52 protein-coding genes (1 of these 52 running past the window's edge) are annotated in these 57,671 nt (G+C 64.9%); 17 read left to right on the top strand and 35 right to left on the bottom strand.

Features of this window, described 5'->3' with window-relative positions; translation table 11 throughout:
• From SPR01S_RS07065 to SPR01S_RS07075, 3 genes are all read right to left on the bottom strand, one after another.
• A partial coding sequence (locus SPR01S_RS07065; protein ID WP_281178771.1) for a 1-deoxy-D-xylulose-5-phosphate synthase N-terminal domain-containing protein occupies positions 1–307 on the bottom strand: 307 nt, incomplete at its 3' end.
• A 110-nt stretch (positions 308–417) separates the two neighbouring features.
• Entirely contained in the window at positions 418–1,479 is a 1,062-nt protein-coding gene (locus tag SPR01S_RS07070) for an MlaA family lipoprotein (protein WP_157082028.1), read from the bottom strand.
• The gene (locus tag SPR01S_RS07075) at positions 1,476–2,069 is read right to left on the bottom strand and encodes an ABC transporter substrate-binding protein (RefSeq protein WP_066587097.1); all 594 of its coding nucleotides are present in this window, start codon (positions 2,067–2,069) and stop codon (positions 1,476–1,478) included. Before SPR01S_RS07075 ends, SPR01S_RS07070 begins: the two co-directional genes overlap by 4 nt.
• 194 nt (positions 2,070–2,263) lie before the next feature.
• Between SPR01S_RS07075 and ispH the strand changes: the two genes are divergently transcribed.
• Together ispH and hpnH are read left to right on the top strand one after the other, a co-directional pair.
• A complete protein-coding gene (gene ispH, locus SPR01S_RS07080; protein ID WP_157082030.1) occupies positions 2,264–3,232 on the top strand; it encodes a 4-hydroxy-3-methylbut-2-enyl diphosphate reductase in 969 nt (322 codons plus the stop codon).
• Between the two features lie 9 nt (positions 3,233–3,241).
• A complete protein-coding gene (gene hpnH, locus SPR01S_RS07085; protein WP_066587101.1) occupies positions 3,242–4,387 on the top strand; it encodes an adenosyl-hopene transferase HpnH in 1,146 nt (381 codons plus the stop codon).
• A 20-nt stretch (positions 4,388–4,407) separates the two neighbouring features.
• Here hpnH and SPR01S_RS07090 read toward each other — a convergent pair whose 3' ends face one another.
• From SPR01S_RS07090 to hpnA, 7 genes are read right to left on the bottom strand one after another with little or no spacing between them, the layout of a single operon-like run.
• The gene (locus tag SPR01S_RS07090) at positions 4,408–5,058 is read right to left on the bottom strand and encodes a phosphorylase family protein (protein WP_066587103.1); all 651 of its coding nucleotides are present in this window, start codon (positions 5,056–5,058) and stop codon (positions 4,408–4,410) included.
• Positions 5,055–6,992, bottom strand: a complete 1,938-nt coding sequence (gene shc, locus SPR01S_RS07095; RefSeq protein ID WP_066587104.1) for a squalene--hopene cyclase — start codon at positions 6,990–6,992, stop codon at positions 5,055–5,057. The genes SPR01S_RS07090 and shc overlap by 4 nt, the downstream gene beginning before the upstream one ends.
• Positions 6,993–7,001: 9 nt before the next feature.
• Positions 7,002–8,258 (bottom strand): hydroxysqualene dehydroxylase HpnE, encoded by a 1,257-nt coding sequence (gene hpnE, locus SPR01S_RS07100; protein WP_066587107.1) that lies wholly within the window; start codon positions 8,256–8,258, stop codon positions 7,002–7,004.
• Positions 8,255–9,091, bottom strand: coding sequence for a presqualene diphosphate synthase HpnD (gene hpnD, locus SPR01S_RS07105; protein WP_066587111.1), 837 nt, complete (start codon positions 9,089–9,091; stop codon positions 8,255–8,257). Before hpnD ends, hpnE begins: the two co-directional genes overlap by 4 nt.
• Positions 9,088–9,912, bottom strand: coding sequence for a squalene synthase HpnC (gene hpnC / locus SPR01S_RS07110; RefSeq protein ID WP_066587276.1), 825 nt, complete (start codon positions 9,910–9,912; stop codon positions 9,088–9,090). Before hpnC ends, hpnD begins: the two co-directional genes overlap by 4 nt.
• Entirely contained in the window at positions 9,909–11,039 is a 1,131-nt protein-coding gene (locus SPR01S_RS07115; RefSeq protein ID WP_066587113.1) for a glycosyltransferase, read from the bottom strand. Before SPR01S_RS07115 ends, hpnC begins: the two co-directional genes overlap by 4 nt.
• Positions 11,036–12,046 carry a hopanoid-associated sugar epimerase gene (gene hpnA, locus SPR01S_RS07120; RefSeq protein WP_245661905.1) on the bottom strand — a complete coding sequence of 337 codons (1,011 nt, stop codon included), beginning with the start codon at positions 12,044–12,046 and terminating at the stop codon, positions 11,036–11,038. The genes SPR01S_RS07115 and hpnA overlap by 4 nt, the downstream gene beginning before the upstream one ends.
• 46 nt (positions 12,047–12,092) lie before the next feature.
• Between hpnA and hpnI the strand changes: the two genes are divergently transcribed.
• The 5 genes from hpnI to SPR01S_RS07145 are packed head-to-tail and all read left to right on the top strand — an operon-like array spanning position 12,093 to position 17,442.
• On the top strand, positions 12,093–13,259 hold the full coding sequence (hpnI, locus tag SPR01S_RS07125; protein WP_066587117.1) for a bacteriohopanetetrol glucosamine biosynthesis glycosyltransferase HpnI: 1,167 nt from the start codon (positions 12,093–12,095) through the stop codon (positions 13,257–13,259).
• Complete coding sequence (gene hpnJ, locus SPR01S_RS07130; protein ID WP_218016723.1) at positions 13,256–14,701, top strand: hopanoid biosynthesis associated radical SAM protein HpnJ; 1,446 nt, start codon at positions 13,256–13,258, stop codon at positions 14,699–14,701. The genes hpnI and hpnJ overlap by 4 nt, the downstream gene beginning before the upstream one ends.
• Positions 14,702–14,706: 5 nt before the next feature.
• Positions 14,707–15,537, top strand: a complete 831-nt coding sequence (hpnK, locus tag SPR01S_RS07135) for a hopanoid biosynthesis-associated protein HpnK (RefSeq protein WP_066587119.1) — start codon at positions 14,707–14,709, stop codon at positions 15,535–15,537.
• A gap of 10 nt (positions 15,538–15,547) precedes the next feature.
• Positions 15,548–16,456, top strand: a complete 909-nt coding sequence (locus SPR01S_RS07140) for an aminomethyltransferase (protein WP_066587123.1) — start codon at positions 15,548–15,550, stop codon at positions 16,454–16,456.
• A gap of 20 nt (positions 16,457–16,476) precedes the next feature.
• Positions 16,477–17,442, top strand: a complete 966-nt coding sequence (locus SPR01S_RS07145) for a lysylphosphatidylglycerol synthase domain-containing protein (RefSeq protein ID WP_245661906.1) — start codon at positions 16,477–16,479, stop codon at positions 17,440–17,442.
• Between the two features lie 46 nt (positions 17,443–17,488).
• On the opposite strand, the gene SPR01S_RS07150 is transcribed toward SPR01S_RS07145, so the two are convergent.
• On the bottom strand, positions 17,489–18,508 hold the full coding sequence (locus SPR01S_RS07150; protein WP_169803391.1) for a carbohydrate porin: 1,020 nt from the start codon (positions 18,506–18,508) through the stop codon (positions 17,489–17,491).
• A gap of 395 nt (positions 18,509–18,903) precedes the next feature.
• On the opposite strand from SPR01S_RS07150, the gene SPR01S_RS07155 reads away from it, so the two are divergent.
• A complete protein-coding gene (locus SPR01S_RS07155) occupies positions 18,904–19,476 on the top strand; it encodes a CC0125/CC1285 family lipoprotein (RefSeq protein ID WP_066587139.1) in 573 nt (190 codons plus the stop codon).
• A gap of 216 nt (positions 19,477–19,692) precedes the next feature.
• Here SPR01S_RS07155 and secA read toward each other — a convergent pair whose 3' ends face one another.
• The 3 genes from secA to SPR01S_RS07170 all read right to left on the bottom strand — a co-directional run bounded on the left by secA (position 19,693) and on the right by SPR01S_RS07170 (position 23,649).
• Entirely contained in the window at positions 19,693–22,434 is a 2,742-nt protein-coding gene (secA, locus tag SPR01S_RS07160) for a preprotein translocase subunit SecA (protein WP_066587142.1), read from the bottom strand.
• Positions 22,435–22,514: 80 nt separating this feature from the next.
• A complete protein-coding gene (locus SPR01S_RS07165) occupies positions 22,515–22,772 on the bottom strand; it encodes a hypothetical protein (RefSeq protein WP_066587145.1) in 258 nt (85 codons plus the stop codon).
• A gap of 163 nt (positions 22,773–22,935) precedes the next feature.
• Positions 22,936–23,649, bottom strand: a complete 714-nt coding sequence (locus SPR01S_RS07170) for an energy transducer TonB (protein ID WP_084251012.1) — start codon at positions 23,647–23,649, stop codon at positions 22,936–22,938.
• A gap of 95 nt (positions 23,650–23,744) precedes the next feature.
• Between SPR01S_RS07170 and argJ the strand changes: the two genes are divergently transcribed.
• Together argJ and SPR01S_RS07180 are read left to right on the top strand one after the other, a co-directional pair.
• On the top strand, positions 23,745–24,971 hold the full coding sequence (gene argJ, locus SPR01S_RS07175) for a bifunctional glutamate N-acetyltransferase/amino-acid acetyltransferase ArgJ (RefSeq protein WP_066587151.1): 1,227 nt from the start codon (positions 23,745–23,747) through the stop codon (positions 24,969–24,971).
• A gap of 5 nt (positions 24,972–24,976) precedes the next feature.
• On the top strand, positions 24,977–25,588 hold the full coding sequence (locus SPR01S_RS07180) for a glutathione S-transferase family protein (RefSeq protein ID WP_066587155.1): 612 nt from the start codon (positions 24,977–24,979) through the stop codon (positions 25,586–25,588).
• Positions 25,589–25,681: 93 nt separating this feature from the next.
• On the opposite strand, the gene trxA is transcribed toward SPR01S_RS07180, so the two are convergent.
• From trxA to pdhA, 11 genes are all read right to left on the bottom strand, one after another.
• On the bottom strand, positions 25,682–26,005 hold the full coding sequence (gene trxA / locus SPR01S_RS07185; protein ID WP_066587158.1) for a thioredoxin: 324 nt from the start codon (positions 26,003–26,005) through the stop codon (positions 25,682–25,684).
• Positions 26,006–26,066: 61 nt separating this feature from the next.
• A complete protein-coding gene (addA, locus tag SPR01S_RS07190) occupies positions 26,067–29,489 on the bottom strand; it encodes a double-strand break repair helicase AddA (protein ID WP_066587161.1) in 3,423 nt (1,140 codons plus the stop codon).
• The gene (gene addB, locus SPR01S_RS07195) at positions 29,470–32,445 is read right to left on the bottom strand and encodes a double-strand break repair protein AddB (RefSeq protein ID WP_066587163.1); all 2,976 of its coding nucleotides are present in this window, start codon (positions 32,443–32,445) and stop codon (positions 29,470–29,472) included. The genes addA and addB overlap by 20 nt, the downstream gene beginning before the upstream one ends.
• 254 nt (positions 32,446–32,699) lie before the next feature.
• Entirely contained in the window at positions 32,700–33,473 is a 774-nt protein-coding gene (locus tag SPR01S_RS07200) for a nucleotidyltransferase family protein (protein ID WP_066587169.1), read from the bottom strand.
• Positions 33,470–34,441: an aminoglycoside phosphotransferase family protein gene (locus tag SPR01S_RS07205; RefSeq protein ID WP_174531879.1), complete on the bottom strand. Its 972-nt coding sequence runs from the start codon at positions 34,439–34,441 to the stop codon at positions 33,470–33,472. Before SPR01S_RS07205 ends, SPR01S_RS07200 begins: the two co-directional genes overlap by 4 nt.
• On the bottom strand, positions 34,438–34,878 hold the full coding sequence (tsaE, locus tag SPR01S_RS07210; RefSeq protein WP_066587178.1) for a tRNA (adenosine(37)-N6)-threonylcarbamoyltransferase complex ATPase subunit type 1 TsaE: 441 nt from the start codon (positions 34,876–34,878) through the stop codon (positions 34,438–34,440). Before tsaE ends, SPR01S_RS07205 begins: the two co-directional genes overlap by 4 nt.
• A complete protein-coding gene (locus tag SPR01S_RS07215) occupies positions 34,878–35,174 on the bottom strand; it encodes a CcdB family protein (RefSeq protein ID WP_066587180.1) in 297 nt (98 codons plus the stop codon). The genes tsaE and SPR01S_RS07215 overlap by 1 nt, the downstream gene beginning before the upstream one ends.
• Positions 35,174–35,422: a type II toxin-antitoxin system CcdA family antitoxin gene (locus SPR01S_RS07220; protein ID WP_066587183.1), complete on the bottom strand. Its 249-nt coding sequence runs from the start codon at positions 35,420–35,422 to the stop codon at positions 35,174–35,176. Before SPR01S_RS07220 ends, SPR01S_RS07215 begins: the two co-directional genes overlap by 1 nt.
• Before the next feature lie 49 nt (positions 35,423–35,471).
• Positions 35,472–37,814, bottom strand: a complete 2,343-nt coding sequence (locus SPR01S_RS07225; RefSeq protein WP_066587186.1) for a PAS domain-containing sensor histidine kinase — start codon at positions 37,812–37,814, stop codon at positions 35,472–35,474.
• 138 nt (positions 37,815–37,952) lie between these two features.
• Complete coding sequence (locus tag SPR01S_RS07230) at positions 37,953–39,371, bottom strand: pyruvate dehydrogenase complex E1 component subunit beta (protein WP_066587188.1); 1,419 nt, start codon at positions 39,369–39,371, stop codon at positions 37,953–37,955.
• 1 nt (position 39,372) lies between these two features.
• Positions 39,373–40,419 (bottom strand): pyruvate dehydrogenase (acetyl-transferring) E1 component subunit alpha, encoded by a 1,047-nt coding sequence (pdhA, locus tag SPR01S_RS07235; RefSeq protein ID WP_066587190.1) that lies wholly within the window; start codon positions 40,417–40,419, stop codon positions 39,373–39,375.
• A 167-nt stretch (positions 40,420–40,586) separates the two neighbouring features.
• Here pdhA and SPR01S_RS07240 point away from each other — a divergent pair, with 167 nt between their 5' ends.
• The 4 genes from SPR01S_RS07240 (at position 40,587) to SPR01S_RS07255 (ending at position 46,183) form a co-directional block, all read left to right on the top strand.
• Positions 40,587–41,891, top strand: a complete 1,305-nt coding sequence (locus SPR01S_RS07240; protein WP_066587192.1) for an MFS transporter — start codon at positions 40,587–40,589, stop codon at positions 41,889–41,891.
• Complete coding sequence (cysK, locus tag SPR01S_RS07245) at positions 41,888–42,808, top strand: cysteine synthase A (RefSeq protein WP_066587194.1); 921 nt, start codon at positions 41,888–41,890, stop codon at positions 42,806–42,808. The genes SPR01S_RS07240 and cysK overlap by 4 nt, the downstream gene beginning before the upstream one ends.
• Before the next feature lie 138 nt (positions 42,809–42,946).
• Entirely contained in the window at positions 42,947–44,350 is a 1,404-nt protein-coding gene (locus SPR01S_RS07250; protein ID WP_245661908.1) for a cell wall hydrolase, read from the top strand.
• Between the two features lie 294 nt (positions 44,351–44,644).
• Positions 44,645–46,183 (top strand): ArnT family glycosyltransferase, encoded by a 1,539-nt coding sequence (locus SPR01S_RS07255; protein ID WP_169803392.1) that lies wholly within the window; start codon positions 44,645–44,647, stop codon positions 46,181–46,183.
• A 54-nt stretch (positions 46,184–46,237) separates the two neighbouring features.
• On the opposite strand, the gene SPR01S_RS07260 is transcribed toward SPR01S_RS07255, so the two are convergent.
• From SPR01S_RS07260 to hisI, 4 genes are all read right to left on the bottom strand, one after another.
• Entirely contained in the window at positions 46,238–48,040 is a 1,803-nt protein-coding gene (locus SPR01S_RS07260) for an acyl-CoA dehydrogenase C-terminal domain-containing protein (RefSeq protein WP_066587206.1), read from the bottom strand.
• Positions 48,041–48,042: 2 nt separating this feature from the next.
• Positions 48,043–48,471 carry a MerR family transcriptional regulator gene (locus SPR01S_RS07265; protein WP_066587209.1) on the bottom strand — a complete coding sequence of 143 codons (429 nt, stop codon included), beginning with the start codon at positions 48,469–48,471 and terminating at the stop codon, positions 48,043–48,045.
• A gap of 48 nt (positions 48,472–48,519) precedes the next feature.
• Positions 48,520–49,014: a hypothetical protein gene (locus SPR01S_RS07270; RefSeq protein WP_084251014.1), complete on the bottom strand. Its 495-nt coding sequence runs from the start codon at positions 49,012–49,014 to the stop codon at positions 48,520–48,522.
• A 169-nt stretch (positions 49,015–49,183) separates the two neighbouring features.
• Entirely contained in the window at positions 49,184–49,546 is a 363-nt protein-coding gene (hisI, locus tag SPR01S_RS07275; protein WP_066587214.1) for a phosphoribosyl-AMP cyclohydrolase, read from the bottom strand.
• Between the two features lie 142 nt (positions 49,547–49,688).
• Between hisI and purF the strand changes: the two genes are divergently transcribed.
• The 3 genes from purF to SPR01S_RS07290 all read left to right on the top strand — a co-directional run bounded on the left by purF (position 49,689) and on the right by SPR01S_RS07290 (position 52,242).
• Positions 49,689–51,146, top strand: coding sequence for an amidophosphoribosyltransferase (purF, locus tag SPR01S_RS07280; RefSeq protein ID WP_066587216.1), 1,458 nt, complete (start codon positions 49,689–49,691; stop codon positions 51,144–51,146).
• A 1-nt stretch (position 51,147) separates the two neighbouring features.
• Positions 51,148–51,855: an SDR family NAD(P)-dependent oxidoreductase gene (locus tag SPR01S_RS07285; RefSeq protein ID WP_066587218.1), complete on the top strand. Its 708-nt coding sequence runs from the start codon at positions 51,148–51,150 to the stop codon at positions 51,853–51,855.
• A gap of 72 nt (positions 51,856–51,927) precedes the next feature.
• The gene (locus SPR01S_RS07290; protein WP_157082033.1) at positions 51,928–52,242 is read left to right on the top strand and encodes a GIY-YIG nuclease family protein; all 315 of its coding nucleotides are present in this window, start codon (positions 51,928–51,930) and stop codon (positions 52,240–52,242) included.
• Between the two features lie 66 nt (positions 52,243–52,308).
• Here SPR01S_RS07290 and SPR01S_RS07295 read toward each other — a convergent pair whose 3' ends face one another.
• The 6 genes in view from SPR01S_RS07295 to SPR01S_RS07315 are tightly spaced (at most 50 nt apart) and all read right to left on the bottom strand, a layout consistent with a single transcriptional unit that may run on beyond the window.
• Positions 52,309–53,466: a serine hydrolase domain-containing protein gene (locus tag SPR01S_RS07295; protein ID WP_066587222.1), complete on the bottom strand. Its 1,158-nt coding sequence runs from the start codon at positions 53,464–53,466 to the stop codon at positions 52,309–52,311.
• Complete coding sequence (locus SPR01S_RS07300; protein WP_066587225.1) at positions 53,466–54,692, bottom strand: SAM-dependent methyltransferase; 1,227 nt, start codon at positions 54,690–54,692, stop codon at positions 53,466–53,468. Before SPR01S_RS07300 ends, SPR01S_RS07295 begins: the two co-directional genes overlap by 1 nt.
• Positions 54,693–54,742: 50 nt before the next feature.
• Positions 54,743–56,116: a cryptochrome/photolyase family protein gene (locus SPR01S_RS07305; RefSeq protein ID WP_066587228.1), complete on the bottom strand. Its 1,374-nt coding sequence runs from the start codon at positions 56,114–56,116 to the stop codon at positions 54,743–54,745.
• A gap of 49 nt (positions 56,117–56,165) precedes the next feature.
• Positions 56,166–56,603 carry a hypothetical protein gene (locus tag SPR01S_RS21485; protein ID WP_157082035.1) on the bottom strand — a complete coding sequence of 146 codons (438 nt, stop codon included), beginning with the start codon at positions 56,601–56,603 and terminating at the stop codon, positions 56,166–56,168.
• Positions 56,600–57,637 carry a 2-oxoacid:ferredoxin oxidoreductase subunit beta gene (locus tag SPR01S_RS07310; RefSeq protein WP_066587231.1) on the bottom strand — a complete coding sequence of 346 codons (1,038 nt, stop codon included), beginning with the start codon at positions 57,635–57,637 and terminating at the stop codon, positions 56,600–56,602. Before SPR01S_RS07310 ends, SPR01S_RS21485 begins: the two co-directional genes overlap by 4 nt.
• Positions 57,634–57,671, bottom strand: partial view of a 2-oxoacid:acceptor oxidoreductase subunit alpha gene (locus SPR01S_RS07315; protein WP_066587234.1) — the 3' portion only. 1,831 nt of this gene lie beyond the right edge of the window; the window shows 38 of its 1,869 coding nt (coding positions 1,832–1,869); its start codon lies off the right edge, out of view; the stop codon is at positions 57,634–57,636. Before SPR01S_RS07315 ends, SPR01S_RS07310 begins: the two co-directional genes overlap by 4 nt.

Raw genomic sequence — 57,671 nt, forward strand, 5'->3', positions numbered from 1 at the left:
GGCCGCCGCCCTGGCGCAGCGTGCGGATGCGGTCGCGCCGCCCGGTCAGGATCTTGTGCGGATAGCATTGATGCCCCACGTCCCAGATCAACCGGTCGTCGGGCGTGTCGAACACATAATGGATCGCGGTCGTCAGCTCGACCACGCCCAGCCCCGAGCCGAGATGTCCGCCGGTCGTCCCGACCGCGGAAATCGTCTCCGCACGCAACTCGTCCGCCAGCTGGCGCAATTGCTCCGGCGCAAGTCTGCGAAGATCGGCCGGCGTCGAAACGGTGTCGAGCAACGGGGTCTCGAAGGAAGTGGTCATTTGGTATCGGCTCCTGCGCCCAACTTAACCCAACAGCGCCGCGACACAATCGTGCGGCCAACGGCCATCTTTTCGGAAGTTCGCGAGATGGCGACGAGCTCCGGGCGACGTCAATGCGGCGCCTCGGCGGGTGCCGGCGCGGCGGGATCGGTCATCGGATCCTGCAATTCCGGAGCGCCCGATTCGGACGGGGCCCCAGCCGATGCGTCGGGATCGCTCAGGGGATCGTCGAATTCCGACGGGCTCTGCAATTCGACGCGGTGGTGTCGCAAAGCACTCACTTCGCCGGCGCGATGCTGAAGCCAGACCGACCGCAAGGTCGCGTAGGGGTCCACCGCTCCGCCGAACAAGGCGCGCAATTCCTGGTCCGATTCGGCGCGCCGGTCGAGGCCGTTGATCACCCCGCTCGGAAACTGAAAGCGCCAATCGTTGAACGGGTTGCCGACCGCGACCGGCAAGACGGCCCCACCCAACGGCCCGCCCAGGATGTCCCGCATAGTGGTGGGACCGACCAGCGGTAGAAAGATGTAGGGACCGGGACCAACGCCGTAATAGGCCAGCGTATCGCCAAAACTGTTATCGCGGTGCGGAAGTTTGAATTCCTTCGTCTTGGCGATATCGAAAAGGCCGCCGACACCCAGGGTCGAATTGAGCGTGAACCGCGCCAGCGTCTCCGCCGCCTTGCCGAACTTGAACTGGAGCAAATAGTTCAGGAATACGACCGGCTCGGTCAGGTTACTCAAAAAATTGCGAAATCCCGATCGCACCGGTTTCGGCACGACGTGTTGGTAGCCCATTGCGAGCGGCCGATAGACGGCCTTGTCGAGCGCCTGGTGAATCCCGAACATCGCCCGGTTGAACCCTTCCAGCGGGTCACCGCGATGGGGGTCGACCGCGGTCGCGCGAAACGGCGCGTCCCCAGCAGGTGCAGCACCGGCGGACTCGGGGTCGGATAGCGGATCGGCAAATTCGGGAAGCGCCGCCGAAGAGCTGGTCGGCGACGAGTCGACAATGGGCGGCGCCGGAGCAATGGGCGATACCGGCGCGACGATAGGCGCCGCCCCGGCCGCGGGTGCCGGCGCGACGACCGGTGGTGCCGGTGGCGGTGCCGTTTGCTCTTGAGCCGGGGTGGCGATCAGCGCCACCGCCGGAAGGAGAAGCGGGATCGTCAAAAATCACCCTTCGCCGCCAGCGCATCGAGATGAGTTACCAGCGCTTTGGCGCCACCCTTGGCCAGAACGGTCGCAAAATCGGACCGCCGCGTCGCGATCTGGCTGATCGAATTGCGGTAAAAAACATCAATTATCTTCCAGCTGCCGCCGCTTGCGCGCAGACGATAACTGATCGGGATGTCAGCCTTGCCCGGCGTAACCAGCGTGGTGCGGACCAACTTATCGCCGCCCCGCGCGTCGATCTGCGGCGCAATCACGAAGCGCTCGCCCGACCAGCTGTCGAAATTGGTCGCATATTGCGAGATGGTCATGCGCCGGAAGGCAGCGACCAGAGCCTGTTGATCGGCTGGCGGAGTCGTCGTCCAGGCCGGTCCGACCGCGAGTCGCGTCATCAGCGGCAGGTCGAACGCCCGGTCGATCACCGGGCCGATCGCCGCCGCACGGCTCCTAACCGTTCCCTTTGCCTTCATGATCGTAATCAGACCATCGTCGAGCGCCTGCACGGTGGTGCGCGCGGGATCGGTCTGGGCGATGGCGGGAACGGGAATTGCAAGCGCGAGCAACAAAGCGGAGGAGACAGTGATACGCATCGAAACACTCCTGATCGGCCGCCGGGCAATACCCCGCCGAGTGTGAGGGCGTCCACCCTTGTCGCGCGCGAACATCTTGCCGCGTTGCAATAATGCGTCTTTTGCAACTGGATGCGAACGACTATCTGTGCGCTCAGGGGCCTGGCGAAAGCGGGTCGCGGCATTTCGAAAGACGGAATTGCATGCAGGATAAGATGACCGGTCCTTCCTCGCCTTCGATCAATGTCCTGCTGGCGAATCCGCGCGGTTTCTGCGCGGGCGTGGTCCGCGCGATCGAGATCGTCGAGCGCGCGCTCGACCTATATGGCGCGCCCGTCTATGTCCGGCATGAGATCGTTCACAACCGCCACGTCGTCGAGCGGCTGCGCAACAAGGGTGCGGTGTTCGTGGACGAGCTCGACGAGATCCCCGAAGACGCGCCGACCATCTTCAGCGCGCATGGCGTACCGCGGTCGGTCCAGGAAGCGGCCGTCGCCCGCGGACTGCCGGTGCTCGACGCGACCTGCCCGCTGGTCACCAAGGTCCATGTCCAGGGACGTCGCTATGCCAAAGCGGGGCGGACGCTCGTGCTGATCGGCCATGCCGGCCATGCCGAGGTGATCGGCACGATGGGTCAGATCGATGCCCCGATCCATCTCGTCTCGACGATAGACGACGTTGCCGCCCTGCCGCTCGCGGACGATACGCCGATCGCCTATATCACTCAGACCACCCTCAGCGTCGACGATACGCGCGGCGTGATCGCGGCGCTTAACCAGCGCTTCGACGACGTCCAGGGCCCCGACGTCGCGGATATCTGCTACGCCACACAGAACCGTCAGACCGCGGTCCGCGACCTCGCCAGGCAAAGCGATCTGCTGATCGTCGTCGGCGCGCGAAACAGCTCGAATTCAAGCCGATTGCGCGAAATCGGCGATGAAATGGGCGTGCCGAGCTATCTGGTCGACGATGGCGGCGGCGTCGACGCCGCCTGGCTCGACGGTGTGGAGACGGTCGGAATCACCGCAGGCGCGTCGGCCCCTGACGAGTTGATTGAGAGTGTCATCGCAGCCATTGCTTTGGTACGTCCGGTGTCGGTGAAACCGCTGGACGGCGTCACCGAAGACGTGGAATTCACCCTCCCTACCCCCTTGCGCAACATCACTCGTGCTGCGGCCGAATAGGATTACCCGATGACCTTACCGCTTTCCCAGATCGCGCGGATCGGCGCCTATACGCTGACACAGCATATCAAGGGCGGGAAATACCCGCTGGTGCTGATGCTCGAGCCGCTGTTCCGCTGCAACCTGGCCTGTCCCGGCTGCGGCAAGATCGATTATCCCGATCCGATCCTCAATCAGCGCATGTCCTATGAACAATGCATGGAAGCGATCGACGAATGCGGCGCGCCGGCCGTTTCGATCGCCGGCGGCGAACCGCTGCTGCACAAGGATATGGCGCGGATCGTCAAGGGCTATATCGCCAAGAAGAAGCTGGTGATCCTGTGCACCAACGCCCTGCTGCTCAAGAAGAAGATCGACGAATACGAACCGTCGCCCTTCTTCACCTGGTCGATCCATCTAGACGGCGACAAGCAGATGCACGACCATGCCGTCGATCTCGACGGTACCTACGAAATCGCGATCGAGGCGATCAAGCTCGCCAAGAGCAGGGGCTTCCGCGTTCAGGTCAATTGCACGGTGTTCGACGGCGCCAATGCCGAGCGGCTGGCGGCATTTTTCGATGAGATGGAATCGCTTGGCGTCGAGATCACGATCTCGCCAGGCTATGCCTATGAGCGCGCCGCCGATCAGGAGCATTTCCTCAATCGCGAGCGGACCAAGAAGTTCTTCCGCGACGTATTCGCCCGCGGCAATGGCGGCAAGGACTGGACCTTCACCAACTCGCCGCTGTTCCTCGATTTCCTCGCCGGCAACCAGACCTATGAATGCACGCCATGGTCGATGCCGCTGCGAACCATCTTCGGCTGGCAGAAGCCCTGCTATCTGCTCGGCGAAGGCTATGTCGCCACCTTCAAGGAGCTGATGGAAGGCACCGACTGGGAGAAATACGGCGTCGGCAAATACGAGAAATGCTCGAACTGCATGACGCATTGCGGGTTCGAGGGGACGGCCGCGACCGACGCGATCCGCCACCCGCTCAAGATGTTCAAGGTCGGCCGCAACGGCGTGAAGACCGATGGCCCGATGGCGCCCGATGTCGACCTCTCGACCGCCCGGCCTGCCGAGGATGTCTATTCCTCGCACGTCGAACTGGAGCTGGCGAAGATCAAGGCGGCCGATCCCGAAGGCTTCAAACGGGTTCAGCGCGCGGCCTGATCCCGCCCCCTTTGCCGGCCCTAGCGGGCCGGCAGCCCGAACCGGTCTATCCCGGCGCCAATAATCGCATCGAATGCCTGCGTCAGGCTTCGAAACGCCTGATCGGCCTGGCGGCCGGTGCGGATCAGCGCCGGCAATTGCCGCGGATTTCGCGCGAGCGAGGCGAGAACCGGACCCAGCGCCATCCCGCCGTCCGGACGCATCCCGACCAGGGCTGCGGGCGGCAAGTCGTCGTCGGCACCATCCGATATCACCCGTAGCGCGGCGAACGGCAGCCCTTTGCGCACCGCGACGCGCGCAGCAACGTGGCTCTCCATATCGACCGCGATTGCGCCGGTCCGCTCGTGCAGGATGCGCTTTTCGGTCGCGGTCGCCGCGATCGCGTCGTTCCCAACAATCCCGCCGCGATGAGCGTGCGGCAGCGCCTTCTCCAGCCGTTCAACCACGATCACATTGCCGTCGATCACGACATCGCCGGGTTGCAGCGAGGGGGCGAGCGCACCGGCGATGCCGCATGACAGGACGAGGCCGGGAAACGTCTCCGCTCTGGCGTCGAGGCTACGGTCGAGCGCCTCCGCATTGCCGCCGCCGATGACGACGGAGAGGTCTCGGCCGGGTCGATCGAAAATCCGCGCCTCGCGCTTGAGCCCACACGCTATGATCAAAGTCACATGCCGACCGTGACGCGCTTGGTGTTCGAGCGCTTGAGATTGCGGTAGCGCGCCATCGCCCAAAGCGGGAAATATTTAGGGTAACCGTGATAGCGGAGGTAGAAGACCCGCGGGAATCCACCGCCGGTATAATATTCCTGCCCCCACAAGCCGTCGGCATCCTGGTTGGCGGCCAGCCAATCGATGCCGCGCGCTACCGCTTCGCTGTCGACCTCACCGGCTGCCATCAATCCCAGCAACGCCCAGGCGGTCTGCGATGCGGTAGACGGCGCAGAAACATGGCCGGTGCGGTCGAGGTCGTAACTATTGCAGTCCTCGCCCCAGCCGCCATCCGGGTTCTGGATCGTCCTGAGCCACGCGGCGGCGCGCGCGACCATCGGATCGCCCTGACCGAATCCCGCCGCATTCAGCGCGCAGAGCACGGACCAGGTACCGTAGATATAATTGACTCCCCAGCGGCCGAACCAGCTGCCCTCGGGTTCCTGCTCGCGGCGGAGATAGTCGATCGCCGCCGCCATGCGCGGGCTGTCAGGCCGTTCGCCCAGTTGCGCCAGCATCGACACGCAACGCGCGGAAACATCGGCGGTTGGCGGGTCGAGCAATGCTCCATGGTCGGCGAACGGCAGATTGTTGAGATAGTCATAGGCATTGTCGGCGTCGAACGCGCCCCAACCGCCATTCCTGGACTGCAACCCGACGGTCCATTCGACCCCACGGTCGATCGGCATGCGATCGGCCGTCCCGGCGCGGTCCATCGCCATCACGACCACAGCGGTATCGTCGAGATCGGGATAATGCGCGTTATTGTACTGGAAGGCCCAGCCGCCGGGCCGGACGCCGGGCCGTTCCTCCGCCCAATCCCCCGCCACATCGAGCACCTGACGCGGCTTGAGCCAATCGAGCGCGGCATCGGCGCTGGCAATATTGGCTTCACCCCCCGCCTCCAGCATCGCATGCGCCGCGAGCGCAGTGTCCCACACCGGCGACACGCAGGGCTGGCAATAAGCCTCGTCTTCCTTGATCACGAGAAGGTTCTCGACCGACTGCCGGGCGATGGCGCGCACCGGATGGTCTTCCGCATAGCCCAACAGGTCGAACATCATCACGCTGTTCGCCATCGCGGGATAGATCGCGCCGAGTCCGTCCTCACCGTTTAGCCGCTCGACCACCCAGGCCTCGCAGGCCCGGATCGCGCGTTGCCTCAGCTTGGTCGGCCACAGACCGTCACCGGCCTTGAGCAACCGGTCGAGCGTGTTGAAGCCCTTGGTCCACAGCCATTTCGGATCGGCGGCCTTGGTCCCGGCGCGCACTGCCTCGCCCGTATAGAGTTCGTCGACCTTGGTGCCCTTGGCGTTGCGCGCGACGGGTTTGAGGGCGCCCAGCACGAGCAGCGGCACCACCACGGTGCGCGCCCAATAGCTCATCTTCGACAGGTGGATCGGGAACCAGCGCGGCAGCAGGATCAGCTCTGGCGGCATGGTCGGAACGGTCGACCAGGGCCCGGCGTCGAACAAGGCGAGCTGAATGCGGGTAAACACATTCACCGCCGCCGCGCCGCCCGCCGCCAGGATCGCCGTCCGCGCGCGCACCATATGCGGTGCTTGGAGGTCGTCGCCGATCATCTTGAGCGCATAATAGGCTTTCACGCTGGCGCTGACATCGAAGCCACCGGCATGGAACAGTCCCCAGCCGTCATGCGTCGGCGACTGGATGCGACGGAGATAGCGACCGATCTTCGCTTCCAACGCTATGTCGACCGGTTCGCCGAGATAATGGCGCAGCAGCACATATTCGGCCGGGATGGTGCAGTCCGCTTCCAGCTCGAACACCCAATGGCCGTCGGGGCGCTGCGCCGCGGTCAAGGCGGCCGCGGCGCGATCGACCGCCTGATCGATCGCGGCAAGCGGATCGGCTGACTGAAGCTTGGTGGCCATGCCGATCCGTTAGCGCGTCCGGGCACCAATCGCCAAGCGCGCGGCGGTCTCGCCCGAGCGGAGCGCGCCTTCGATCGTCGCGGGCAGGCCAGTACGCGTCCAATCACCTGCCAGGAACAGGTTACGCCAGCGCGTCGCGGCCGGAGGGCGCTTCGCGTCCTGCTCGGGCGTTGCTGCGAAAGTGGCGCGCTTTTCCTTGACGATCTGCCACGCCGGCATCGGCACGGTGAAGCGATAGGCACTTTGGATATCCGCCCAGAAGCGCCGCGCCAATTCCTCGCGGTCGAGATCGACGATGGCATCGGCGGCACTGACCGTCACGGAGATCCGGTCGGGAAAAGCAAACAGCCATTCGGCTGTGCCGCCAAGTACGCCAAGCATCTGCGCCGCGCCTTCGGGCGGCGCGATCGCGAAGTGGCCGTTGACGATCGAATGGAATGCGTCGGGCGCCGAAATCTCCGGTAAGAGCGTGGTCGCGACCCAGGGCGGCACGGCAAGGATCACTGCTTCGTCATCGGCCACAGGTTCGGGGCCGGCGCCCCAGTCGAGCGCGGTCGCGCGATCGCCGAGCGTTTCGATCGCGCGGAGCCGCCTGCCGGGCGTGAATGGCGTGTCGCGCGCGGCAAGCCAAGCCAAAGCCGGGTCGATGAACGCCGCGCCAAGGCTGGGTTCGGCGATGCGCGGCAGTGTCGCCTTGCCACCGCGCAACAGCGATTCGCGCAGCACCGCCGCGGTCAGCCGGGCCGACCCGGTTTCGGGCGGCGTGTTGAGCACGGCGAGCAGCACCGGCGCCATCAGCTTGCTCCAAACCGGGCCTGTCGCGTCGATCCGGTCGCCCACTGCGTCAGCCGCGCCGCCGGTCAGCAATCCGGCGAGCCTGGCATAGTCCAACGTGCGCGTTCCCGGCACGCGGCGGCGCTTCGACAATACCCACCAGGGCAGCACGCCGTCGTTCATCCGAATCATCCAGCGATCGCCGCCGGCGAGGTCGGCGAACGCGAAGTCGGCATGGTCGGGACCGGCAAGAGGCATCGTTGCCCCGATCGTCGCGCGGAACGCCGCGACGGACCTGTTCCCCGCCAGCACCAGATGGTTGCCATTATCGATCGTGAGCCCGAGCTGCGGGTCATGATAGGAGCGGCATCGCCCGCCAGCCTGGGCCGCGGAATCCCCGATGCGCACGGTCAATCCCGCCTCGACCAGCCGCACCGCCGTCGACAGCCCGGCGAGGCCAGCGCCCGCTATAGTCGCCCGCGCAAAGGTCAACGCGTCACCAGCAGCCGTGCCACCGTCCACAGCAACGCCGGCTTGCTCACCCTGACGCGCCGGCGCGGCGGCGCCCAGCCAACGACCTCCATGCGCTTGAGCAGCTTCGAATAGACCGCTTCCATCAATCGTGGCGCGATCAGATGGCCGTTCGGCCCGGCAGCGAGAATTGTATCGGCGGCCCGATAATGGTCGTGCGCGCGCGTCACCAGCGGACGCACCGCCTGGTCGATGCGCGGATCGGCGACCACCTCGGCCGGCGTGGTCAACGCAATCCCGGCGGCCCTCAAGGCCTCGGCCGGGAGATAGACGCGACCGATCTCGGCATCCTCATCGATATCGCGCAGGATATTGGTGAGCTGAAGCGCGCGGCCAAGATGGTGCGCAAGCTCGATGCCGGGCTCGCGAGGCATGCCGAACACGCGCACCGACAGGCGGCCGACTGCCGACGCCACCCGATCGCAATAGAGGTCAAGCTCCGCCATCGCCGGCCAACGAATGTCGCCGGCCACGTCCATCGCCATGCCGTCGATCACCGCATCGAAATCGGCGCGGTCGAGATCGAAACGGCGCACCGCCTCCGCCACCAATATGGCCTGCCCCGGGTCACCGCCGGCATAAAGCGAGTCGAGGTCCCGGCGCCAACCGTCGAGCGCGGCCGCGCGTCCTTCCCGCTCCCCGTGTTGATCGTCGGCGATATCGTCGACCGCCCGGCAGAAGCCGTAGATCGCATACATCGCCTCGCGTTCCGCCTTTGGCAGCACCCGCATGCCGGCATAGAACGAGCTGCCCGTGACCTGGGTCGCCGGCGCGCTGGCGGCGATGTCCGTCATGCCGCGCGCCTGAAGAGGATGGGAAGTGCTGCGCCAAGCGCCAGCCAACCGGCCTCAATCCTGCCGTGATGGACGCGCTCGCTCAGCGGGTCGCGCGTTTCCAACCGGTCGCACAGGCTCAGCGCCAGCCGGTGGATCGCCGCCACTTCCGCCGCCAGCCGCCGGTCGCGGATCTGCTCGGCGAAACCGGCCGACGAGTCGAGCAGCTGCCGCGTCCGCCCGACCAGATCGGTCAGGATCGCCCGCAATGCGGGCGTGGAGCGCTCTCCGCCAAGATCCTCGACACGCAGGCCGGTATCGAGCGGGATATAAACGCGGTCGAGCTCTCGATAATCCTCGGCGCAGTCCTGGAGGTGATTGATGATCTGCAGGGCCGCGCACAAAGCATCGTTGGCCGGCCAAGTTTCGCGGCTTTCCCCGTGAACATCGAGGACATAGCGCCCGACCGGCATCGCCGAGAGCCGACAATAGCCGATCAGCTCTTTCCAGTCGCGATAGCGGGTGACCGTCACGTCGCGGACGAACGCGTCGAGCAAGTCATGTGCATGAACCGGATCGATCCGGCGTGCGGCCATCACTGCGGCCAGCGCCATCGCCTCCGGCGCCCCCTTTCCGTCGAGGCCGGCCCGCATCTGCGCGAGCAATTCGAGCTTGGTCTCGGGCGAAGCCTGCGCATTGTCGGAAATGTCGTCCGCGGCACGAGCGAAGCGATAATAGGCCATGACCGGCGCGCGATGCTCGGGGCGGAGCAGGAAGCTCGCCACCGGGAAATTCTCGTCGGTGTGACCCTTGCCCGAAGCAAGGTCGGTTACTTCTGTCATCGCCCCGCCGCTGCCTGCGCCCGACCTTTCCACATGCCGCCACGACCGCGCATGTGCTGCCAGGCCGATAGCAAGGTGCATGCGGCGTAGAAAGCCGCGATCAACGGCAATGCCACGCCCCAGAGCGGCGAGCGGCGATAGAAAGCCAGCATCGGCTGAAACGCGATCGCCATCAGCGCCCAGGCGGCAATCCCCGCGAACCGCGCCGCGCCGTGGCCGAAAAGCGCGAGCAACGGCGGCGCGGCATATACGAGTGCCAATCCCAGCAGCGTGCCGGCAAGCAGCAATGGCGAATAGCGCAACTGAGCATAAGCCGAGCGCGAGATCATCGCCGCCACCACGCCGAATCCGTCATACGGCCGGATGCTCCGCGACCGGTCGGTCAGGCCGAGCCAGATGCGCCCCTGCCGCTTGAGCAAGGCTCCAAGCGCGCAATCGTCGATCAATGCACCACGAATCGCGGCGATGCCGCCCGCAGCCGCCAGCGCTTCGCGCCGCACCAGCATGCACCCGCCGGCCGCGCCACCGAGGCCTGTGGGTCGATTCACCAGGGCAAAGGGATAGAGCATCTGGAAGAAGAAGACGAAGGCGGGGATCAGCATCCGCTCGGCGAAACTGTCGGCCCGGAGCTTGGCCATCAGGCTGACCAACGCGAGTCCGCTCGCCTCCCCCCGCGCGACGAGCGTGCGCAACGTATCCGGCGCATGTTCGATATCGGCATCGGTGAGCCACAGCCAGGTTGGTGCGCTCCCGGCGCGCTCGATACCTTGCGAGACCGCCCATAATTTTCCGGTCCAGCCGGGCGCGAGCGGCAGGCCACGGACGACCTCAATCCGCTCGACCCCCAGCCCGCGCGCGATGTCGGCGGTACCGTCGCTCGACGAATCGTCCATCAGGATGATGCGGAAACGCCCGGGATAATCCTGTGCGGCAAGGCTGCCGATCGAACGCGCGATTACATCGGCCTCATCGCGGGCCGGCACCACTGCCACCACGTCGGGCCAGTGCTTGGGGTCGGCGGGCACATCGCGCGTATCGCGTTCGCGCGCCAACCAGAAGCCATGCCGGGCAAAGATCAGCACAAGCCAGATCGCCAGCGACAGTCCGGCGACGACCGTCCCGATCACCGCACCATTCCCGCATCGCGAAACCAGGCGATTGCATCGGCCAGCGCTTCGCGATGAGGCCGCGCGCGATAGCCGAGTTCGGCCTCCGCTTTGGCCGAGGTGAAGAACATGCGGTGCTTCGCCATCCGAAGCGAGTCGACGTTGAGGAACGGATCACCCCCGGTAACCCGCGCAACCTGCTCGTTCACCCAGGCAAACGGGAAGAGCGGCGCTCGTGGGATACGGATCATTGGCGGCTTGCGACCGACGATCGCGGCGATTTCGGCGAGCATGTCGCCCAGCATCACGTCCTGTCCGCCCAGGATGTAGCGCGTGCCGATCCTCCCCTTGTCGTACGCGAGCAAATGGCCGGCGGCGACGTCGTCGACATGGACGAGATTGAGTCCCGAATCGACAAAAGCCGGCATCCTGCCGTTCGCCGCTTCGACGATGATACGCCCCGTCGGCGTGGGCCTGACGTCGCGCGGGCCGATCGGCGTGGACGGCTGGACGATCACTGCGGGCAGGCCGCGTTCGGCGACCATCGCCTCGACCAGCCGCTCGGCCACAACCTTGCTCCGCTTATAGGCCCCTACCACCTGGTCCGGTGCCGCCGCGCGGCCTTCGTCGGCGGGCTCGCCGTCGCGCGGCTTCAACGTGGCGACGCTCGACGTATAGACGATACGCTCGACCCGGGCGGCGAGCGCAGCTTCCATCACGATCCGCGTTGTCGTCGCGTTGTTGCGGACGATCTCCTCGGGATCGGGTGCCCAGAGGCGATAATCGGCGGCAACGTGGAAGAGGTAACGCATCCCGCTCATCGCCCGCGTGACTGCCTCGGGATCGCGCAGATCGCCCTCGACGAGGTCGCCCGGAAAATCGGTGAGATTAGCGCGCGGGCTCGATTGGCGGACGAGGCCGCGCACCCGCGCGCCGCGCTCCGCCAGCGCGCGCGCCACGGCCGAGCCGACAAAACCGGAAACGCCGGTCACGAGGACAAGTGAAGATGATGCGTCGGAAGGACCCACGCGCGCGCTCTACACAGGACCCGCGTCGCAGGATAGAGAGCAGTAAATGGGAGGCATTCAGATCGCGATCCTTGCTGGCCTGGCATGGGGAATGCTGGTGCTGAGCCTGATCGGCTCGGCCTATATGGTCGCGGCTGCGATTACGCTGCATTCCTTCCTGTCGCCGCGTGCCGCGGCAGGGCGCCGCAACGATGCCGTCACGATCCTGAAGCCCCTATATGGTGCCGAACCGCGCCTGGCCGACAATCTGGCAACATTCCTGGCGCAGGATCATGGCGGACCGGTCCAATTGCTATGCGGGGTTCAACGCCCTGACGATCCCGCGATTGCCGTGATTGAAATGCTGCGCGCGCGTTTTCCCAAGGCGCGGATCGACCTGATAGTCGATCCGACGCCGCATGGTGCCAATGGCAAGATCGCCAATCTGATCAACCTCGAGCCGCATATCGCACACGAGATCGTGGTGCTGAGCGACAGCGACATGGTGGTCAGGTCCGACTATCTATCGCGCCTGCTTGCCACGCTCGACACGCCCAAGACGGGCGCAGTGACGATCGCCTATAACGGCCGCGGTGATGCCGGTTTCTGGTCGGAGATGGTCGCCGCCGGGCTCAGCTGGCAGTTCCTGCCAGGCGTGGTGTTCGGAGCGATGTACGGTCTGGCGCGGCCATGTATGGGATCGACCATCGCGATGCGGCTCGAGACCATGGCCGCGATCGGCGGCTTCGCCGCCTTTGCCGACGTGCTGGCGGATGACTACGCGATCGGCGAGGCAGTTGCGGCATTGGGACTCGAGGTCAGAATGCCGCCAATGCTGGTCACTCATGCCTCGACGGAAGCTAGTTTCGGGGAGTTTTGGCGGCACGAACTACGCTGGGGCGCGACGGTCCGAAATGTTGCGCCAGCCGCTTATCTGACTAGCGTGATCGCCATGCCGCTGCCGCTTGCGCTCCTCGCGATCCCGCTTCAACCGCTGCCGGGCCTCGCGATCGCCGGGCTCGCTTTGCTTGCCCGCCTTTCGGCCGCCATCGTAGCGGACCAGCGTGGCGGCGCACGGACCGCGCCGTTATGGATTCTGCCGTTGTGCGATTGCCTCGCTTTTTCGGTGTTTATTGCCAGCTTGTCGGTGCGATCGGTTGATTGGCGCGGTGCAACACTTAGAATGGCACAACGTGGCCGGATCTCGGCCGAACCGGAGTTACCTTTCCGATGATGCGCTCGCTGTTTCTTCAGGCCCCTTCGTTCGACGGTTATGACGGAGGCGCGGGAGCTCGGTACCAGATGAAGCGTGAGGTGCGCTCCTTCTGGTATCCCACCTGGCTCGCCCAGCCCGCGGCGCTGATCGAAGGGTCGAAGCTGATCGACGCGCCGGCGCATGATCTCAGCTGGGACGACATCAAGCACGAGGTCGACGACAAGGACCTTATCATCCTGCACACCTCGACGCCGTCCTTTCGCCAGGACGTCCACACCGCCGAGCTGATCCGCGCACGCAATCCCAAGGCCCTGATCGGCCTGATCGGCGCCAAAGTCGCGGTCGAGACGCAGAAATCGTTGGAAGCATCGACTGCGGTAGACTTCGTTTGCCGCAACGAATTCGACTTCACCATCCTCGATATCGCCAAGGGCATGCCGCTCAGCGAGGTCCATGGCATCTCGTATCGCGATGCCGACGGCTCGATCGTGCACAACAAGGATCGCGCGGTGATCGAGGACATGGATTCGCTGCCGTTCGTCTCGCCGATCTACAAGCGCGACCTCCAGATCGAGAAGTATTTCGGCGGCTATCTGAAGCACCCGTACGTGTCGTTCTACACCGGCCGCGGCTGCAAGAGCCGCTGCACCTTCTGCCTATGGCCGCAGACGGTCGGCGGGCACAATTACCGCACGCGGTCGATCGGCCATGTCATCGAGGAAGTGAAATACGTCCTGGAGGCAATGCCCGAGGTGAAGGAGATCTTCTTCGACGACGACACGCTGACCGACAACGCGCCGCGGATCGAGGAGCTGTCGCGGGCGCTCGGCGAACTCGGCTTCGGCAAGCCTGGTTTCCGTGTCTCGTGGAGCTGCAACGCCAAGGCCAATGTGCCGAGGAAGACGCTCGAAGCGATGAAGGCCGGCGGCTGCCGGCTGCTGCTGGTCGGCTATGAGAGCGGCAACCAGCAGATCCTGCACAATATCAAGAAGGGCCTGCGCACCGACGTCGCGCGGCAATTCACCAAGGACTGCCACGAACTGGGCATCGTGATCCACGGCACCTTCATCCTCGGCCTCCCGGGCGAAACCGAGGAGACGATCGAAGAGACGATCAACTACGCCAAGGAAATCAACCCGCACACCATCCAGGTATCGCTCGCCGCGCCCTATCCGGGCACTTTCCTGTTCAAGCAGGCGACCGAGAATGGCTGGTTCGACGGCACCGATCATCTGCTGACCGATGGCGGCAACCAGATCGCGCAGCTGAGTTATCCGCACCTGCCGTCGACCGTGATTTTCGACAAGGTCGAGGAATTCTACAAGCGCTTCTACTTCCGGCCGTCCAAGATCGGCTCGATCGTGTGGGAAATGGTGCGCGACTTCGACATGATGAAGCGCCGCCTGCGCGAAGGCGTCGAATTCTTCGACTTCCTGCGCCGCCGCAAGGAAGCCGCATAACCGACGTGAAGCGGCTGATCATCACAGCCGACGACTTCGGCGCCTCGGTCGAGGTCAACGAGGCGGTCGAACAGGCGCACCGCAACGGCATCCTGACCGCGGCATCGCTGATGGTGGCCGGAGACGCCGTGGAGGACGCATTGGCACGCGCCCGCGCCATGCCGGCGCTCGGCGTCGGACTGCACGTCGTGCTGGTGGAGGGGCGCCCCGTCCTGCCGCCCGAACGGATTCCGGCGCTGGTCGATACCGACGGGATGTTCCGCACCGACATGGCGCGCGCCGGCGTCATGATTTTTACTTCCCCCGCGGCTCGCCGACAGCTCGCGGCGGAGGTCGACGCGCAATTCGCCGCCTTCGCCGCGACCGGCCTGCCGCTCGACCATGTCAACGCGCACAAGCATTTCCATCTTCACCCGACCATTGCTGGCGCGATCCTGAAAGCCGGGCGGCGTCACGGCATGCGGTCGGCTCGTGCTCCCGTCGAACCGCGCGGTCCGTTGCGAGCGATCGACGGCACCAATACCGGACCGCGTATCGAGACGGCATGGGCTCGCCTCGTTCGCGCACGGATGCGCCGCGCCGGGATGGTCGTCCCCGACCAGGTGTTCGGGCTCGCTTGGTCGGGCGCGATGACCGCTGAGCGCATGAACGGTCTGCTGGAGCGGCTTCCCGATGGACTGACTGAGATCTACACCCATCCCGCGACCGGCTCCTATCGCGGCGCTGCGTCCGGCTACGACTATCGCGGCGAACTGGCCGCGCTGATCGATCCGCTTGCGAAGGCCGTTATTACGCGCGACAGCATCGCGCTCGGCCGCTTCACCGATTTCGTCTGAGGAAACGTCCATGAACCTCGTGCCCGATTGGGGGGAGTTCGACACACAAGCGCCGCTGCCCACCGGTCCGGTGCGGCTCGGCTCTCCCGAGCATCTGATGCTGTTCAGCCGGATGATCCTGGACACGCACGATCCCTATCGCCCCGCGCTGATCGACTGGCCCGAGCTCGAACCGGAGACACGCGCGAAGATCGTCTCGCTGTCGATCTGGGACATGGCGGTGCAGACGGAGGGACGCACGGGACTGTTCGTCAAGACGTTCAGCGAGACGGTCAAGGATCCGCTGCTCAAATCCGCGGTCGAGATGGACGCGTTCGAGGAGCGCCGGCACAAGGTCGTGCTCGCCGATATGGTCCAGTCGTACGGCATCGAGCTGCAGCCCGAGCCGGATTACCGCAAGCCCAAGGATGCGGAATGGGCATTCATGCGATCGGGCTATTCGGAATGTATCGACAGCTTCTTCGGCTTCGGGCTGTTCAAGCTCGCCAAGGATACCGGCTTCTTCCCGCCCGAGCTGATCGACACGTTCGAGCCGGTGATGCGCGAGGAAGGCAGGCACATCCTGTTCTTCGTCAACTGGGTCGCCTGGTGGCGCCGCAACATGCCGTGGTGGCGCCGCCCCTATTTCGAGGCCAAGGTCATCGTCGTTTGGCTCTTCCTGATCTGGGAACGGATCGATATGGCCAAGGGCATGGGGGACAATAGCAAGGCGCAGGAGAACAACTTCACACTCAACGGCTCGAAGGAGCTGGGCGTCGAGGTGACCTTTCCCGAGCTCGCGCGGATCTGCCTGTCGGAGAATGACCGGCGGCTCGCGAATTACGACTCGCGGTTGATCCGTCCGCGCTTCGTGCCGGCGATGATCCGCCTCGCGCTGAAGTTCATCCGCGCGCCCAAGCCGGCGGGAGACACCGCCTGAAGATTTCCGCCAGCGCCGGCTTGCTGCTGGCCACCGTCGCGGGACTGGCTGTCGCGATCTGGACCTTCGGCGCCACCGGCTTTGCCGATGTCGCGGCCGTGGCGCGCCGGATCGGCCTGGGCGGATTCCTGTTGCTGTGCGCCTGGTCGCTCGGGACGTTCGTTTTGCTCGGCGCCGCGTGGCTTGCCGCCGCACCCGGCGAGGGGAATGCGCGGATCGGCCGTTTCACCTGGGCGAGAATGGTGCGCGAAGCGGTGTCGGACCTGCTGCCATTCTCGCAGCTCGGCGGAATGGTGGTCGCCGCCCGGTCGCTTTCGGTCACCGGCATCCCCACCCCGCGCATCTATGGTTCACTGGTAGTCGACCTGACGACCGAGATGGCGGCGCAATTGGTCTATACCCTGTTCGGGCTGGCGCTGATGGCGTCGCTGCTGATCGGCGATGGCGCGGCGGTTTCGCTCCGCCCCGCTATTCTCGGCGGCACCGCGATCATGATCGGGATCATCCTGTTCTTTTTCGTCGCGCAACGATCTGCACTCGACCTCACCGGGCGCATCGGAGAGCGCTTCATACCCGGATCGCAAGGCGCCTTCAGCGACGTTCGCGCCGAGCTTGCGCGTATCTATACGCGACGCGACCGGGTGGCGGCCGCGTTCGGCTTCAACCTTGCCGCCTGGGTAGCGAGCGGTCTGGGCGGCTGGCTGGCGCTTCGCCTGATGGGCGTGCCGATCTCGCTATGGGCCGTGCTGTCGCTCGAAAGCCTGATTTTCACGCTGCGCAGCGTCGCCTTCTTCATACCTGGCGCGCTCGGCGTGCAGGAGGTCGCCTATGCGCTGGCCGCGCCCCTGTTCGGCCTGCCGCCGGAAAGCGCGCTCGCGCTATCGCTCGCCAAGCGCGCGCGGGACGTGGCGATCGGCCTGCCGACATTATTGTGCTGGCAATTGGCCGAGGCGCGGCACATCGCGGCGCGCGCCGAGCGGCGCTGACCGACACCGCCCGCGTGTTGGGCGACACCCGGAGCTTCCGAACGGTTCACTTGACCGCGAAACGCAGGCGCAACCCCAAAACCAGCGCATCCGCGGCCGCGCCCCAACTCGGATGGCGGACATATTGCACGTCGGGTTGTACCTGCAGCCATTTGGTCAGCCGACGCGTCGCGGTCACTTCAATCGCGGTCTCCGCGCGCCGTCTCGGCGTGAACGCGGCGGCGAACGTCCGTAGCGCCGGGTTCCCCAACCGCGCGTGCGCGACCGCAATCCCGTACGAGCGATCGTCGGTCCCCCACGAAAATCCTCCGCCGACATACACTCCGATGTCATTGACCTCGGCCGCCGCGCGTCCTGCTCGGAGCCAGCCCCGAAGTGCTCCCGTCTTTTCGTCGCCGGCGAGGGTTTGCTCATATTGCACATAGGCGCCGGCGCTTCGCCCCCGCCCAGTGCCATCGAGCCGCGCGAAGCGGTCGGTGTAACACCATCCGCCCAGCTGCAGTTCGCCACCGCCGCCGATCTTCACCATCGCTTCAGTCGCAAACAGAGCCCCGCCGCGACCGAGCGGACCGGGAAGCGTGCGATGCGGGTGGTTCGGATCGCCCGGCACCGCGTCGAAAACGGCAGTGCGCAGCGTCCAGCGCGGCCGTTCAATCGCGACGACCAGACCCGGCGACGTCACCGGAAAGATCGACGGGCCATTCGACCCGGATTGCGAATAATCCGGCGCGATACCGAACGAGCTGTTGAGGAACGGCGAGCCGACCGACTGCACGTCGAATTCGCTGTTGAGGTCGATCAGCCCGGCTTTGGCCCGGACGCCCCCGCCCAGCGGCGCCGCGACCCAGGCTTCGAACGGACGGATCGCGTACGGCGCATCGATGTTGCTGACGACCTGGGCATCGCCGGCATCGCGCGCAGAAAAGCCGCCGCCATGGAGCAGGAATATATCGGCATGGGCACGCGCACCGGCCACGCCGAACAGATCGGTGCCGCTATCGAGATCGAGGTCGAGCCGTCCCATCCAGCGCACGCCGCGGCGTTCGCCGCCCGCAGCCACTCCCATGATATCGGTCGTATAGCGTAAGTCGGCCGCTGGCTTGTCGTCGGCTCTCCCCACGGCGGGAGAGACAAGCGCGATCGCGGCGCAGGTGAGACGTAAGAACCATTGCACGACTTGGCACCGATCGCTTCTGCCGGGCCGGCCGGCTGGCCGCGCCTAAACAGGCGCGATGAGGAGATCAATGCATTGCCCGATGGCGGACTGGCGCAGGATCAAGGCTCCGTTGCGGTGACGTGGCTTTGCCCGCTTTTTCGGCCGTTCGACTCTATTGGCCGATCGAGATGCGACCAGTCGATCGTTACACCTCTGGCGTATGGAGCAAAATCCGTTCATTCTGCGTTCCAAGAGGGCGGTATAGGATGGAGCGTTGCTTCCTCCCGGTGAACGGAGATTTTAAAATGACGTCTTCCTTACGTCGCGTTGCCTTGATGGGTGCGGTCGCCGCGACCTCGTTGATGCTCGCGGGCTGCATGACCGAAACCACCTACCGACCGGCGACCGGCTCCGGCTTCTCGCGCGAAGGCTATAGCGATCGCCAGATCGAGGCGAACCGCTTCCAGGTCACCTTCTCGGGCAATACCATGACGGCGCGAGATACGGTCGAGCGCTATTTGCTGTTCCGCGCCGCAGAACTGACTGAGCAGCAAGGCTATGACTATTTCGTCATGGCCGATCGCGATACGGACAAGAAGACGCGGACCTATGTCAACGACTTTGGCGGCCCCTATGGCGGCGGCCTATGGGGTCCGCGCTGGCGCTATTATGGCCGCGGCTTCGGCTGGCGGAGCTGGGACCCGTTCTGGGGCGATCCCTTCTTCGACCGCAACATCGACGTGAATACGGTCGAGAAGTATGAGGCCACTGCCGAGATCGTGATGGGCAAGGGCCCCAAGCCGGCGGGCAACGTCCGCGCGTTCGACGCCAAGTCGGTGATCGCCAATATCGGGCCGACGATCGTCATGCCGAAATAGGCCAGCCGATTGGACTGAAACGAAAAGGCCGGGGAGCGATCCCCGGCCTTTTTATTTACTCTTACCCTCTCCCGCCTGCGGGAGAGGGAGGGCCCCGGCGCGAAGCGGCGGGAGGGTGAGGGTCTTCTTTCTTCTTCTCTCGGTACACGCTTAGAAGAAGAAAGAAGACCCTCACCCAACCCTCTCCCGCAAGCGGGAGAGGGCTTTAGCTCGCCACTACGCGATCTGACCGTGGCAATGCTTGTACTTGAGCCCCGAGCCGCACGGGCACGGCGCGTTGCGGCTGACCTTGCCTTCCCAATCCTTCGGGTCCTCGCCCAAATCGGGCTGTTCCGGCCGAACGATCGATAACGGCGGCAGACCCAGATCGCCCAGTCCGCGCGACCCGCCATCGATATCGGCGCTGTCGTCATCGCCCGAGAACGGGTCGAAATGCTGGGTGATGAAATCGGGCAGTTCGGGAAGCTCCGGCGGCGGCTGGAAGCGGAACTCGGCCGTCGCCATCACCTTGGTCACGTCCTCGCGGATCGATCCCAGCATGCGCTCGAACAGTGCGAACGCTTCCTGCTTATATTCGTTGATCGGCGTCTTCTGCGCATAAGCGCGCAAATGGATGACCTGGCGCAACGCATCGAGCGTCGCGAGATGCTCCTTCCAGTGATGATCGAGATTCTGGATCAGGATCGACTTTTCGATCGTGGTCCAGGTCTCGGGCTCGATCTCGGCCGCCTTGGCGTCGACCAATGCCGACGCCGCCTCGTTCAACCGCTCCTCGACCATCTCGACATCGACCGCTTCCTCCTTGAGCCAGTCGTCGATCGGCGGCTCGATCCCCAGCATTTCGGAGATCCTGACCTTCATCCCCTCGACATCCCATTGCTCGGGATAGGAATTGGGCGGGCAATGATCGCTGACGATCGTGTTGATCGTCTCGGTCCGCATGTCGACCACCACGTCACCGACCGTTTCGGCATCCATGATGTCGTTGCGCTGCTCGTAAATGACCTTGCGCTGGTCGTTCATGACGTCGTCATATTCGACGACCTGCTTGCGGATGTCGTAGTTGCGCGCCTCGACCTTTTTCTGCGCGGTCTCGATCGCCTTCGACATCCAGCGCGACGGCGGCAAGGCCTCGCCATCCTCCAGGCTCGACCGCATCATCTTGGCGAACAGGGTGTTCGGCCCGAAGATGCGCAGCAGATCGTCGTCCAGGCTGAGGTAGAAGCGCGACAAGCCCGGGTCGCCCTGGCGGCCCGACCGGCCGCGGAGCTGATTGTCGATGCGCCGGCTCTCGTGGCGCTCGGTGCCGAGCACGAACAAGCCGCCCGCCGCCAGCACTTCCTGCTTTTCGACCGCGATCTCCTGACGGATGCGCTCGATCGCGGCGTCGCGCTCCGGTCCCTCGGGCATGTCCGACAATTCGTCCTCGACTCGGAAATCGAGGTTGCCGCCCAACTGGATGTCGGTGCCGCGGCCCGCCATGTTGGTCGCGATGGTGACCGCGCCCTTGCGGCCCGCCTGCGCGACGATGTGCGCTTCCATCTCGTGATAGCGCGCGTTCAGCACCTTGTGCTCGACCTTTTCCTCGTGGAGGAATTCGGACAGCATTTCGGACTTCTCGATCGACACGGTGCCGACCAGAACCGGCTGGCCCTTTTCGGCATGGGCCTTGATCGCCTTGGCAATGCCGCGGAACTTGTCGTGCGTGTCCTTGTAGAACGTGTCTTCCTCATCGACGCGCTGCACGGGCACGTTGGTCGGGATCGACACGACGTTCATCTTGTAGATGTCGTAGAATTCGGCCGCCTCGGTCGCCGCGGTGCCGGTCATGCCCGCCAGCTTGGGATACATGCGGAAATAATTCTGGAAGGTGATCGAGGCCATCGTCTGGTTCTCGGGCTCGATATCGACGCCTTCCTTGGCCTCGACCGCCTGGTGCAGGCCGTCCGACCAGCGCCGGCCGTCCATCATGCGGCCGGTGAACTCGTCGATGATGATGACCTTGCCGTCTTTCACGATGTAATCGATGTCGCGCTTGAACATCATGTTCGCGCGCAGCGATTGGTTCAGGTGGTGGACCACCTGGGTATTCTCGAAATCGTAGAGATTGGTGCCTTCGAGCAACCCTGCCGCTTCAAGCATCCGCTCGACGGTTTCGGTGCCGTCCTCGGTCAGGGTGACCGACTTCTGCTTCTCGTCCTTCTCGTACAGATCGGGCGCGAGTTGCTTCACCACGGCGTCGACGCTCTTGTAGAGCTCAGATTTGTCGTCGGTCGGGCCAGAAATGATCAGCGGGGTGCGCGCCTCGTCGATCAGCACCGAATCGACCTCGTCGACGATCGCCATGGCGAATGGGCGCTGGACCATCTGGTCACGCTCATACTTCATGTTGTCGCGCAGATAGTCGAAGCCAAATTCGTTGTTGGTGCCGTAGGTGATGTCGGCCGCGTAGGCCTCCTTGCGCTGGTGATCGGTCAAATTGGGAATGATGACCCCGACCGTCAGCCCCAGGAAGGTATAGACTTGGCCCATCCACTCGGCGTCGCGCTTGGCCAGGTAATCGTTGACCGTGATGACATGGACGCCGGTTCCCGGCAGCGCGTTGAGGTACACCGCCAGCGTCGCCACCAGCGTCTTGCCCTCGCCCGTCCGCATTTCGGCGATTTCGCCACGATGGAGGACGATGCCGCCGACCATCTGAACGTCGTAATGGCGCTGGCCGAGCACGCGCTTGGCGGCTTCGCGCACCGTCGCGAACGCTTCGGGCAAGAGGTCGTCGAGGTTCTCGCCATTGGCCAGGCGCTCACGGAACAGCACCGTCTGGTTGGCGAGCGTCGCGTCGTCCATCGCCTGGAGCGCGGGCTCGAAGCTCGCGATCTTGTTGACGATGCCGCCGAGTGACTTGACGTACCGGTCGTTGGACGACCCGAAAATGGATTTGGCGAGTCCGCCGAGCATGATGATTTCCTGTTATATGGGTACGCGCGAGCCCAACGGGCCGCGCCGAACGATTACGAATGGATGTGGCTGGGCGGGCGCTATTCGCGCCGGCGGCTCGCAAAGGCAGGGACTGAGTCCGACAACGCGAATACGGGTAACGCCAGGACCACGGCATGGGCCGGCCCGGCAATCGCCTGGATCGGTCGCGCCGCGACCTGGCGCCGCACTTCGGCAGTCGCCTTGACGGCCGTCGCCACCACCGCGCTGCTAAGCGTGGTCGGCACCTGCGCCGCACGTGCGCCACCAGTGCCGCTCAAGGCGGACAACAAGGCAGACAGGAGCAGGAGCAGGTTCAAGCGAGCGCTACTTCATCGATTATGACGGACGGTGACATAGGGTCGCGTCAGCCAAAGGTCTATCAAATACTCTCAATACCTCTGTCTTGCTTCCAGCTTGCAGGACCGTGGTTTGTTAAGGCGCGCGCGTTCACAATCGCCAACCGCGCCGGTAGTTTGCCTGTCAAAAAGTGTAATGAATTCCGGGTACCGTGTAAGTCGAAGCAATCGCCTTGCCGGATGCATCCCGGGCGGGCTTGAACCGGCCGTTGCGGGTGAACATCGCACACGTAGCCGCATTAAGGGCGGGCGACGCGTCGCTCTTGATGATTGTACAACCGGAAACCATCCCGCTGGGTGCCACGTCGAGGCGCACAGAGACGGTCCCACTCCCCTTCCTAGCCGATGCCGGAACCTCGGCGTCGCGGACCCAACTGCCCGGATTCTGGAGCGGAGTTACCGGGCTGCCCGGCTGCGGCGTGACAGCGGCCGTCGAGGGCGCGCCACTGGACTCCGGCGGAGGCGGCGGGCTCTCCAGCTTCCACATCATCGATGAGCTCCACTTGCTCGTCGTCGGCTTGTTCTTCTTGTTGCGCGGCACTTCGAACCGGCCATTGGCGGTCATGAAATTGCACGTCGTCTCGTCGAGCAAGGGCGATTCGGAACTCTTGGTGACCTTGCAATCAGTCACCCGCCCGGTGTCGTCGATCGAAAGAGTGAAGCTGACGCGACCCTGCTCACCCGACGCGCGCGCTGCCGGCGGATAGCCGTCCTGGGGAATCCAGCTGCCGGGATTGCCGATCGGCTTGGTCGTTGGAATTGGCTCGTCATCATCCTGCGCCATAACAGCGCCTGGAAACGCGAAGGCGGCCAATGCCAAAACGACGGCAATACGCATATTATTCTCCCCAGTCGGCGCCAAGATAGAGCAACCCGACCCGACTTGTCACCGCCGCCTTTGCCTGTGCGGCGCACCTCTCTATGAGAGCCGCCATGACCGACCGCTCTCCCCTCGCCCCCGCCGCCTTTCCCGATCTGCCCGACATTGCCGGGATCACGCGCCGTGTCGCGAAAGCGCAGTACAAGACCTGGGACCGTTGCGACCTGACCTATGTCGAGCTGGCGCCCGGCACGGCCGTCGCGGGCGTGCTGACGAAGAGTCGCTGCGCGTCGCCCGAAGTCGATTGGTGCCGCGCCGCATTGGTCCTGGGCCGCGCTCGCGCGCTCGTCGTCAATGCCGGCAATTCGAACGCCTTTACCGGCGATCGCGGACGCCACGCGGTCGAAGGACTTGTCGCCAGTGTCGCCCGCCATCTGGACTGTCAGCCGTCGGACGTGTTTGTCGCCTCGACCGGGGTGATTGGGGTGCCCTTGCCACTCGACAAGGCCGAAGCGGGGCTCGCCGCCGCCTTCACCGCCGAGCCGTGCGACTGGGAAGACGCGGCCGCGACGATCATGACCACCGATACGTTCGCCAAGGCGGCGGTGACGCGCGCGGTGGTCGACGGCAAGCCGGTCAGCCTGGTCGGGATCATCAAGGGATCGGGCATGATCGCGCCCGACATGGCGACGATGCTGGGCTTCATCTTCACCGACGCCGCGGTCGATCCCGCCTGGCTGCAGGCAGCGCTCGCGCGCGCCAATACGCGCAGTTTCTCGTGCATCACGGTCGATAGCGACACATCGACCAGCGATACCGTCCTCGCCTTCGCGACCGGCGCTGCCGGCAATGTCGCGATCGCGCATGACGACGATCCCGGCGCCGATGCCTTCGCTGCGGCGCTCAACGACCTCTGTCTCCAGCTCGCGCATCTTGTCGTGCGTGACGGCGAAGGCGCCACCAAGTTCATCGCGATCGAAGTGACCGGCGCCGAAAGCGACGCCAGCGCGCACCGCATCGCCCTGAGCATCGCCAACTCGCCCTTGGTCAAGACCGCGATCGCCGGGGAGGACGCCAATTGGGGGCGGGTCGTGATGGCGGTGGGCAAGGCCGGCGAGCCCGCCGAGCGCGACCGCGTGGCGATCCGCTTCGGCGAGACCCAGGTCGCGCTGAACGGTCTCGCGGTCGAAGGATATGACGAGGCGCCGGTCGCCGCGCATCTCAAGGGCAAGGAGATCGACATCGGTGTCGATCTCGGCCTGGGTGACGGGCGAGCCACGGTGTGGACCTGCGATCTCACGCATGGCTACATCTCGATCAACGCCGATTACAGGAGCTGACGACCGTGCTGACGATCTGGGGCCGGCTCAACTCGCACAACGTCAAGAAGGTCGCCTGGTTCGCCGAGGAACTGGGGATTTCCTACGTCCGCCACGACGTAGGCGGGCAATTCGGGATGAGTGACGCCTATCTGGCAATGAATCCCAATGCCCTGATCCCGACGATCGACGATGACGGCTTCATCCTGTGGGAATCGAACGCGATCCTCCGCTATCTCGCCGCGCGCCATGGCGGCGTGCGCTGGTGGCCCGACGAACCGCAACTGCGCGCCCTCGGCGATCGCTGGATGGAGTGGCAGAACGGCTATGCACCGGTGCAGCTCGACGCCTTCGTCAACCTCGTGCGCGTCGCGCCCGACAAGCGCGACATGGCTGCGGTCGCGCGATCGGCGCAGCGTTGCGGTGAGCGAATGGCGATCCTCGACCGCTATCTCGCCCAGACGCCCTGGCTATCGGGCGAGGATTTCGGTGTCGGCGACGTGCCGATGGGCGTCTATGCGCATACCTGGTTCACGCTCGGCATCGAACGGCCTGATCTGCCAAACGTCACCGATTGGTACCGTCGCCTGCAATCGCGGCCCGGTTACGCCAGTCAGGTGATGATCCCGCTGACGTGACATCACCCCTCGCCCGCAAGCGGGAGAGCGAACGGCAAAAGAAAAGGGCCGCACCCAAGAGAGTACGGCCCCTTATTGTTACGCTGCCTCAGCTCAAGCGAGTTCGCCCTCGAGCCATGCCTTGATCCGGCCCTTCGGCTCGGCGCCGATCTTGGTCGCTGCCGGGCTGCCGCCCTTGAACAGGATCATGGTCGGGATGCCGCGCACGCCATAGCGTGCCGGGGCGTCAGGATGGTCATCGATGTTGAGCTTGGCGATCGTCACCTGCTCGCCCAGCTCTTCGGAAATCTCTTCGAGGCTCGGGCCGATCATCTTGCACGGACCGCACCACTCCGCCCAGAAATCGACCAGCACGGGTTTGTCGGAATTAAGCACGTCCGCCTGGAAGCTGTCGTCGGTGATCTTTTTGGTCGCCATGGGGAATCTCCTTTGCAGCCGAATGTAGGCGCAGCGATGCGCTTGCTCAACGGGTCTGACCCTAGCTTTGCTCCATCGCGGCAAAGCCCGGCTTGTGAGGGGCGAGCACCGCCTCCGGCAAATCGAAAAGACGGGCCGCCGCCGTGTAGAGCAATGCGGCCTCTATCCGCCGTCCGGGAAAAATCACGCGCAGGGCCTCAGCATAAGCCGCCATCTGGCGCAGATGGAAGACCGGCACTTCGTCGAGCCCGAGCGGCACGCGGCGGCCTGTCTTGAAATCGATCACGCGGACGCGGTCCGGCTCGACCAGCAGCCGGTCGACGGTTCCCGCGATAACATATCCGCCGGGCACGACTGCGGAGATCGGCGCCTCGCCAAGCGAATTCGTGCCGAACAGATCGCCATGCGCAGGGTCGTCGAGCACCGCCATCACGGTCGCGATCAATTCGCTCCGCATGGACTCGTCGGCGACCTGCCCGACCGCCGCCAGCCAGCGATCGGCGGCCGTTGCGCGGCGATCACGCGGCAAGGCAGGCAATCGCTCGAACAAGGCATGGATCAGCCTGCCGCGTTCGGCTGCCGTCCGCATCGCCGCCGAGGGCGGCGGGTCGGACACATCGTCCTCGCCGACCGAGGAGGGCGCGAGCGGCCGTGGCGGCCGCGCCTCGATAGGAGCAGGCTGGAACGCCCAATCGGGCAAAGCGACGATATGCGTCTCAGCGGCGCGCGACGGCCGCGTCCTGACCGGCGGCTGAGGATCGTGGCCGGCGAACGAGCGCCGTGGCCCCTCCTCGCGTTCCGCCGCACCAAGCGCCGAGAGTGCCGCTTCCGCTGCCGCATACCAGCTATTTTCGGACGGCACGCCTTTTGATCGCGGTCCCAACGAACCCGCTATCTCCAGTCTCTCTTCGGCGCGCGTCGCGGCGACATAGAATAATCGCCAATGCTCGGCGAGTTCGCGGGCGTCGGCGGTCGTGATCGCCTCGGCCAAAACGCCCGACCGTTGCTCCTTGCGCGGGCGGAACACCGGCAGCTTGGTGTCCTGATCGGCCTGCCAGTCGAGTGTCGAGCGTGGCCGTGCCTCGGGATCGGCGGTGGCGTCGGCAAGGATCACCAGCGGCGCCTGCAACCCCTTGGCGCCATGCGCAGTCATCACCCGGACGGCGTCGAGCGGCTGCGACGGATCGCGGACGATCTCGACATCGCCGCGATCGAACCAGTCGAGGAAGCGCTGCAGCGACGGGATCGCGACGCGCTCGAACTCCAGTGCAGCATTGAGCAGTTCGTCGATCGGATCGCGTGCTTCTTGCCCCAGCCGCCGGATCAGCTTGCGGCGCCCATCTAACGGCCCCGTAAGCATCTCCTCGAGGAAGACGTAGGGCGTGGTGAAATCCGCGCGCCGCAGCATTGCGGCGAGCGGCGCGATCCGCTCGGCAGATTGTGTGGCCTGGAGGTGAGTCCATAATCCGCCGCGGCGCTTCATGGCCGCGCGCATCAGCTCGTCCTGGCTCCAGCCAATCAGCGGCGAGACCAGCAAGCTGGCCAGCGCGAGGTCGTCTTGCGGCTGCAATACGAAGCGGATCGCGGCGAGCAAATCCTGTACCGCGAGCGGCGCGGTCAGCCGCAGACGGTCGACTCCCGCGACCGGCACGCCCTCGGCATAAAGCCGTGCGACGATCAGCGAGGCTAGCTCGCCGCGGCGCTTGACCAGGATCATGATGTCTTCGGGGCGAAGTGGGCGGCCCTTGCTCTCCAGGATCAGCGGATCGTTCGGATCGAGCCACGCCTTGACCTGGGCGGCGATCCGCGTCGCGTGGGCGCGCACCGCATCGGTGACCCAGCCTTCCTCGCCCTCATCCTCTTCGCCCGCGAGAGTCGGTGCCCACAAATTGACCTGGCCCGGGCCCTCGACCTTGCTCGCATGCCGCTGGTTGTCGTCCACCCCCAAGCCACCGCCGGGCAGCACACCGATCGCGGCGTCGACGAAATCGAGGATCGGCTGGGTCGAGCGGAACGAGGAGGTCAATGCGAGCTGCTCGAATGGCGTCGGCTCGATCTCTCCGATGTCGCTCGTCACCTCGGCGAGGTCACGGAAATGCCGTTCCGCCCAGCGGAAATTGAGCGGATCGGTACCCTGGAAGCCAAAGATCGCCTGCTTATAGTCGCCGACCGTGAACAGCGTCCGCCGCCGTTCGCCCCGAGCTCCCAGGCCGGAAAAGAAGTCGCTCGCGATCGCGTCGACGATTTCCCATTGGCGCAGATTGGTATCCTGCGCCTCGTCGATCAGGACATGATCGGTCGCTCGGTCGAGCTTGAAACGAACCCAGTCTCCCATCCCGTCTTGGCGCAGCAGCGCGACCGCCGCGTCGATCAGATCGTCGAAATCGACCGCGCCGATCCGGCGCTTGGCAGCGCGATAGGCGAAGGCATAATCGCGCCCGATAGTGAGCCCAGCCGCCAGCAGGTCGGCATAGTCCGCCAGATGGCGCATCTGGATCAGGCGGGAAACCTGCGCGTGGCAATCGGCCGCGGTCGGCGCATAATCCTCGTCCTGCGGTGCCTGCCCTTTGGCGAACGAGCGCAATTCGCCGTCCTGCCGCGCCCAGACGCCGTGCAATTCGTCGAGCGTCGCGGTCCGCTGCTCGGGGCTTCTCGTCAACCACTCCTCGACGATGTCGGCCCGAGCCAGCCCACTCTTGGTGCCCCACGCCCGATTGCAGTCGCGCAACCTTCCGAGCAGGTCGTCGTCCAGTTGAGCGCAGCCGTCAGCGATTGCCGCCTCGACATCGTCGACTCCGATCAGGGCACGGCGGACATATGGACCGACCCCTTCACCCATCGGCAGCGCCGCCATCGCCGCCGGGGCACGCGCACAGGCACGTAGGAAAGCCTCCGCGCCCTCTTCGCCGAGTCGCAGGCTCAGCGCGCCGACCGCCCGTACGGCACCGTCGCGCCCCTCGCGCTCGGCCTCGACCAGCAATTGCGCCAGCGTCTCGCGCGCCAGCGCCGATTCCTCGCGCGCCTCGAGCGGCCGGAACCCTGGCGTCAGTCCCGCTTCGACGGGAAAGGCAGCAAGCAGCGACTGGCAGAAGCCATGGATCGTCTGGATGCGCAGCCCCCCACCCGGCGCGTCGAGCACCTTGGCGAACAAGGTTCGCGCCCGCGCGATCAGCGCCGGGGTGGCGCGCTCGCCTAGCGAGGCGAGATCGGCGCGAATGTCGGTCTCGGACGCCCGCACCCAACGCGCCAGGCGCTGGTTGATCCGCCCTGCCATTTCCGCGGCACCTGCCTTGGTGAAGGTCAGACAGAGGATCGCGCCGGGATCGGTCCCGCCGAGCAACAGACGATAGACGCGCGCCGCCAGCACCTGCGTCTTGCCCGTTCCCGCCGACGCCGCGAGCCAGACATGCGCCGACGGGTCGCTGGCGCGCGCCTGCTCGTCGACGAGCCGCGGGAGGATCGAGTCAGCGCTGCTCACGGCCATACCATTCGTGGCGGCGCATCAATTGGTCGTAATCGCCAAACGGCGCATATTCAGGCTTCAGCTTAGCGGTGAACGGCGCCCCGCCGGTCAACCACACGTCCGCCGCCTCGGTGAAATTGCGCCGCGCCTCGGCAACGAATTCGTCGGCCGGGATCGGGTCCTTCTTCTTCGGGTCGCAGGGTGAATCGACATAACCGAAACCGCCGGCGCGATTGCGCGCAAGCGACCAATATTCGAAGCCCTCGGCCTTGCCCGCGACGCCGGCGAACTTGCCCGCCTCGGCGATCATGCCGAGCAAGCCGAGTTGCAGGCTGAAGCCCGCGCGCACCGCCGCAGTCGAGGGCGGCTGTCCGGTCTTGTAGTCGACCACCACCAGCCCGCCATCGTTGAGCCGGTCGATCCGGTCGAACCGACCCGACAGTTCGACTCCGGCCAACTGCAAAATGCCCTTGCCCTCGACCGCAAGAATGCTCCGTTCGCCGGCGCGATCGGACACTTCGCGCGCGATCCAGTCGACCGCTTCGATCAGGCGCGGCCCCCATAATGCCCGGATCATCGGATGCGTGCGCACATCGCCCAGCAAGGCCTCTGCTCGTGGGCGCAAGGTTTCGGGATTGGCGCCATCCTCGCGGAACCAGCTTTCCAGGATCGCGTGAACCTGATTGCCGCGCCAGGCAGGGCTTGGTTCGGCGTCGACCGGATCGATCGCCCCCAGCCGCAGCATCCGCCGTGCGTAAAAGGCATAGGGGTCGGCCTTGAGCCGATCGACCTCGGTCACCGAGATCTGGCGCGGCCGATCCTCGACCGCGGGTGACGGCTCGGGCCGCGACGCCGGCTCGTGCATGCCCGGATTGTCGATCGTCGCTGCCCATGAAGCGAGATCGGGATCGCGAACGAAGCGATCCCCCGCCAGCGCTTCGAGCCGCAGCCAGAAGCGCGACGCCAGGGTTGGTGATCGCCCGTCGCGGCGCGCGCGTGTGATCAGCACTTCGGGCGCGCCCAGGGCATTGGCGAAATCATGCGCCGCGACGCCGATGCCGCGATCGAGCCCCGGCAACCCCAGTTCGGTGCGGATGCGCGGCGCCAGCCAAGGATCGGGGGCGGCGATCGCCGGCCAGGTACCCTCGTTCAAACTGCCGAGGATCGTCAGGTCGGCGGTCTGAAGGCGCGCCTCGATCAGGCCATAGATCGCCAGCCGCGGATGCCCGCCCTGCGGAGGACGAATCGCGACTTCCTCCATCAAGGTGCCCAGCAGCGGCGCGACGCTGGCCGGATCGACCAGGGGCGGCCCATCCGCTGCGCGCAGTTCGAGATCGGCGAGCAATTCGGCCGCGGCGCGCCCCGCCGGCCCCGCCCAGACCGCGAAACCGCAAAGGGCCTCCGCGGTCTCTAGCAGCGTAGCGATCATTGCAGCCAGCGGTTGCGCGCCATTGCCGAAGGAGCGCGCCAGGGGTTCGAGTAAGCCGCGCATTTCCGGCCAGACCTGCCGCGCCGCCGCGCGAATCGGCGCCTCGCGCTCGTCACCGTCGAGCAGATGCGCGTCGATGCCGGCCAGCCCGGGTGCCGGGCGCGGCCCACGCAGGGCGCGGTCGAGCGCGCGCACGCCATCGAGCCACAAGGTCCGCGGTTCCCCGCTCTGGACGAGCGGGTGCTTGAGCAGCGCCAGCAGCGCCAGCGGCGCAAAGTCCTGCGCCGCCGCCTCCGCCATCATCGTCAACAACGTGCCGGGCGCACGCGTCGCGAGCGGGCGGCCGGCGGTATCGTCGACATCGATCCCCCAGCGCGCACAATGCGCCGCGACGCGCTCCGCCAACGCGCGGTCGGGCGTGACCAGGGCAGCGGTACGCCCCTCGACTTCCAACGCGCCGCGCAATGCCAGCGCGATCGCCTGTGCTTCGTCGGCGGGGGTCGCCAGTTCGACCGCACGAATCCCGGTCAATCGCCGGTCGGGCGCCTCCAGATCGGTCCACTTGCCGGTGAATTCGGCGGGAGCAAAAGCATTGGCGATCGCCTTGCCACGCGCGACGGATGCGTCGTGATCGCTGCCCTCGCGCCAGGTCCGCACTTCACCGCGCCCTGCGCTCATCCGTTCGAGCAGCAGCTTCAACTGGAATTGCGGATGGGTTTCGATCGATCGCGCCTTGAACCCGCTGGCATCCGGCTCGTGCGGCCCAAGCGCGTCCCATTCCTCGGCCGGCATCGCGATGGCGAGATCCTGGAAGACGACCAATCCCTGGTCGAGCTCGGCGACACGCCGCAACAAGGCGGCCACTGCCGGCGCCGGGTCGGTGATTCCCGCCGCGCAGACGAAACCCGCCGGCGGCGTCTCCTTCCAGCGCACCGCCAACCGGCGCAGCATGATCGCACGCCGCGCCGCCGCGTCCATCGCCTCCATCCGAGCCAATTCCGCCGGCCAGCGGTCGATGACGATGCGGAACAGGTCGAGTGCGCGCTCCCAATGGCTGGTCAATTCGCGCCCGACGTCGAGCTCGGCAAGTTTCGCCGCCGCGACTTCCTCGACCAGCAATTGGTCGAGCGTTCGTGCCAGAGCGCCGGCCAGACGCACCGCTTCGTCGGCGGCAACCGGCTCACCCTGTCGCGCGCGCTCCTCGCTGACCAATCTGGCCAGGACCATCCGCCGCGCCAGCGGATCGACCGGTGGCGGTAACAGCTCGAGATCGTCAGCCGGATCAAGCATCGCCCCGGCCGCCTCGTCGAGCGCGGGGTCGCCGATCGTCACCAGCCGTGGCAGCAACAGGCCGCCGCCGCTAGCGCGGACGAATGCGTCCTGTACGGCACGCCGCCCGCGATTGTTCGGCAGCAACACGACTCCGCGCGCGAGCCGCATCGGATCGTCGCCGAACCGCTTCATCAGCCCGGCAACTAGCGCATCGGCAAAAGCACGCTGCGCTGGAATCGTATAAAGCGCGAGGCCGCGCTGTGGGGCCAAACTCATGGCCGCCAAGGGCCGTGACGGAGCGAAATCCGCTGCAGAGCTAGAAGCGAGGAAGGAGCGATGCCGAAGCGCATCGTGACCGACGAGCGACGACGCGCTGCAGCGGATTTCGCCCGCCCCACAGGGGTCGGGCGCAGCTTTTCGCTGGACGGCGTCGCTTGCTTGCGTGGGCCAGCTGGCCCGCGCTGCGCCGCGCTCCTAGCCAGCAAAAAGCTGCGCCCGATCACGGCCTTTGGCGGCCATGAGTTTGGCCCCTAAGCATCGATCAGGAGCGCTTCCGTCTTGGCAATCGCCGGCGGCGTGCCGACGTCGAACCACAACCCCTGGTGGACGAAACCATAAGCGCGGCCCGCTTCGATCGCGCGGTTCCAGAATATATTGGTTGAGAAGGGCCCTTCCGGCCAATCGTGGATCACCCTCGGCGACAGGATCTGGACGCCGGTATAAACGAACGGCGCCACCCTGCCTGGCTTGCGGCGCCCCGTGATGCGGCCATTGGCGTCGAGGTGGAAGTCGCCGAGTCCGCCATGATTGTGCGCGCGCGCCAGCGGAACCACCAGCAACAGCGCGTCCATCGCATCGTCATCCCAGCGCGACGCAAGCAGCTTAATCGTATCGGCCGGTCCATCGACCCACAGATTGTCGGCATTGGCGACAACGAACGGCTTGTCGCCGATCAACTCGCGCGCCTTCACGATCCCGCCGCCGGTTTCCATCAACTGATCGCGCTCGTCGGAAATGACGACGTCGATACCCTTCACACGATTCTTGAGATGCGCTTCGAGCGCGTCGGCGAGATAATGGACGTTGACCACCGCGCGCTTGATCCCCGCCGCACGCAGGCGGTCGAATACGTGATCGAGCAAGGGCTGTCCCGCGACCTGAATCAACGGCTTGGGCCGCGTCGCGGTCAGCGGCCGCATGCGCTTGCCGATACCCGCAGCCATAACCATTGCGGTCTCGGGAACCGTCCCGCCCGGGTCCGGTCGCAGCGACAGCGTACGGTTCGGGGTGCGTTTCGCGGTCATGCGCGAGCGATCTCCATCGGGTCGCCGCGCAGGTCGGCGGGGATGTTGGCGTCGAACCACGCTTTGACCGGCGCCAGCGCGGGATGGTCAAGATCGCGGTTCAGATAACGCCACACGCGAGGGCACATTGCCGGATAGCGCGGCTTGCCATCGCGCCGCCACAGCCGGGTGAAAATACCGACGATCTTCGCGTTCCGCTGCGCGCCGAGCACATGGTAAGCGGCATCGAAATCGTCGCCCGCGCCGGTCACGCGGCGATAACGGTCGAGCATCGCCGCTTCGATCTCGGGTTCGACATCGCGCCGCGCGTCCTGCAGTAACGACACCAGATCATAGGCCGGATGACCCGCCAAAGCGTCCTGGAAATCGAGCAGGCCGAGCGCTTCGGTACCGCCGATCAGCATCAGATTCTCGGCATGATAATCGCGCAGCACCGTCACCGGCTCGGGCGCCAGCGCATGCTCGAACACCTCTCCCCAGGCTTCGGCGTATCCTTCGGTATCGACCGTCACGCCGACCGCCGAACAATACCATTCGGTCAGCAGATCGGCTTCGCGCTGCAATTCCTTGCGATCGTATGGCCGCCACGGCCCCGCGGGTTCGCCGCGCAAGCGGATCAGGATGTCGACCGCCGCCTCGTACATCCGCAACAGGCTTTCGGGTGCGGCATCGACCGTTTCGCGCATCCGGGCGTCACCGAAATCCTCGATCAGCACCAGACCTTGTTCCAGATCGGTGCCGAAGATCGCCGGCGCAGGGAATCCTCGCGCGACCAGCCATTGCGCGACTTCGATGAACGGGCGCGGATCCTCATGCGGCGGCGGCGCATCCATCAGGATCGCGCTGCGGCCGTGATCGGCAACGCGGAAATAGCGGCGGAACGAGGCGTCGCCGGCGAGCGGCAGCACATCGCCCTCTCCCCAGCCCAGTTTGGCGAGGAAATCGGCGGTCCCCGCCGGTGGATTCATGTCAAGGGCCATCGCCCCTCCCATGCCGTGGGCACGGTTGCTGTCAAGCGGCGTCCGCCATCGGGTGCGAAGTCCAAGGTCAACGCCAAGGCATCGGACCATCGGCCGGGCGCGCGCTCGGGCCATTCGATCAGCAGGACCGAGTCCTCGCGCGCTTCGTCGAGCCCGAGTTCGTCGAGTTCCTCGACATGCTCGATGCGGTAGAGGTCGACATGCATCACCGGCAGCCGCGTCTCGGGCGGCGCGTACGGCTGGACGATCGCGAAGGTCGGCGACGGGGCTTCCTCTTCGAGTCCCAAGGCGCCGAGCAGGCCGCGAGCGATACTCGTCTTGCCGGCACCAAGAGGGCCGGATAGCGTAATAACATCACCGGGTCGGACGACTGCCGCCAAGCGCGCACCGAATGATTCGGTCGCTGCTGCGTCCGGCAGGATCATCAAAAGCCGCTCAGCAGCATGTCGATCGCGTTCATGATCGCGTCCTGCTGCTCGCTCAGATTTGCCACGCGGCGTCCAAGTTCGCTGACGGATATGGCTGTCATGAGCGGTGTCATCATGATCATTTCTTCATCGGCGATCTGGAATATGGGGTTCAGTCTGTCGATCCGTCGCCTGATCGCGTCGGGCGGCACCAGCGGCACGACCAATCGCGTTTCGACATAGTCCAACCAATCCGTCTGGCAGTCTAGCAACAGCGGCTCACCCGCTCGTTTGTAGACGTCGAACCTTGCCATCAGAACATGCGGTATTTGGCCAGCGGAAGCCCATGTTCGCGTACAAATTCGTTATAAGCTTCCATGGCGTCACGATTCTCTTCGATCCAACGCCTGCGACGTTCTTCGCGCACCACACGGTCGAGCCCTTCCTCGCAGGCGCGCGAAATGTTGATGTCGAGCGCGCGTGCTTCCTCCACCAGTTCGGCGTCGAGTGACACGTTAGTGGGACGCCGGAATGCGGAACGATCTTCGCGGACTCGGGCCATCACAACCTCCTATGCGCATAGATTATGCGCATCGAATTCGAGGCGCAAGCTATCGCGGCAGTTCCACGATCAGCAATGTTCCCTCGCCGGGCTCGGACAGTAACTGGATCGTCCCGCCATGCGCCTCGGCGAATTGCCGCGCGATCGGGAGGCCCAGCCCCAATGCGCGGTCATCGTCGCGCGCCGCGTGTCCGCCGAACCGATCGAACGCATGCTCGATCGCATCGGGGATCATCCCCGGTCCATCGTCCGACACGACGATCCGTGCCGTCCGGACATCGCCATCGGTATGGAGCAGCACGCGTCCGCCCTCCCCGATCCCGCCGACGGCGTGACGCAGGAGGTGTTCGATCATCTGGCGCAGTTTCTTGGCGTCCCCTTTCACCATTCCGGTCGACGGCGCGACCTCGATCGCGAAATCGACTTTCTTGCGCTTGGCGATCGGCGCGATCGTCTCCGCGGCGTTGTACGCCGTGGTTTCCAGGTCGACGGTCAGCCGCTCGATCTTGTTCTGATCGGCCTCGGTCAGATCGAGCACGTCGTCGACCAAAGCCGCCAATCGCGCGACCGATTCGAGGATCGCATCGACATAGGAATCGGCCTGCTTACTTAGCTTGCCGGCATACCCCTCGCCCAGCATCTCGGCGAAGCCCTGGATCGAGGTCAGCGGGGTGCGCAATTCGTAGCTCATGTTGGCGACGAACGCGGTCTTGACCTGATCGGCAGCTTCCAGTGCTTCGTTGCGGTCGCGCAGTGCCTGTTCGATATGCCGGCTGTCGGAGATGTCGAGCATCGTGAACAGCGCATTGCCGTCGGGCAGCGGCACGCCGGCGAATTCGAAATGGCGTCCGTCGGCGAAGGCGACCCGGCCGCCTCGCTGTTGCCGCCCGACCGCCGCCGACCGCACGATCTCGGCGATGACGCTCGCCCTGCCCGGTTGTGCGAGCCGGGCGGAGCCTTTCTCGACCAGCGCGTCGATCCGGGGATGGCTGGTCAGGAACTCCTCGTCGAATTCCCACAGCTGGCGGAATTTGTTGTTCCAGATCTGCAGGCGGCCATCGCCCGCGAACACGCCCAGCGCCTCGAACAGATTGTCGAACGTGGCGGTGCGGACGCGGAGCAAGGTATCGCGCGCGCTGGCCAGCTGGACCTGTTCGGTACGATCCTCGAAGATCAGCAGCAGACCGCCGTCGGGCAGCGGATTGCCGACCAACCGCAGGTGCACGCCGCCCGGCAGGGTCCAGGTTTCCTCGATCGCGCCGGTCGCCGCCAGGAACCAGTCGCGTCGCTCCGCCTTCCAGCCAGGGAAATCGCGCACCTCAGGGAGACGATTCGCCTCGCGCATCCGCTCGAGCACGCGGTCGAATTCTGGGCGATCCGCCAGCCATTCGCTGCGCATCGCGAACATGCGCTGGAACGACTGATTGCAGAAAGCGAGGCTGCGATCGGCGGCGAATTGCGCGACGCCCGCCGACAGCCGATCGAGCATCGCACGCTGGGCGTCGGAGAATCGCTTCATCCCGCCGCGCGCTTGCTCGAGATCCTCGATATCGATCGCGAACCCGGCAACACCGCCTGGCGGCGACGGTAGCGGCACGTCGTGGATCCGCAACATACGCCGCGCGCCGCCGATCGTCGCGGGCATCGATTGGACGTTTGGGCGATCGGTATCACGCGCGACGAGCGCGCTGGCCAGCGGGCCGCCGATCCCCGACCCTTCGATCAATTCGACCTGGCGCGTCACGACATCCTTGGCGTCGCTCGCCTCGACCGCACGGACATAGGCCGAATTGACCATCGCCAGTCGCATGTCGGGTCCGCGATACCACATCGGCAAAGGTGCCGCCTCGATCAGCCCGCGCAGCGCCGCGAACGCCTGGCCCAGGTCAGTGGCTTCGTCGCGTAACTGCCCGATCTGTGCCTGGCTTTCGGTCGAATCGAAGAACCAGACGACCACGCCGCCGGGCGACCCCACTTCACGCGGCGCGCGCTGGCCGCGCACCGATAGCATGCGCGTCGATCCTTGCGGCCGGATGGTCAGCACGAACGGCTCGCCGGCCTTCTGTGCCGCAGTGACCGCGTCGCTCAGCAGTACCGCGTCCTCGCTGGTCAGGCCGGTGCCTGGCGATACCAGCTCCGCCAGATATTTGGGGGGCGGCACCAGCCCCAGCCAGTCGGCCAGCCGATCCGGCAATTCGAGCCGGCCATCGGCGCGCACCACCATCGCCAGTGCCGGGGCGGACGCCAACAGCGCGTTCAGCTTGTCATTGCCCGCCAGCGTCGCCGCGGCTGCCGCGCGGGCACGCAATCCGGCGTACAGGATCCAGCAGGTCGCGACGATTGCCAAAGCGAGCGCCGCCCCGACAAGCCCGAGGGTCGTGGTCGACACCATCAGAAGCGGCCCCCGATCATCACCAGTCCGAACTAATCCCGTTCGCGCCTCACCCGTCGAGCGCCTGCATCTTCGTAGAGAGAAGAGCAGGCATTCGACAAGCGGGACCCGAACGGGATCGGGCCGATCACGGCAATATCAGCGATAACAGACCTTCTTGACCGTCTCGACGACCTTGGCGGACGAGATCAGCGCGAGCTTTTCCAGGTTCGCGGCATAAGGCAACGGCACGTCCTCGTCGGTCACGCGCAGCACGGGCGCGTCGAGGTCGTCAAAGCCTTCCTCCATGACGAAAGCCGCGACTTCGGAGGCGATCGAGCAAGTCGGCCAGCCTTCCTCGACCACGACGATACGGTTGGTCTTGGCCAAGCTCTTGAGCACGGTCTTGCGGTCGAGCGGGCGCAACGTGCGCAGATCGACCACTTCGGCCTCGATGCCATCCTTGGCCAGCTCGTCGGCGGCTTCCAGGCTGATCCCGACGCCGATCGAATAGCTGACGATCGTGACGTCCTTGCCCTCGCGCATAATCCGCGCCTTGCCGATCGGCAGCACCCAGTCGTCGACCTGCGGCACGTCAAAGGTGCGCCCGTAGAGCAATTCGTTCTCGAGGAAGACGACCGGATCCTCGCTGCGGATCGCTGCCTTGAGCAGGCCTTTGGCGTCCTGCGCGTCATACGGCGCGATCACGATCAGGCCAGGAACGCTGGCATACCAGGGACCGTAATTCTGGCTGTGCTGCGCGCCGACACGGCTGGCCGCACCATTGGGACCGCGGAACACGATCGGGCAGCGCATCTGGCCACCTGACATGTAATTGGTCTTGGCCGCCGAATTGATGATGTGGTCGATCGCCTGCATCGCGAAGTTGAACGTCATGAACTCGACGATCGGGCGCAGGCCGCCCATCGCCGCGCCCGTGCCGACGCCGGCAAAGCCATATTCGGTGATCGGCGTGTCGATCACCCGCGTGTCGCCGAATTCGTCGAGCAGGCCCTGGGTGACCTTGTACGCCCCTTGGTACTGCGCGACTTCCTCGCCCATCACGAAGACGCGGTCGTCCTTGCGCATTTCCTCGGCCATCGCGTCGCGCAGCGCCTCGCGCAACGTCAGCTTGACCATTTCGGTCCCGGCGGGGACCTCCGGGTCGGCGACTTCGGCGTCGTGCTTGGCCGCTTCGAACATCTGGCGCGCACCGGTCTCGACCAAGTGAGGCTCCGGCGCACCGCTCTCGGCCGCTTCCTGCGCGACCTCGGGCTCTTCAGCCCGCGCGGTGGACGCAGGGGCCGGAGCGGGCGCCGTCTTCGATACTTCCTCGCCCTCGACAGCCAGGGTCGCGATGACCGTGCCGACCTTCACGTTATCGGTGCCCTCGGCGATCAGGATCTGCGCGATCGTACCTTCGTCAACCGCTTCGAACTCCATCGTCGCCTTGTCGGTCTCGATCTCGGCCATGATGTCGCCCGACTTGACCGTGTCGCCTTCCTTGACGAGCCACTTGGCGAGCGTACCTTCTTCCATCGTCGGCGACAGCGCCGGCATCTTGATCTCGATCGCCATCTCAGTACGACTCCACCAGCACGTCGGTATAAAGCTCGCCCGGTTCGGGCTCCGGCGTCTGCTCGGCGAAGTCCGCCGCCTCGTTCACCTGCTTCCTGATCGCGGCTTCCACCGTCTTCAGCTCGTCTTCCTTCACGCCCAGTTTCTCGAGCAAGGCCTTGGCGTGCTCGATCGGGTCGGACTTGTCGCGCACCGCCTGGACTTCCTCGCGGCTGCGATATTTGGCCGGGTCGGACATCGAGTGGCCGCGATAGCGATAGGTCTTCATCTCGAGGATGAGCGGTCCCTTGCCCGCGCGGACCCAGGCCAGCGCCTCTTCCGCAGCACCACGGCACGCCAGCACGTCCATGCCGTCGACCTGGATGCCGGGAATGCGGAAGCTCTCGCCGCGGCGATAAAGCTGGTCTTCGGCCGAGGCGCGGTTGACGCTGGTGCCCATGGCGTACTGGTTGTTCTCGATCACATAGATGATCGGAAGCTTCCACAGCTCGGCCATGTTGAACGATTCGTAGACCTGGCCCTGATTGGCCGCGCCGTCGCCGAAATAAGCGAGGCAGACGCCGCCATCGTTGGAATATTTGTGCTTGAAGGCAAGACCGGTGCCCAGCGACACCTGCGCCCCGACGATGCCGTGCCCGCCGTAGAACTTCTTCTCGGTCGAGAACATGTGCATCGACCCGCCCTTGCCCTTCGAGATGCCGGCGGCACGACCGGTCAACTCGGCCATGATCAGCTTGGGGTCGATGCCGTAAGCGAGCATGTGACCGTGATCGCGATACCCGGTGATCACGCTGTCCTTCTCACCGTCGAGCGCCGACTGCAGCCCGACCGCGACCGCTTCCTGACCGATATAGAGGTGGCAGAAGCCGCCGATGAAGCCGAGGCCGTAGAGCTGGCCCGCTTTCTCTTCGAAGCGGCGGATCAGCAGCATCTGCTTGTACAGTTCGAGCAGTTCCTCCTTCGACGCCGGATAGGGCTGCGGCTCGTCGGGCCGCGGACGGTTGCTAACTGGGGGCTCGCTCTTGGCGCGCGCTGGGGCTTTTGCCACGATGGGGAAACCTCGTTTCCGTAGGGGGAGAAAGGGCGGCCTATAGGCCGGACCTGTTGCGCTTTTCAATCGTGCGCTGCGCTATTGGCAATCCGCACGATAACTTCATGACCAACAAGCAATGCCACGGTTGCGGAATGCGGGACGCTCCGCCTAAGGCAAGCCGGATGTTCCCCGCCGACCATCCTTTCCGCATCGCCAATTTTCGCGCCTATTGGTTGTCGCGCTTCGCGGGAACGGTCGCGCTATCGGCCATGTCGATCATCATCGGCTGGCAGGTCTACAGCATCGCGCGAGACGCTCACCATCTCAGCATCAAGGAAGCGACCTTCCTGCTCGGCATGATCGGGGTGGCGCAGTTCGTACCCTTGTTCGTGCTGACGCCGATCGTCGGGCTGGTCGCCGATACGTTCGACCGCCGCTGGATCGTCCGGGGCACGACCGCGCTGCTGGTGGCGACGACGGTGATGCTCGGCACGCTGACCTGGATTCACGCATTGAGCCTGCCAGTGCTGTTCCTCGCCGCCGTGATGATCGGCTTGGCACGCGCTTTTTCGGGCCCGGCCTATTCCGCGCTCGCCCCAAACCTGGTTCCACGCGAGGTGCTGCCCACCGCGATCGCGGTCAGCTCGATCGCCTGGCAGGTGGGCGTAATTGTCGGCCCCAGCCTGGGCGGCTTCCTCTACGCGATTCACCCGGACGTCGCCTATGGCACGTCGACCGCGCTCTTCCTTATCGCGCTCGGAATGATCTTCCTGATCGGCAAGGTGCCCCAGCCGCAGGCGCAAGCCGATCATCGCCCGCTCCATCGCATCGTCGAGGGCTTCCGCTACGTCCGGCACAACCGTCTGGTATTGGCAGCGATTACGCTCGATCTGTTCGCGGTGCTGCTTGCAGGCGCGACCGCCTTGCTGCCGGTGTTCGCGCGCGACATCCTGCATGTCGGGAGCCAGGGTCTCGGCCTGCTCGCCGCAGGAATGGGAATCGGCGCGACGTCCACGGCCCTATTCTTCTCATTCCGTCCGATGAAGACCAATGTCGGGCTCAAGATGCTGATCGCCGTTGTCGTGTTCGGGCTGGGGATCCTGACGTTCGGCACCGCGCATCTGATCCTTCCGAGCCATGCTTTCTATCTCGCGCTGGCTGGCCTGATCGTCGCAGGCTGTGCCGACATGGTGTCGGTCTATGTCCGATCGTCGCTGATCCAGCTCCACACGCCCGATGAGATGCGTGGGCGTGTAAGCGCCGTGTCGCAGCTTACCATCTCGGCCTCGAACGAATTGGGGGAAGCCGAAAGCGGGCTGCTCGGCTCACTTTTGGGGCCAGTCGGCGCGGTTGTGTTCGGCGGGATCGGTTGTATCGTCATCACCCTGCTCTGGTCGCGACTGTTCCCCGAACTCAGACTTGCAAAGTCGTTCGACCCGCCCGAAATCCTCGAAAGTGCCCCCGAACACGGAGTGATACAGCCATGAAGGCCAACACCATCCTGGAAACGATCGGCAACACACCGCACATCCGCGTCCAGCGACTGTTCCCGGACAGCGAAGTGTGGATCAAGTCGGAGCGCTCCAACCCCGGCGGCTCGATCAAGGACCGTATCGCTCTCAGCATGGTCGAGGCGGCCGAACGCGACGGCAAGCTCAAGCCTGGCGGCACGATCATCGAGCCGACCAGCGGCAACACCGGCGTCGGCCTGGCGATGGTCGCCGCGGTCAAGGGCTACAAGATCATCCTCGTGATGCCAGAATCGATGTCGATCGAACGTCGCCGCCTGATGCTCGCTTATGGCGCGAGCTTCGACCTCACGCCGCGCGAAAAGGGCATGAAGGGCGCGATCGAGCGTGCGCTCGAACTGATCGAGCAGACGCCCAATTCTTGGATGCCGCAACAATTCGAAAACCCTGCGAACATCGATGTCCATGTCCATACCACGGCTCAAGAAATCCTCAGCGATTTTGCCGATTCCCCGATCGACGTGCTGATCACCGGTGTCGGCACCGGCGGGCACATTACCGGTGTCGCGGAGACGCTGAAAAAGACCTGGCCGAACCTCAAGGTCTATGCGGTCGAACCCGATGCGTCCCCTGTCATTTCGGGCGGCCAGCCCGGCCCGCACCCGATCCAGGGGATCGGCGCCGGCTTCATTCCTGCCAATCTCCATACCCAGGCGCTCGACGGTGTCATCAAGGTCGACGCCGGTGTCGCCAAGGACATGGCCCGCCGTGCGGCTCGGGAGGAAGGGATGCTGGTCGGGATCAGCTCGGGCGCGACGCTCGCCGCGATCCTGCAGAAACTCCCTGACCTTCCCGTTGGCACGCGCGTGCTCGGATTCAATTACGATACTGGGGAACGCTATCTGTCGGTACCCGACTTCCTCCCTGAAAGCTGAGCTCCGGGTTACGAAAAAGGCCCGTTTTGGGGGAACAAAACTGGCCTTCGGGATTTCGGCAGCGGACGCTTTGCGCTAAAGGCCTGCGCCCGCGCGACTTCGCGCTGGTGAAAGCGCGCCACCTCCACAGGTATACCTTTGATCGAACCGCCGACCCGTACTCCCTCGTTTGTGCTGCGCCTGATCCTGGGCGCGGTGGCGATTCTGCTGGTCGCGATTCCAGTCGCGATCGTCACGATGATGCCGCCAGTGCGCCCCGTTCCCAAGGGCGTAGCGGTTCTGCCGCAGCGAGTCGTTCCCCCGACCGAATTGCCGCCGGTCGAGCCGGTCCAGTTCCAGTCGGTCGACCCCGATGACGCCAAGGCGTTCAACGCCGACGTTCCCTTTTCGACATTGCCCAATCCACCTGCTCGGCCGTTCATATTTTCCGGCTCGACCGACGCGCGTCTGCGCGCGATCGACTGCCTGGCCGTCGCCCAACTCTACGAAGCGGGCGACGACACCGAGGGCGAGCGCGCGGTCGCCCAAGTCGTGCTCAACCGCGTCCGTCATCCCGCTTTCCCCAAGTCCGTCTGCGGCGTGGTATTCCAGGGATCGGACCGGAGCACCGGTTGCCAGTTCAGTTTCTCTTGCGACGGCGCGCTGTCCCGCTGGCGCCCCAGTCCCGCGGCCTGGAAGCGCGCGCGGGAAGTAGCGATCGCGGCACTCAACGGTTCGGTCTACGCCAAGGTCGGCTATGCGACGCATTACCACACCGATTGGGTCGTGCCTTATTGGAGCGCGAGCCTCGACAAGATCGCGACGGTGAAAACGCATTTGTTCTTCCGCTGGACCGGCTGGTGGGGAACGCCCGCCGCTTTCCTCAGGACGGTTTCGGGATCCGAACCGAACATCGCCGCCTTGGGCGGTCTGTCGAGCGCGCATGTCGGCGAAGTCGACCTCGCCAACGTCAATCCGGCCGAGATCAACGGCGCGCCCACCGCCGGGGAAGCAGCTGGCTCGCCCTTGTCGATCGATCCCAACAGCTTCCTCGTCACGCTCGATGCTCGCGCCGGTGCGGATTCCTTCCCAGCGGTGGCGACCAAGGCGTGCGGCGCACGCGATTATTGCAAGCTGATGGCGTGGACCGACAAGGCGCACACCCCGGCCAACCTGCCGCTTGGTCAAGCGCAGATCGCAACGATGTCGTTCAGCTATCTGCGCGACAAGGCGCACGGCTACGAAAAGGCGCTGTGGAACTGCGCCCAATTCAAGCGGCCGTCCAAGGGCGAGTGCATGAAGTTGCAGGTGCTGGGCCTGCCGCAGACGACCACGCCTCCGCCGGGCACGCGCCCCCTCACCCCGCCTCCGGCGACCGGCACGGCGCCGGGCAAGCCGGGCGTGGCGCCACCGACCATGACTTTCTCGGTAAAGCCGACTCCCGCGGTCGCACCCGACGGCCTGAACGGCGTCCGTCGCAAGGTGGGTGATAGTGCGCCCCTGCCCAAAGCGGCCGCGACGCCGGCACCGCGCCCCACTGCGTCGCTTCCCGAACGGCCATAACCCTTTCCGATCGCGAGCGGCGAGTGCCGATCACGGCGACCGCGAAACGTTTTCCCGGCCATAAACGCGCCTGAAGACACTTCGACCGTCACGATCTTGGGTCAGCTCATCGACGCGGGTGCACTTGGGAGGCTCCCCGCCCGGAACATCCAGCCCTTTCCGACTATTTCATCCGAAGAATGATGTTGGGCGCGCTCCGCAACGTCATTCCTTCGGGGCGTCACAATGCGCGCGGCGATGGTTCAGGGACACCGCCGCGTTGGGACGAGTTGCTTATGTCAGGGCGCTATTCGGATGCATGATTTAACCTCGGGCATGAGGGCGGCACGTCGCGTGTCGGCTGCACCACGCTATCGGACCAATGCGGCGCAGCTCATCGCGTTCTCGATAGTTCTTGCGGAAATGTCGCTATTCTTTCACCCGGCGGGCTTCGCCGGGGGGCCGAGCGACGATCAGCAATATCTCGATATCGCGCTCGGCTGGTACGCGCACGGTCCGCAGATCGGCACTTCGCATTGGGCGCTGCGGCACCCGTTGATCCTGTCGATCACGGCAATGTTCCACCTGTTCGGCCCGTCGATCGACTCGCTGCTACTGGTGCCGCGATTGTTCTACGCCTTGTTCGTCGGCGTGACGGTGGCGACAGTGCTGCGGTTCGCCGGAACGCGCGCCGCGATCCTTTGGCTGGTGCTGGTGATCCTGTCGCCGGTGATCCACGCCATGGGCACCAGTTGCTATCCCGAAATGCTCGAACTCGCGTTCGGCGCGATGTCGATTTGGGCATTCCTCAATGCCCGCCGCTCGGCGGGCGGCGCCGCGCTCGCATGGTCGCTCTTCTCCGGACTCATGCTCAGCTGCGCGGTGCAAACGCGCGAGACGGCGGCATTCGTGCTGCTTTTCTACGGCTGGGCATTCCTGCGTGATCAGGCAATGCCGCGCCGCGCCTATCTTTTGCTCGGCCTCGGCTTCGTCTTGCCGCTAGTGATCGACAATGCCTGGCTATGGGCGATGACGGGCGACCCGCTCTATCGCCTGCACGTCGACAAGCACCACGTTCTGATCGCCAGCGATCATATGGTCGGCAAGACTTATTCGGGCAGTCCCTTTCTCAATCCCGATCTCGCCAGCCGATGGATCCCGGCGGGGCCGACACGCCTGCATTGGGCGATCAATCCGCTGGGCGATTTCCTGATCGATCCCGCATTCGGCTTCGTCATCCTGGGATGGGCACTGAGCGCGCTGCCATTCTTCCGCGATCGAACGATCCCACGGCCCAACATATCGACCCTGTTGCTGCTGCTGTTCGCCGTCGCCAGCTATGTGACCGTCACCTGGGTGTTCACACTACGACCGCAGCCGCGTTATTACCTTTTCGTGCTCGCCGCCGCGACGATCGGCTTCGCACTCTATCTCGATGCGGCGTTGGCGATACCCCGGTTGAGGCGGCGCGTGTCGATCCTGCTCGGCCTGGTTCTGCTGGGCGGCGGCATCACCATCGCCGTCGCGCCCGACCAAGGCTGGCAAGCAAAGGTGATCGTGCCCTATATGGCGGCGCATCCCGGACAATATAGTGCCGAGGAGCATATCGTCGGCCGCGCCTCCTATCCGCTGGCCCGGCTCGGCATGGCGGGCAAACTGACCGCGGCCGAGCCGGCGGTCGGCGCCTACCGCCTCCGCCTGATCGACAGCGCGATGTTGGACGGTTCTGAACCGTTTCCGCGCGACCCCGCCTATCGCGAGGTCGCTTATCTGGAGCGACCAACGCCGTGGCTGTTACGGCTTATACGTCCACACTACCGCAACCCGATCCTGGTCGAGCAGCGGCTACGCTAAGAATTCCCCTCTCCCGCCAGGGGAGAGGGTTGGAAAGAACGCTATCGATCGACGTCAGGCGGCCGCGAACATCTCCGGCGGCAGGGCCATCAGCGCTTCCGCCCCGCTTTCGATCTTGCGGCGCAATGCTCCTGCGTCGGGCATGATGCGTTCTGCATAGTAACGCGCGGTGGTCAGCTTCGCGTCGAGGAACGCGACATCGCCTTCACCCGCCGCCTTCAGCTTCGCCGCCGCGGCGGCCATCCGCAACCACATCAGACCGACCGCGACGATGCCCATTAAGTGCATGTAGCTGTGCGCGCCTGCGCCGACATTGTTGGGATTGGTCATGCCGTTTTGCAGGAACCACATGGTCGCGGCCTGCAATTCGCCATTGGCCTTTTCCAGCCGCGCGGCAAAATCGGCCGTTGCCGGATCGCCCTTCGCGGCGGCCACTTCCTCGCCGACCACCTTGAACAGCGTCTGCACCGCGCGCCCGCCATTGGCGGCGAGCTTGCGGCCGACCAGGTCCATCGCCTGGACGCCGTTGGTGCCTTCATAGATCATCGAGATACGGGCATCGCGGACATACTGCTCCATGCCCCATTCGCGGATATAGCCGTGTCCGCCATAGACCTGCTGCGCATTGGTCGCGATGTCGTAGCCCTTGTCGGTGCCATAGCCCTTGATCACCGGAGTCAGCAGCCCGACCAGATCGGCGGCGAGCTGCCTTTCCTCCTCGCTCGCGGCGGCATGCTCGAGGTCGACCTGGAGCGCACCCCACAGGCAGAGCGCGCGCAATCCCTCGGTCATTGCCTTGGCGTCCATCAGCATGCGGCGCACGTCGGGATGAACGAACAGCGTATCCGCCTTCTCGTTCGGTTCGGCCGGCCCGGTCAGTGCCCGGCCCTGACGGCGATCATGGGCGTATTGAACGGCGTTCTGATAGGCGGTTTCGGCGACGGCCAGGCCCTGCAGTCCCACGCCGAGCCGCGCGGCGTTCATCATGATGAACATCGCGGCCAGGCCCTTCATCTCCTCGCCGACCAGCCAGCCCTTGGCACCATCGTAATTCATCACGCAGGTCGAATTGCCGTGGATGCCCATCTTGTGTTCGATCGACCCGCAGCTGACCGCATTGCGCTCGCCGAGCGATCCGTCCGCGTTGACGAGGATCTTGGGCACGACGAACAGCGAAATGCCTTTCGAGCTGTCGGGCGCGCCGGGAGTCTTGGCCAGCACCAGATGGATGATGTTGCTGGTCAAATCGTGCTCGCCGGCCGAGATGAAAATCTTGGTGCCGGTGATCGCATAAGAGCCGTCGGCCTGTGGCTCGGCCTTGGTACGGATGAGGCCCAGGTCGGTACCGCATTGCGGCTCGGTCAGGTTCATCGTGCCGCCCCACTCGCCCGACACCATCTTGGGCACGTAGAGCTGCTGCTGCTCGGGGCTGCCCTTGACCAGTAAAGCGGCGATCGCGCCGTGGGTAAGGCCAGGATACATGGCGAACGCCATGTTGGCAGAGATCATGAATTCCTGAAACGCGGTCGAGACGACGTGCGGCATTTCCTGTCCGCCGAACGCCGCCGGCGCGCTGAGCGTGCCCCAGCCCGATTCGACGAACTGCAGATAAGCTTCCTTGAACCCCTTGGGCGTCGTCACGCTGCCGTCGTCGTGGCGCGTACAGCCCTCCAGGTCGCCGGATTGGTTGAGCGGGAACAAGACTTCGGCGACGAACTTTCCGCCTTCTTCGAGCACGGCATCGACCGTCTCGGGTGTCGCATTCTCGAAGCCCGGCAAATTGGCGTAGCGCTCGATCCCGAGCACATGATCGAGCACAAAGCGCGTGTCGCGCACCGGGGGCGTGTATTGCGGCATGGTCAGTCCTTCTGGTGATCGGCGCGCGAGCCTTGCTCGAGCAACGCGATGAAATCGTTGAGTTCTGCGATGGCGGCGTCGATGTCGCGCTTTTGCTGGTGAAGAAGGCCGACGCGCTCCTTGCAACGATCGATCGTCCGCTCGCGCTGGGTGCGGCGGTCGTCGCCGACATCGTACAGGTCGATCAGCTCGCGAATCTCGGTCAGCGAAAAGCCGACGCGCTTGCCGCGCAGGATCCAGGCGAGCCGTGCGCGGTCGCGATGCGAATAGATCCGTTGCGTGCCGCGCCGTTCCGGCGAGATCAGCCCCTCATCCTCATAGAAACGCAGCGCCCGCGCCGTGACGCCAAATTCGGTGGACAGGTCGGAAATGGAAAAGCTGTGCCGGTCATGGAGCGGCGCGATCGGGGCGTAGGACGGAACCCAGGACATGGCACCTTTTTACGCGTACTTGACGTTAACGTCAAAGGGGTCGTGCGCTCATTTGGCCGACGCGCAGAGCATCCTACCTCTGCCGTCACGCAACGCGCTCGCCTCCGACGGCGAATCGCTCATCCGTTCCGCGCTGAGCCCGGCTAGCGAACCACGCGAGGAACAGGCTTTCTGGCAGGCGTCGGGCAAACGGCCGGGGAAAACGATCCGGTCGCCCTCGAACCTCGCGTCGAAATTGCAGCCTGGGGTGTCGGTGAGCTCGACATGCAGATCCTCGCCGGCGCGGGTCGCCTCGCCTTGCGCGCTGCAATGATAGGTGTCGCCATAATCTACAGAGATGCCGATCCGAAACGCGGTCGCGCTCGGCACCACGCAGATGCGGTCGCGGTCGCGTGTATAGAGGCCGGTCGGGTCGGTATTGGCGGGATCGGAGATCACACCGGCTTCGATCGCTGCGGCTTCGAGGCTGGTCGGAGTTGAGGTCGCTTGCGGGGCGGGCTGGCCGCCATGGCAGCCGGCCAAGTTCGACAACACTGTCAACATCCCAACCCGGGCCCATAATATGCTTCCCCGGCAAAGGCCGGGGCCCAGCATCGGCCCACTAAGTTGGGAAGGACAACTCGCAGGCTCAGACGCCACGAAACTGGGCCCCGGCCTTCGCCGGGGGAGCGTGAAGAACGATAAGACGGACTTCCACACCACCCAGACCATCTCACCCAATTCGAGCCAGTCCGTTCTTCATCACTCGCCGATAGAAGCACGACCGCTCACCGGTATGGCACGCCGGGCCCGCAGGATCGACGATCAGCCACACCGCATCCTGATCGCAATCGATCCTGATGTCGCGCACGCGCATGACATTCCCCGACGTCGCGCCCTTACGCCACAATTCCGCGCGGCTGCGCGACCAGAACACCGCGTCTCCGCTTTCGACCGTTGCCGCCAGCGCTTCCGCGTTCATGTGCGCGAGCATCAGCACTTCACCCGAATCGCCGTCTGTGACCACTGCCGTGATCAGCCCGTCGGCACCCCATTTCGGATCGAGCGTCAGCCCGGTTTCACGCGAGTCGGTCATGCCCCTCCCCTAGCGCGGCACCGCGATCCGACAAAATCGGCACAAGGCGTATGACAAATACGCGACAAACCCGGCAGGCGTCACTATATGGCCGAGCGCCACAGCAGCACGGATCGCAGGGTCCGCACTGAGTACGGACACCATGCTGACCACGAATCCTTTTGACGACGACAAACTCCGCGAGGAGTGCGGCATTTTCGGTGTGTCCGGTGCGGACGGCGCCGCGGCGCTGGTGGCGCTGGGGCTGCACGCCCTCCAGCATCGCGGACAGGAAGCCGCCGGCATCACCAGTTGGGACGGCAAGCATTTCCACAGCCACCGCGCGATGGGCCATGTCGCCGGCAATTTCGACAAAGACGAGATCATGGGCGGGCTGCGCGGGCAGACCGCTTGCGGCCATGTCCGCTACTCGACCACCGGTGAGACCGCGCTCCGGAATGTCCAGCCGCTCTATGCCGAACTTGCCACCGGCGGGTTCGCGGTCGCGCATAACGGCAATATCTCCAACGCTTTCCGTCTGCGCAACGATCTCGTCCAGCGCGGCGCGATCTTCCAGTCGACCAGCGATACCGAAGTCATCATCCATCTGGTCGCGACCAGCTCCTATCGCGATCCGCTCGACAAGTTCGTCGATGCGCTGCGCCGGGTGGAAGGCGCCTATTCGCTGATCGTGCTGACCCCGACCGGCATGATGGCGTGCCGCGATCCGCTCGGCATCCGGCCCCTGGTGATGGGCAAATTGGGCGACTCGGTCATCTTCGCGTCAGAAACCGTCGCGCTCGACGTGGTCGGGGCAGAATTCGTCCGCTCGGTCGAGCCGGGCGAGCTGATCATCGTCGAGGACGGCAAGCTGCGCTCGCTGCGCCCGTTCGGCCAGACCGCGCCGCGACCGTGCATCTTCGAATGGGTCTATTTCTCGCGGCCCGATTCGATCGCCGGCGACCAGTCGGTCTATTCGGTCCGAAAGGCGATCGGCGCGCAGCTCGCGATCGAATCGCCGGTCGAGGCCGATCTGGTCATTCCGGTGCCCGATTCGGGCGTGCCTGCCGCAATCGGCTATGCCCAGCAATCGGGTATCCCGTTCGAGCTGGGCATCATCCGCTCGCATTATGTCGGCCGCACCTTCATCCAGCCGGGCGCCGAGGTCCGTCGCCTGGGCGTGAAGCTCAAGCACAATGCCAATCGCGCGCTGATCAAGGACAAGTCGATCATCCTGGTCGACGATTCGATCGTCCGCGGCACGACCAGTCTCAAGATCGTCGAGATGATGCGCGAAGCTGGGGCGCGCGAAGTGCATATGCGCATCGCTTCCCCGCCGACCACGCATTCCTGCTTCTACGGCGTCGATACGCCCGAGCGCGAGAAGCTGCTCGCGTCGCGCTATTCGGTCCCGGGCATGACCGACTTCATCCATGCCGACAGCCTAGCGTTCGTGTCGATCGACGGCCTGTACAAGGCGCTGGGCGAAGCGGGGCGCAACGGGCCCGCCCCCAAATATTGTGACGCTTGCTTCACCGGCGATTATCCGACGGTGCTGACCGATTACAGCGACGCGCATATGGACGAGCAACTCGCCCTCCACCCCGAAGCCGCGGAATAACATGACGAAAAGATTTGAGGGCCAGCTTGCGCTGGTGACCGGCGCGAGCCGTGGGATCGGCGCCGCCACGGCAAAGGCGCTCGCGGCAGAAGGCGCGCATGTCATCCTGACCGCGCGCACCGCCGGCGCACTCGAGCAGGTCGAGGAAGCGATCCACGCCACGGGCGGCACCGCGACCATCGCGCCGCTCGATCTGATCGAAACCGACAGCATCGCGCGATTGGCCAGTGCGGTCGCGGAACGCTGGGGAACGCTCGACATTCTGGTGCTCAACGCGGCGACGCTCGGTTCGCTGTCCGCAGTACAGGCGATCGATCCCAAGGAATTCGCCAAGGTCATGACGCTCAACGTCAGCGCGCAACAAGCGCTGATCGCCGCGTTCGATTCGGCGTTACGCAAATCGGCGCGCGCGCGGGTAGTCGGTGTCACATCCAAGGTCGGTCGCCAGCCGCGTGCCTTCTGGGGCGCGTACGGCGCGTCAAAGGCAGCGTTCGAGACATTGATCCAGGCCTATGGCGAGGAAGTCGAGGGCATCAGCAACATCCGCGTCGCCCTGCTCGACCCCGGCGCCACGCGCACCGCGATGCGCGAGCGGGCATATCCGGGTGAAGATCCCGCCAGCGTCAAGCCGCCGGAACTAGTGGCGGACAAGATCGTCGAGTTGGTCGCTAGCGATGTCGCGTCGGGGCATGTCGAGCGGATGGGCTGAGGCTCGAACCCTAGCCTCCCTACTCCGTCACTCCGGCCTTGTGCCGGGGTCTGCCGGGCGGCAGACTATGGCGTGGAGATCGAACGAACACCTTGCGTCTATCTTCTGGCCAAGGCGTATCACAGCACGCTCTTCACTGGGGTTACGTCCAATCTAGTAGGTCGAATCATCCAGCACCGTGAGGGTACATTCGGCGGCTTTACCAAAAGGTACGGCGTCTATCGACTTGTCTGGTATATGACCGGAGATACGATGGAGGCCGTCATCACGCGCGAAAAGCAGATCAAACGCTGGCCTCGCGAATACAAATACAATCTAATTGAAGAGCTCAATCCGACTTGGAATGACCTTGCGGTGGGTCTCGGCCTTCCGCCTCTGGCACCGTGACGTGCTGCCCGGCAGACCCCGGCACAAGGCCGGGGTGACGATGTAGTCGTGCGGAGTTGACAGTCCCTATTCCGCCGCCGCCTCGATCTTCTTCCAGAATTCGGCTCGCTCCGCCGACAGCTTCTCGGCCGTCGCGGTCGGCCACGATCCCGACATGACGACAACCAGCTTCTTCGCCGGATCGACCATGATGCTCTGGCCGAAAATACCGAGCGCGGCGAAGCGGCCGCCGGGCATCGTCCACCACTGATAGCCATAGCCGAAGCCGCCTTCGTCCTTGGGGATCGGCACCTGGTTGGTGGTCGCGCTGGCGAACCAGCCGTCGGGCACCACGCCCTTGCCACCCGACAGCGCGAACATCCCCATCCGGGCATAATCGCGCAAGCTCACCGACAGGCAGCATCCGCTGACCTCGCTTCCCGCCGGGTTGGTCATCCAGAACGCGTCGCGCTCCATTCCCCAGGGCTTCCACACCTTCTCGGTCAGATAGTCGGCCAGGCTCTTCTTGGTCGCGCGCTCGACCAGCACACCGATCAGGTTGGTCTCGCCGGTCTTGTAGACCCATTTCGTACCGGGCGTGCTCTCGCGGGGAAGCTTCTTCATGTACCAGACGGTCGGGTCCTGCCCCGCCGGTACTGGGTCGGAGAACATCCGGGCCACGTCGGACTTGGGATCAGTATAATCCTCGTTCCACTTCACGCCCGACGTCATCGTCAGCAGCTGGCGCACCGTCACGCCGTCATACCCGCCGCCGGCGAGATCCGGGATGTATCGCGTCACCGGATCGTCGATCGACTTGATATACCCGTCACGGATCGCCGCGCCGACCAGGGTCGAGGTGAACGACTTGGCGACCGAGAAGCTGGTCCAGCGTCCATCAGCGCCGTAGCCGAGCCCATAGCGTTCGAGCCGGACCTTCCCATCCTGCACCACGATCAGCCCGGCGATGTTCAGGTCGGCCAGGCCCGCTTTGACGTCGGTCTCCGCTATCGGGAGCGGTTTGCCGTTGGGGAGCGGGCGGACCTTGGCCCCAGCCTTGACGACATGGCCAGGGAAGATCTTTTCCATCTCGCGGAAATTCTGGTCGCGCTGCGGCTGGCTCCAGAACAACACCTCGGCGCCGACCTGGCGAAGCTTCGCGCTATTGTCGGGCGTGGCGATGACCGATTGCGCCGACGCCACCCCCGCCAGTGCGAATGCGGCAAGCAGACCAAAACCTTTCATCACCCCTCCTTGATCAAGGTCACCTGCGCGACATCGATCCCGCCGCCGCGGAATCCGCCCTCACAGTACATCAAATAAAAGCGCCACAAGCCGATGAAATGTTTATCGAACCTGTCCGGTAATTTGCCCGCTGCGACGACCGCATCGAACGCTTCGCGCCAGCGCTTAAGCGTCTCGGCATAGTCCAGCCGGAAAGCGTGCCGATCGCGCCACGCCAACCCGACTTTCTCCGCCAGCGCCTGGAAGCGGCTCTCCGACAGCAGCATGCCGCCTGGGAACACGTAGCGCTGGATGAAGTCCACGTTGCGCGCATAGCCCTCGAACATCGCGTCATCGATCGCGATATACTGGATCGCGGCGCGCCCGCCGGCCTTGAGCACGCGGGCGATCGCGGCAAGATAATCCGGCCAGTATTCCTCGCCGACGGCCTCGACCATCTCGATGCTGGCTACGCCATCGAACGTCCCGGTGACGTCACGATAATCGATCAGCTCGATCTCGACCCCGTCGAGCCCCTGCCGCGCCATTCGTGCCTCGGCATAGGCCTTCTGCTCGGTCGACAGCGTGATGCCATGGACGGCGATCCCCGCCTTCGCCGCGGTCTCCGCGAACGAGCCCCAGCCGCAGCCGATTTCGAGGATATGATCGCCGGGCTTGGTCGCAGTGCGATCGAGAATGGCCTTGAGCTTGACGTGTTGGGCGCCTTCCAGGCTTTGGCCCGGCACGTCGAACATCGCGCTCGAATAGGTCATCGTCGGATCGAGCCACAATTCGTAGAATTCGTTGCCCAGATCATAATGGTCGTGGATGTTGCGCCGCGCACCGGCGCGATCGTTGCGGCGCGCCTTGTGCCACAAGCGGCGCAACAGCCGAGACACGCCCTGCGCTCGGCCCGTGCCTGCGAGACTGTGCCGGTTGAGCGAGAAGAGCTCGAACAGCGCCACCGGATCCGGGCTTTCCCATTCGCCCGCCGCCCAAGCCTCGTACCAGCCAGCCGAGCCTGCGGTCGCCAGCCGCCACAAGGCCCGCCAGGTGTTGAGGATGACGATTGCCTCGGGCCCGGGCGCGCGGCCGCCAAGCCGCATCGGCGCGCCGCTCTCCGGTAACGAGACGGTAATTGCCCCCTGATCGAGGCACTTGTCGATGCGCGCCAACAGCCGTCGCCCGATCGGCGCGAACGGTCCTCCGCGGCTGCGCTGCCCCCTATCGCTCGTAGGCGCATCCATGCCTTTCCTCAAAGCATGTCGCAGACGTTTCGCCAAGTGATTTGGGTAAGTTATCGCACCATTTTGGCCGCGGTCAGGGCCCGCTCGCGCGCTTCGCGATGACCGATCAGCTTGGCGGGATAACCCGACGGCCGGCATCCCGCCTGCTCGGGATCGTGGATCGCGGGATCGGGGATGTGGGCGAGTTCGGGTACCCATTGCCGAATATAGTCGCCTGCGTCGAACTTCTCCGACTGAGTCAGCGGTGCCATGATCCGGCCCCACATATTGGCATCGATCCCGGTGCCGGCGACCCATTGCCAATTGACGCTGTTATTACCGTAATCGACATCGACCAGCGTGTCCCAGAACCATTGCTCCCCTTCGCGCCAATCGATCAGCAGGTGCTTGATCAGGAACGACGCAGCGATCATCCGCACGCGATTGTGCATCCACCCGGTCGCCCAGAGCTGGCGCATGCCGGCATCGACGATCGGATAACCCGTCTCACCGCGCTGCCACGCCCGCAGGTCGTCTTGCGAAGCCTTGCCCGAGCGCCAAGGAAGGTCGTCGAACCGCTCACGGCCGTTTTTGGCACCATAATCAGGCAATTGCAGGATGACGTTCTGTGCGTAATCGCGCCAGGCGAGTTCGCTCAGGAAGACCGACGACGACCCGCCCTTTCCCGCCATTCGGTGCCAGACATAGCCAGGCGAGACCTCGCCGAAATGAAGATGTGGCGACAGGCGCGAACTGCCCTCGATCGACGGCAGGTTGCGGGTGTCGTCGTAGCGATCGACCTCATCGACGAAATCGTCGACTCTTCGGTGCGCGCCCGCTTCGCCGGGCACCCATTCCCTGCCGAAGCCGGCCGCCCAGTCGGGATTGGTCGGCAGTAACCCCCAATCGGCCAGCGCGTCGCTCTTCGGCCAGGACGACGGGGCGGCGATCTCACTTGGCCGGTTCAGCGGACGCGGCGGCGGCATGACGTCGCGCAGCGCCCGCCAGAACGGGGTATAGGTTTTGTACGGCGCGCCCCCACCGGTCGTGATCGACCCGGGTGGCGCAAGATAATTGCCGTCATGGCACACAAGCTCGATCCGCTTCGCCACCGCGCGCTCGGCATTGCGCCACCATGGCTCGTAATGACGGATGGCATGGACGGTACCGGCGCCGACCTCTTCCGCGACCTTGACCAATTCTTCATCGCACTTGCCGCGCCGCAGGATCACCCGCGACCCTTTGGCGCGCAGGTCCTTGTCGAGCGCAACCAGACTGTGATGCAGCCACCAGCGCGAGGCGGCCCCCATCCGGCGATGCTTGGGTGTTTCGTCATCGAGGACATAGACCGGGATAACCGGCCCCTCATGCAACGCAGCCGCCAGGGCTGGCTGATCCGCCAGGCGAAGGTCCTGGCGAAGCCAGAGGAGAGTTGGGCTACCCATTCCCATCTACACCGCTTCTATCCGGCGGGTTCCAAGCGACATCACGGCATCACTCGGTAGGAAAGCAAATATCCTTGGGCGGGAATGTGATAATCGCTCCGGGCCCTGTCGACAGACCATTCTCTGCAAACCAATCAATCGGCGCACAAGCGACACGCCCTTTTTTCGCAACAATGACCTGCTTCGCGGTCAGCGAGCCGGAAGGCGAGGCAACGATCAACATGATCACCGGTCCGTCACCACCTTTAGGAGGCGAAGGAAGAGTCACGTCGATATTACCCGACAGTGGCGCACCTGCCACCGATCGGGCGTTGACGAACGCATAGGCGCCACGAGCGTCTGCAACCGGCGTTTTCGACGCCGGCCGAGCTATAACGACCGAAACGCCCGCGGTCGATTGCACGGGAGTAATGTCGACTTTCTCCGTCTGCGCAAAAGCGACCGAGGGAAGGGCGCCCAATAGCGCGATCGCAAGCGTCCGTGTCACTCTGCCCGTGGCTCTTTCTCGACCTGCCAGGTCTGCCCCTGGCTCAGCAGTTTCTGCAGGTCGGGTTTCTTGCCTTCGCTCACCTGCTTGTTCTGCGCGATGACCGCGCTGTCGAATGTCGGGGCGGGATCGTCGTAGATCACGCCCAGCGCCATCGGAAACGCCCCGAACGGCATTTCGACCAGCATATGCGCAAGCCCGCGGTTGGTCTGGTCATGAATCGCGACACCGGCGCTCTGCCAGTCGCCATCGACCACGTCGACGACCTTCAGCACCAGCCGGTCGGTGTCCATCGTCAGCCCCTTGGTGCCGTTCGCGAACAGCAATGGCTGGCCGTGCTCGACCCAAAGCTGATGCCCGGGAGCATTGGCCTTCTCGGTGAAGGCCGCGAACACGTCGTCATTATAGACGATGCAGTTCTGGAAGATCTCGACGAACCCCGCGCCTTGATGGGCATATGCCGCCTTGAGCACGGCGGGCAGGTTCTTGTGGACGTCGATGCCGCGCGCAACGAACCGCGCGCCCGATCCGAGCGCGAAGGCACACGGCTTGGCCGGATGATCGACGGAGCCAAACGGAGTCGACGGCGACCGCGTGCCCTCGCGGCTGGTCGGCGAATATTGCCCCTTGGTCAGCCCGTATATCTCGTTGTTGAACAACAGGATCTGGCAATTCAAGTTACGCCGCAACAAGTGCATCGTGTGGTTGCCGCCGATCGACAGCGCGTCGCCGTCGCCGGTGATGATCCACACGTCGAGATCGGGATTGGCGAGCTTGACCCCCGTCGCCACCGCCGGCGCGCGGCCATGAATCGTATGGAAGCCATAGGTCTCCATGTAATAGGGAAAGCGCGACGAGCAGCCGATGCCGCTGACAAACACGGTGTTTTCGGGCCGCGCGCCGATCTCGGGCATGGTCCGCTGCACCGCCTTCAGGATCGCATAGTCGCCGCAGCCCGGGCACCAACGCACTTCCTGGTCGGTTTCCCAGTCCTTGGGCAAGCTTTTCGCTACCGGTGGCGTCATGTCGTTCATGCGAGGATTCCTTCGATCGCCGCCTCGATCTCCG

It is taken from the genome of Sphingomonas pruni NBRC 15498, assembly GCF_001598455.1.
Classification (GTDB): domain Bacteria; phylum Pseudomonadota; class Alphaproteobacteria; order Sphingomonadales; family Sphingomonadaceae; genus Sphingomonas; species Sphingomonas pruni.

Bases quoted from the DNA above. Each gene is read 5' to 3' on its own strand.
- SPR01S_RS07075 (WP_066587097.1), bottom strand. From the start codon at position 2,069: ATGCGTATCACTGTCTCCTCCGCTTTGTTGCTCGCGCTTGCAATTCCC.
- ispH (WP_157082030.1), top strand. From the start codon at position 2,264: ATGACCGGTCCTTCCTCGCCTTCGATCAATGTCCTGCTGGCGAATCCG.
- hpnH (WP_066587101.1), top strand. From the start codon at position 3,242: ATGACCTTACCGCTTTCCCAGATCGCGCGGATCGGCGCCTATACGCTG.
- shc (WP_066587104.1), bottom strand. From the start codon at position 6,992: ATGGCCACCAAGCTTCAGTCAGCCGATCCGCTTGCCGCGATCGATCAG.
- hpnD (WP_066587111.1), bottom strand. From the start codon at position 9,091: ATGACGGACATCGCCGCCAGCGCGCCGGCGACCCAGGTCACGGGCAGC.
- hpnC (WP_066587276.1), bottom strand. From the start codon at position 9,912: ATGACAGAAGTAACCGACCTTGCTTCGGGCAAGGGTCACACCGACGAG.
- hpnI (WP_066587117.1), top strand. From the start codon at position 12,093: ATGGGAGGCATTCAGATCGCGATCCTTGCTGGCCTGGCATGGGGAATG.
- hpnJ (WP_218016723.1), top strand. From the start codon at position 13,256: ATGATGCGCTCGCTGTTTCTTCAGGCCCCTTCGTTCGACGGTTATGAC.
- SPR01S_RS07140 (WP_066587123.1), top strand. From the start codon at position 15,548: ATGAACCTCGTGCCCGATTGGGGGGAGTTCGACACACAAGCGCCGCTG.
- SPR01S_RS07150 (WP_169803391.1), bottom strand. From the start codon at position 18,508: ATGGGAGTGGCTGCGGGCGGCGAACGCCGCGGCGTGCGCTGGATGGGA.
- SPR01S_RS07155 (WP_066587139.1), top strand. From the start codon at position 18,904: ATGACGTCTTCCTTACGTCGCGTTGCCTTGATGGGTGCGGTCGCCGCG.
- secA (WP_066587142.1), bottom strand. From the start codon at position 22,434: ATGCTCGGCGGACTCGCCAAATCCATTTTCGGGTCGTCCAACGACCGG.
- SPR01S_RS07170 (WP_084251012.1), bottom strand. From the start codon at position 23,649: ATGCGTATTGCCGTCGTTTTGGCATTGGCCGCCTTCGCGTTTCCAGGC.
- argJ (WP_066587151.1), top strand. From the start codon at position 23,745: ATGACCGACCGCTCTCCCCTCGCCCCCGCCGCCTTTCCCGATCTGCCC.
- trxA (WP_066587158.1), bottom strand. From the start codon at position 26,005: ATGGCGACCAAAAAGATCACCGACGACAGCTTCCAGGCGGACGTGCTT.
- addA (WP_066587161.1), bottom strand. From the start codon at position 29,489: ATGGCCGTGAGCAGCGCTGACTCGATCCTCCCGCGGCTCGTCGACGAG.
- addB (WP_066587163.1), bottom strand. From the start codon at position 32,445: ATGAGTTTGGCCCCACAGCGCGGCCTCGCGCTTTATACGATTCCAGCG.
- SPR01S_RS07200 (WP_066587169.1), bottom strand. From the start codon at position 33,473: ATGACCGCGAAACGCACCCCGAACCGTACGCTGTCGCTGCGACCGGAC.
- SPR01S_RS07205 (WP_174531879.1), bottom strand. From the start codon at position 34,441: ATGAATCCACCGGCGGGGACCGCCGATTTCCTCGCCAAACTGGGCTGG.
- tsaE (WP_066587178.1), bottom strand. From the start codon at position 34,878: ATGATCCTGCCGGACGCAGCAGCGACCGAATCATTCGGTGCGCGCTTG.
- SPR01S_RS07215 (WP_066587180.1), bottom strand. From the start codon at position 35,174: ATGGCAAGGTTCGACGTCTACAAACGAGCGGGTGAGCCGCTGTTGCTA.
- SPR01S_RS07220 (WP_066587183.1), bottom strand. From the start codon at position 35,422: ATGGCCCGAGTCCGCGAAGATCGTTCCGCATTCCGGCGTCCCACTAAC.
- SPR01S_RS07225 (WP_066587186.1), bottom strand. From the start codon at position 37,814: ATGGTGTCGACCACGACCCTCGGGCTTGTCGGGGCGGCGCTCGCTTTG.
- SPR01S_RS07230 (WP_066587188.1), bottom strand. From the start codon at position 39,371: ATGGCGATCGAGATCAAGATGCCGGCGCTGTCGCCGACGATGGAAGAA.
- SPR01S_RS07240 (WP_066587192.1), top strand. From the start codon at position 40,587: ATGTTCCCCGCCGACCATCCTTTCCGCATCGCCAATTTTCGCGCCTAT.
- cysK (WP_066587194.1), top strand. From the start codon at position 41,888: ATGAAGGCCAACACCATCCTGGAAACGATCGGCAACACACCGCACATC.
- SPR01S_RS07255 (WP_169803392.1), top strand. From the start codon at position 44,645: ATGCATGATTTAACCTCGGGCATGAGGGCGGCACGTCGCGTGTCGGCT.
- SPR01S_RS07260 (WP_066587206.1), bottom strand. From the start codon at position 48,040: ATGCCGCAATACACGCCCCCGGTGCGCGACACGCGCTTTGTGCTCGAT.
- SPR01S_RS07265 (WP_066587209.1), bottom strand. From the start codon at position 48,471: ATGTCCTGGGTTCCGTCCTACGCCCCGATCGCGCCGCTCCATGACCGG.
- SPR01S_RS07270 (WP_084251014.1), bottom strand. From the start codon at position 49,014: ATGTTGACAGTGTTGTCGAACTTGGCCGGCTGCCATGGCGGCCAGCCC.
- hisI (WP_066587214.1), bottom strand. From the start codon at position 49,546: ATGACCGACTCGCGTGAAACCGGGCTGACGCTCGATCCGAAATGGGGT.
- purF (WP_066587216.1), top strand. From the start codon at position 49,689: ATGCTGACCACGAATCCTTTTGACGACGACAAACTCCGCGAGGAGTGC.
- SPR01S_RS07285 (WP_066587218.1), top strand. From the start codon at position 51,148: ATGACGAAAAGATTTGAGGGCCAGCTTGCGCTGGTGACCGGCGCGAGC.
- SPR01S_RS07295 (WP_066587222.1), bottom strand. From the start codon at position 53,466: ATGAAAGGTTTTGGTCTGCTTGCCGCATTCGCACTGGCGGGGGTGGCG.
- SPR01S_RS07300 (WP_066587225.1), bottom strand. From the start codon at position 54,692: ATGGATGCGCCTACGAGCGATAGGGGGCAGCGCAGCCGCGGAGGACCG.
- SPR01S_RS07305 (WP_066587228.1), bottom strand. From the start codon at position 56,116: ATGGGTAGCCCAACTCTCCTCTGGCTTCGCCAGGACCTTCGCCTGGCG.
- SPR01S_RS07310 (WP_066587231.1), bottom strand. From the start codon at position 57,637: ATGAACGACATGACGCCACCGGTAGCGAAAAGCTTGCCCAAGGACTGG.